35 protein-coding genes and 1 tRNA gene are annotated in these 46275 nt (G+C 63.1%); 17 read left to right on the top strand and 19 right to left on the bottom strand.

The features are described 5' to 3' along the window. Positions 1-375 precede the first annotated feature (375 nt). Positions 376-1317: a CAAX prenyl protease-related protein gene (locus VHD36_10485; GenBank protein ID HVU87738.1), complete on the bottom strand. Its 942-nt coding sequence runs from the start codon at positions 1315-1317 to the stop codon at positions 376-378. Positions 1318-1769: 452 nt separating this feature from the next. On the opposite strand from VHD36_10485, the gene fusA reads away from it, so the two are divergent. Beyond that, positions 1770-3854, top strand: coding sequence for an elongation factor G (gene fusA, locus VHD36_10480; GenBank protein HVU87737.1), 2085 nt, complete (start codon positions 1770-1772; stop codon positions 3852-3854). Positions 3855-4366: 512 nt separating this feature from the next. On the opposite strand, the gene VHD36_10475 is transcribed toward fusA, so the two are convergent. Together VHD36_10475 and VHD36_10470 are read right to left on the bottom strand one after the other, a co-directional pair. Next, positions 4367-5458, bottom strand: a complete 1092-nt coding sequence (locus tag VHD36_10475; GenBank protein HVU87736.1) for a ketoacyl-ACP synthase III — start codon at positions 5456-5458, stop codon at positions 4367-4369. Between the two features lie 277 nt (positions 5459-5735). Next, positions 5736-6335, bottom strand: coding sequence for a hypothetical protein (locus tag VHD36_10470; GenBank protein ID HVU87735.1), 600 nt, complete (start codon positions 6333-6335; stop codon positions 5736-5738). A gap of 249 nt (positions 6336-6584) precedes the next feature. Between VHD36_10470 and VHD36_10465 the strand changes: the two genes are divergently transcribed. The 6 genes from VHD36_10465 to VHD36_10440 all read left to right on the top strand — a co-directional run bounded on the left by VHD36_10465 (position 6585) and on the right by VHD36_10440 (position 13030). After that, entirely contained in the window at positions 6585-7268 is a 684-nt protein-coding gene (locus tag VHD36_10465) for a hypothetical protein (GenBank protein ID HVU87734.1), read from the top strand. A gap of 403 nt (positions 7269-7671) precedes the next feature. Beyond that, positions 7672-9330, top strand: coding sequence for a serine/threonine-protein kinase (locus VHD36_10460; protein ID HVU87733.1), 1659 nt, complete (start codon positions 7672-7674; stop codon positions 9328-9330). 175 nt (positions 9331-9505) lie between these two features. After that, positions 9506-10924: a 3-isopropylmalate dehydratase large subunit gene (gene leuC / locus VHD36_10455; GenBank protein HVU87732.1), complete on the top strand. Its 1419-nt coding sequence runs from the start codon at positions 9506-9508 to the stop codon at positions 10922-10924. A gap of 51 nt (positions 10925-10975) precedes the next feature. Beyond that, positions 10976-11563 (top strand): 3-isopropylmalate dehydratase small subunit, encoded by a 588-nt coding sequence (leuD, locus tag VHD36_10450; GenBank protein HVU87731.1) that lies wholly within the window; start codon positions 10976-10978, stop codon positions 11561-11563. A 54-nt stretch (positions 11564-11617) separates the two neighbouring features. Further along, positions 11618-12403 (top strand): SDR family oxidoreductase, encoded by a 786-nt coding sequence (locus VHD36_10445; protein HVU87730.1) that lies wholly within the window; start codon positions 11618-11620, stop codon positions 12401-12403. Positions 12404-12472: 69 nt separating this feature from the next. Continuing rightward, positions 12473-13030 (top strand): hypothetical protein, encoded by a 558-nt coding sequence (locus VHD36_10440; protein ID HVU87729.1) that lies wholly within the window; start codon positions 12473-12475, stop codon positions 13028-13030. Between the two features lie 67 nt (positions 13031-13097). Here VHD36_10440 and VHD36_10435 read toward each other — a convergent pair whose 3' ends face one another. The 4 genes from VHD36_10435 to VHD36_10420 all read right to left on the bottom strand — a co-directional run bounded on the left by VHD36_10435 (position 13098) and on the right by VHD36_10420 (position 17214). Further along, the gene (locus VHD36_10435) at positions 13098-14354 is read right to left on the bottom strand and encodes a cysteine desulfurase (protein HVU87728.1); all 1257 of its coding nucleotides are present in this window, start codon (positions 14352-14354) and stop codon (positions 13098-13100) included. A gap of 41 nt (positions 14355-14395) precedes the next feature. Continuing rightward, entirely contained in the window at positions 14396-14845 is a 450-nt protein-coding gene (locus VHD36_10430) for an iron-sulfur cluster assembly scaffold protein (protein ID HVU87727.1), read from the bottom strand. Between the two features lie 259 nt (positions 14846-15104). Next, positions 15105-16487, bottom strand: coding sequence for a cytochrome c peroxidase (locus VHD36_10425; protein ID HVU87726.1), 1383 nt, complete (start codon positions 16485-16487; stop codon positions 15105-15107). Positions 16488-16728: 241 nt separating this feature from the next. Next, on the bottom strand, positions 16729-17214 hold the full coding sequence (locus VHD36_10420) for a histidine phosphatase family protein (protein HVU87725.1): 486 nt from the start codon (positions 17212-17214) through the stop codon (positions 16729-16731). A gap of 89 nt (positions 17215-17303) precedes the next feature. Here VHD36_10420 and VHD36_10415 point away from each other — a divergent pair, with 89 nt between their 5' ends. After that, positions 17304-17720, top strand: coding sequence for a hypothetical protein (locus VHD36_10415; GenBank protein HVU87724.1), 417 nt, complete (start codon positions 17304-17306; stop codon positions 17718-17720). Positions 17721-17773: 53 nt separating this feature from the next. Here the strand turns inward: VHD36_10415 and VHD36_10410 are convergent, their stop codons facing one another. Further along, positions 17774-18751, bottom strand: coding sequence for a hypothetical protein (locus VHD36_10410; GenBank protein ID HVU87723.1), 978 nt, complete (start codon positions 18749-18751; stop codon positions 17774-17776). A 101-nt stretch (positions 18752-18852) separates the two neighbouring features. Then, positions 18853-21951 carry a YCF48-related protein gene (locus VHD36_10405; GenBank protein ID HVU87722.1) on the bottom strand — a complete coding sequence of 1033 codons (3099 nt, stop codon included), beginning with the start codon at positions 21949-21951 and terminating at the stop codon, positions 18853-18855. A gap of 272 nt (positions 21952-22223) precedes the next feature. Here VHD36_10405 and VHD36_10400 point away from each other — a divergent pair, with 272 nt between their 5' ends. Both VHD36_10400 and VHD36_10395 read left to right on the top strand, forming a co-directional pair. After that, a complete protein-coding gene (locus VHD36_10400; GenBank protein ID HVU87721.1) occupies positions 22224-22946 on the top strand; it encodes an RluA family pseudouridine synthase in 723 nt (240 codons plus the stop codon). A 137-nt stretch (positions 22947-23083) separates the two neighbouring features. Then, a complete protein-coding gene (locus tag VHD36_10395) occupies positions 23084-24460 on the top strand; it encodes a POT family MFS transporter (GenBank protein HVU87720.1) in 1377 nt (458 codons plus the stop codon). 39 nt (positions 24461-24499) lie between these two features. Here VHD36_10395 and VHD36_10390 read toward each other — a convergent pair whose 3' ends face one another. Continuing rightward, the gene (locus VHD36_10390) at positions 24500-25648 is read right to left on the bottom strand and encodes a potassium channel family protein (GenBank protein HVU87719.1); all 1149 of its coding nucleotides are present in this window, start codon (positions 25646-25648) and stop codon (positions 24500-24502) included. A 589-nt stretch (positions 25649-26237) separates the two neighbouring features. Here VHD36_10390 and VHD36_10385 point away from each other — a divergent pair. The 7 genes from VHD36_10385 to VHD36_10355 all read left to right on the top strand — a co-directional run bounded on the left by VHD36_10385 (position 26238) and on the right by VHD36_10355 (position 36113). After that, positions 26238-27062, top strand: a complete 825-nt coding sequence (locus VHD36_10385) for a hypothetical protein (protein HVU87718.1) — start codon at positions 26238-26240, stop codon at positions 27060-27062. 445 nt (positions 27063-27507) lie between these two features. Beyond that, positions 27508-28362: a glycosyltransferase family 2 protein gene (locus VHD36_10380; protein ID HVU87717.1), complete on the top strand. Its 855-nt coding sequence runs from the start codon at positions 27508-27510 to the stop codon at positions 28360-28362. A gap of 823 nt (positions 28363-29185) precedes the next feature. Then, entirely contained in the window at positions 29186-29785 is a 600-nt protein-coding gene (locus VHD36_10375; GenBank protein ID HVU87716.1) for a DUF5343 domain-containing protein, read from the top strand. Continuing rightward, complete coding sequence (locus VHD36_10370; protein HVU87715.1) at positions 29782-30357, top strand: Swt1 family HEPN domain-containing protein; 576 nt, start codon at positions 29782-29784, stop codon at positions 30355-30357. The genes VHD36_10375 and VHD36_10370 overlap by 4 nt, the downstream gene beginning before the upstream one ends. A gap of 191 nt (positions 30358-30548) precedes the next feature. Next, on the top strand, positions 30549-31406 hold the full coding sequence (locus VHD36_10365; GenBank protein HVU87714.1) for a deoxyribonuclease IV: 858 nt from the start codon (positions 30549-30551) through the stop codon (positions 31404-31406). 454 nt (positions 31407-31860) lie between these two features. Next, positions 31861-34527 carry a pyruvate dehydrogenase (acetyl-transferring), homodimeric type gene (aceE, locus tag VHD36_10360; protein HVU87713.1) on the top strand — a complete coding sequence of 889 codons (2667 nt, stop codon included), beginning with the start codon at positions 31861-31863 and terminating at the stop codon, positions 34525-34527. 185 nt (positions 34528-34712) lie between these two features. Continuing rightward, a complete protein-coding gene (locus tag VHD36_10355; protein ID HVU87712.1) occupies positions 34713-36113 on the top strand; it encodes a 2-oxo acid dehydrogenase subunit E2 in 1401 nt (466 codons plus the stop codon). A gap of 66 nt (positions 36114-36179) precedes the next feature. On the opposite strand, the gene VHD36_10350 is transcribed toward VHD36_10355, so the two are convergent. From VHD36_10350 to VHD36_10310, 9 genes are all read right to left on the bottom strand, one after another. Further along, positions 36180-37277 carry a toxin-antitoxin system YwqK family antitoxin gene (locus tag VHD36_10350; GenBank protein ID HVU87711.1) on the bottom strand — a complete coding sequence of 366 codons (1098 nt, stop codon included), beginning with the start codon at positions 37275-37277 and terminating at the stop codon, positions 36180-36182. 367 nt (positions 37278-37644) lie between these two features. Further along, complete coding sequence (locus tag VHD36_10345) at positions 37645-39276, bottom strand: hypothetical protein (GenBank protein HVU87710.1); 1632 nt, start codon at positions 39274-39276, stop codon at positions 37645-37647. 279 nt (positions 39277-39555) lie between these two features. Beyond that, on the bottom strand, positions 39556-40818 hold the full coding sequence (locus VHD36_10340) for a hypothetical protein (protein ID HVU87709.1): 1263 nt from the start codon (positions 40816-40818) through the stop codon (positions 39556-39558). Positions 40819-41060: 242 nt separating this feature from the next. Continuing rightward, positions 41061-41510, bottom strand: coding sequence for a type II toxin-antitoxin system HicB family antitoxin (locus VHD36_10335; protein ID HVU87708.1), 450 nt, complete (start codon positions 41508-41510; stop codon positions 41061-41063). A 138-nt stretch (positions 41511-41648) separates the two neighbouring features. After that, positions 41649-41727 (bottom strand) — tRNA-Pro (locus tag VHD36_10330). 102 nt (positions 41728-41829) lie between these two features. Further along, positions 41830-42990: an alpha-hydroxy-acid oxidizing protein gene (locus VHD36_10325; protein ID HVU87707.1), complete on the bottom strand. Its 1161-nt coding sequence runs from the start codon at positions 42988-42990 to the stop codon at positions 41830-41832. A gap of 429 nt (positions 42991-43419) precedes the next feature. Beyond that, complete coding sequence (locus VHD36_10320; GenBank protein HVU87706.1) at positions 43420-45381, bottom strand: M48 family metallopeptidase; 1962 nt, start codon at positions 45379-45381, stop codon at positions 43420-43422. Positions 45382-45623: 242 nt separating this feature from the next. Next, complete coding sequence (locus VHD36_10315; GenBank protein HVU87705.1) at positions 45624-45752, bottom strand: hypothetical protein; 129 nt, start codon at positions 45750-45752, stop codon at positions 45624-45626. Between the two features lie 75 nt (positions 45753-45827). Further along, a partial coding sequence (locus VHD36_10310; protein HVU87704.1) for a LemA family protein occupies positions 45828-46275 on the bottom strand: 448 nt, incomplete at its 5' end.

Genomic DNA, 46275 nt, shown 5'->3' with positions numbered 1-46275 from the left:
TGCTCACAGAATGTGCCCGAGGAGTGAGGTTTTCCAAGCCACCGGGGCCGCACCGTTTTGGGAGCCAACGACTTCTCCCAACATCGACCCGGCCGCTACTGAAGCGTACCACTTCCGGCGACCGCGGATTAACCGAGTTGGTCGCGCGGAGAGATCGTGCAATTCACCTTGCTTTCGCCGCCGGCCACGGAATATTGAGGGCGAAGCGCTTTTATGACTTTTGTGCCATGCTTTTTCGCGCAGCGAATAAGCATGCAATCATCGGATTTCAGCGCCGCCAAACATGCTTATCCTCCTTCGTCGGAAATGCATGGCACGCAGGGAAACGGCTCAAGACCGCAACGAGAGAGCGCGAAAACGGTCCCCGAGCCGCCGCTACATCAGATGCCACTGGTTCCAGACGACGACGTACAAGCCCAGGAGCAGGTTCGTCGTGGCGTGGGCGGCGACGCAGTCCCAGATATTACGCGTCAGAACCATCAACCCGGTGATCATCGAGAACCAGACGAGCGTGGCCAGGTACTCGCTCGGCATGTGCATGGCGAGCGGGACCGCCGTTCCTACCACAACGGCCAGCTTGTTCACGGTGCCAAAAGGAACCTTCGGCCAATCTTCGCTGACGCACAGACGCATCACGAAGCCGCGCAGGAAAAACTCCTCGATCAACGGCACGACCAATGCCAGGCCGATGAAGCGGATCACGAGAAAGCCCCACGCCCAGGCCGGCTGCGCCGCCAATTCGACAAGCGGGTTGAAGGCACTGCGTTGCGTGCTCGCGACCAGACTGCCCAAGCCAATCGCCGGCAGGACGCGCCCTTCGAGTTTCAACTGACAGAGACCGACCCACAGCACCACGCCGACGGCGCCGGCGACAAACGCCAGGGGACTCAGCTTCCAGGGAAACTGCTGATAGGTCGGCCAGCAAAAGGCGATGGCCGCGATCGAAAGCGCGATCTTCAGCGTATAGACGTAGGGATACGCGCTGTACGGAATGTCCAAGCCGAACCAGCTCGATGGTTTCACTGTCTCGTCGCCTGCGTCTGACTCGGGCGCGCCTTGGGCCTCGGAGGCGCTGGCCGGGGCGCCGTGGGCGGGACCGGCCCGATCCACGGCAGCCGGTTCCGGCGCCGCTGGCTTTTCGGCGATCGGGGGTGGGGTCGGCTCGAACTGCGTAAAAAGCAGAAAGACGACCAGCGGCAAAACGAATCCCAGCCACGGGTAGCGTGCTAGCAGGGCGCGACGCCCCCCGGTGGCTGTCGCATGGACAGCCGGTTGTGCCGGACCGTTTGCCGGATTGCTCTCGTCAGGTGTATTCATGGCTCGTTAAAACTAGTTGCCGCTTGGAGATAAATCAACTGTCCGGCTCCAATACCGACGCCCAGCAACGCCGCCCTGGCGCGTTTATTGCACGCTTCCCGGCGGGAGCCGCGGCAAACGCCAAGGCCGCATTCACGAATTCAACACACGATTCTCATTAGGAAATCAAATCCTTGTGGTCTATTTGCCCTTTGCCTGCCGAAGAAATGGGTTACGATGGTTGGACAGGCGTCATGCCATGCTGGGTCCCGCTCCAACGGCAAGGAGCGCCTCGGGAGATTCACGGGACCCCTGCCTGCCCAACGGGGTTCTCGTTCCTTCCGGCGACCCCAGGCGATTGCGACCCAACGGATTTGCGGGCGCTCACGCTATAGCCACAGTCGGTTAACAGGAACGCAAGCGGTGTCGGTTATTGGGTGAAGAGATTCGTTACCGGATAAAGAGACTCGACCATGGACCTGGCCAACCTACGTAACATCGGTATTTCGGCGCATATCGACTCGGGCAAGACCACGCTCAGCGAGCGCATCTTGTTCTACGCCGGACGCATTCACCGCATTCAAGAGGTGAAGGGCGAAGGCGGGGCCACCATGGACCACATGGACCTGGAGCGCGAGCGCGGGATCACCATTACCAGCGCCGCCACCACGGTCGAGTGGCAGGACCACCAGATCAACCTGATCGATACCCCGGGCCACGTCGATTTCACCGTCGAGGTCGAGCGCAGCCTGCGCGTGCTCGATGGCGCCATCCTCGTGCTGTGCGCCGTGGGCGGCGTGCAGTCGCAGTCGATGACGGTCGACCGCCAGATGAAGCGCTACCACGTGCCGCGCTTGGCGTTCATCAACAAGATGGACCGCACCGGCGCCGACTATCGCCGCGTCGTCAAGCAATTGCGCGAAAAGCTGCAATGCGAAGCCGTGCTGATGCAGATCGCGATCGGCAAGGAAGACAAGTTCGAAGGCGTCATCGACCTGATCACGATGAAGGCCGTGTACTTCGACGGCAATAACGGCGAGAAGGTCCGCCGCGAAGAAATTCCCGCCGAGCTGAAAGACGAGGCCGTCGAGGCCCGCCAGGCCATGCTCGAAGCGTTCTCCATGTACAGCGACGAGCTGATGGAGCTGTTGCTGGGCGAGCAGGAAGTGCCCGAGGAACTGATCCACAAGGTCGTCACCGAAGCCGTTCAGGAACAGGACGTCACGCCGGTGTTCATGGGCACCGCCTATCGCAACAAGGGGGTGCAGCCCCTATTGGATGCCATCGTCCGCTACCTTCCGTCGCCGCTGGACCGCAAGGTCACGGCCAAGGCTTACGACAAGCCGGACGAGAAGTTCCCGCTCGAGCCCGATCCGGCCAAGCCCTTCGTCGGCATGGCGTTCAAGATCGTGGAAGATCCGTACGGCCAGTTGACGTTCACCCGCATTTACCAGGGAACGATCAACAAGGGGGACATGCACTACAACCAGCGCACCGGCCAGAAGCACCGCTTCAGCCGCATCGTGCGCATGCACGCCGACAAGCGCGAGGAAGTCGACAGCGCCTCGGCCGGCGACATCGTGGCGATCATCGGCATCGACTGCGCCAGCGGCGATACGTACGCCTCGCAGACGAAGTACTGCACGCTGGAAAGCATGTTCGTGCCCGAGCCGGTCATCAAGATGGCCATCACGCCGCTGTCGCGCGAAGGCAGCGACAAGCTGTCGAAGGCCTTGCAGCGCTTCACCAAGGAAGACCCGACGTTCCGCGCCACCAGCGACGAAGAGACGGGCGACACGTTGATCGCCGGGATGGGCGAGCTGCACCTGGAAATCTACGTCGAGCGCATGCGCCGCGAGTACAAGGTCGAGGTCGAAGTCGGCGCGCCCAAGGTCAGCTACCGCGAAGCGCCGACGAAAGAGACCGACTACAATTACAAGCACAAGAAGCAGACCGGCGGTTCGGGCCAGTACGCCCACGTCGTCGGCCACTTCTATCCGCTGCCGGACGATGCCCCGGAGCCGTTCGAGTTCGTCGATAAGGTCACCGGCGGCCGCATTCCGCGCGAGTACATTCCCAGCGTCGAGAAGGGCTTCCGCGATTCGCTCTCCAAGGGGCCGGTGGCGGGCTTCCCGATCGTGGGCGTGCAGGCCGTGCTCGAAGACGGTTCGTACCACGAGGTCGACAGCTCGGACATGGCGTTCCAGGTCTGCGCTCGCGGCTGCTTCCGCGAAACGTTCCTGAAGATGAAGCCGGTGTTGCTCGAGCCGGTGATGAAGCTCGAAGTCGAGGTGCCGGTCAATTTCCAAGGCTCGGTGACCGGCGAATTGACCAGCCGCCGCGGCATGATCGTCTCCAGCGAAGTGCAGGGAGCCGTGGCCGTGATCGAGGCCGAAGTGCCGCTGGCCGAAACGTTCGGTTACTCGACCGACCTGCGCAGCATGACGCAGGGACAGGGAACGTTCACCATGGAATTCTCGCGCTACAAGCGCGTGCCGGCCAGCATCCAGGAAGAAATCCTGGCCGAGAAGAAGAAGCAACTGGTCGGCGCGAAGTAATTCGCCAGGGGAACGAAGTCGTCGGTTGTCAGTAGGCAGCAGGCAGTTAAGTGAACGACTGACAGCCGAAACTCCACGATCGGTCGGGGGCCATGCTCACGCTGGCGCGAGCGTGTCGAAGTTGGCCGAACTTATCCAGGGTACGCCAACCCGACGCTTCAAAAAAAGCCTGACAAAGTATCGCGACTCTGCACAACTCTCGGCGTTCGATTTTCGCGGCCCGATCCGGAACGACTGGGCCTGCGCCGCGACACTTCATGTGAACGCTCCGCTAAAGACGCTCACAGCGCGGGTGCCGCGAGTCGTTCGCCCGCCCGATGACCACGGGACCACAACAGCAACGATGTCTGACAACTAGCTAACGTCAAAACGATCTGGCTGTCAAATGTCGCGGATAATCAGGTGTCGTGCGCGACAGAGAGAGCCCGCGGGCGGAATGCGGCGGGAGTAGGCAGCGACGAGTGGGCCGAGAACGAAAAGTAGACGCAGAAGGAAATCGCAACGGCGCCGTGCTAGGCCGCCTGCTTTTCCGCGTCGTCGTCGCCGGCGACGATCTCGCCAGCGTCAGAAGCGGTCGTGGCATCGCCGGTGGCGGCGCCGTGACCCGCCCACGTTTCGGTCCATTGGCACCCGGCCCAGGAGAGCCCGACGCCGAAGCCGACCAACAGCGATCGCGTTCCCGGCCGCAGCCGGCCGCTGGCCCGTAGGTCGTGCATCAGGATGGGCAGCGTCGAGGAGACCGTGTTGCCGCAATTTTCCAGCATCAGCGGCAGCCGCTGATCATCCAGTTCCATCCGCTGGCGCAGCCGATCCAGCATCATATGCGTGGCCTGGTGCATGAGGAACAGGTCGACTTCGTCGCGCGCCCATTGCGCGGTGGCGAGAATCTCGTCGACGAGCTGCGGAATCCGCTCGACCGTGAAATCCACCAGCGCCGGACCATCCATGAAGAGATCGCTCGACCAGCGTTGGCGCTTGCGCGGTTTGATGGCGTCGTTCTCGGGCCGCGCGCCCCCCTTGGTGACCATCAGCGTATCGGCGCCCGCGCCATCGGTGCCGAAGCGAAAGGATCCGACGGAACATGTGTCCGCCGCTTCGACGAGCGTCGCCGCCGCGCCATCGCCGAAGATCGTGCGCAGGCTGCGATCGTCGGGCGCGATGTACTTCGAATACGTTTCGGCCGTGATCAAGAGTACCCGGCGGGCCGCGCCGCTACGAATCAGTCCATCGGCCAGCGACAGTCCGTAGACAAAGCCCGAGCACCCCAGGTTGAAATCCAGCGCGCCGATCGAAGTCCGCAACGCCAGGCGATCCTGCATCAAGCAGGACGTGGTGGGCAACGGGTAGTCGGGCGTCTGCGTGCAGAGCAGGAGAAAATCGATCGAATCGCGATCGACCTGGTGTTCGGCGAAAAGCTTTTCCGCGGCCGCGACTCCCAGGTCCGAGGCACATTCCTCGGGGGCGGCGATGTGCCGAGCACGGATGCCTGTCTTGGAATAGATCAGGTCCATGTCCCATTTCGGAAACTGCCGGTTGAGATCGTCGTTCGTCTCGACCAGCAGCGGCAAGTAGACCGAGATGGGACCTATGGCTGCGTATTTCACCGGTCTTCTCGCGTCGGATCGAATGGGCATGGACCGCAGGTGCGACCACCTCGACGCGCACGTTACCCAGCCTAACGCGCGCCACGGAAGCGGCTGCGAAAGTTAGCACACCCGGGCCGCGGCGGTCAATTCCTAACGGGTGAGCGTACGCACCCCCCCGCGTCAGGATGACGCGCATAAGGCTATTACGCAGCCCAGGGCGCTCGTGTGCGCTCTTGCGCAAAAAATGGCGCGCTCTGGTGTTAGCCGATCGTTAGCGCGCGTGCGCTGGTGCTAGCTACCAGGCGAGGACCGGCCGGCGAAGGGAAAACGGGTTGCCCGTGCGGTCCGATTCCTTCGTCTTGGGAAACAATTCCAGCGGGCCGTACTTGCGCGGATTGTTGGCGCGCTTGGAGGGGGGCGCATCGATGCCTGACACCTCGGGCTGCGATGAAAGCGCGGCGCTCGAGCCTGCCAGGGGTGCGTCGGTCAATGGTGGCGCATTACGCTGTTTAAAGCGGCTGCCCAAGCCTTTGCCCTGCTGATTGGGCGCGGTAGGCGCCCCAGCGAACCTGGGTGGCGTCGTGGGTTGTGGGAGGCGAAAGAAACGTGGCTTGCTCTTCGCTTCGCTGCCTGCCGGCGGTGGCAGAGGCGCCCCGAACGCGTTTGGGACGTCGATCGATGGTGGCGCCAGCGGTGCCCCGGCCGTACTTGGAACGTTGACTGCCGGGGGCGAGACCGCCGCGCGCGGCGCGGCGGGAACGTCGATCACCGGCGGAGCCAGCAGCGGTCCGTCGGTTGCCGCGCCGGCGGACGCCGACGGCGGCAAGGGAGTTTGTGCTAGCAATTCGCTAGCCGCAAGGTTGATCAACGTAAATGCTAGCAACCAGGTGCGCATCGGCTCCGCCTTTTGGAACTTTTTGCGATACGGCGCTCGCCCTCGCGCGCTATCGACCGTGGGGAACGAGTCACTTGAAGGGGCGCGCCGAAGATGACAGCTTCGTATGTAAACCCGATAAAGCGCACCGATACTTTGCGCATCTGACGAGTTGCGAATTCCATTTGACTCGGGTCGGATCGGCGGCCGAACAGATAATTGTCAGCGCGCCAGCCTTCGGTTTTTCGAGTCGCCGACAAAGGATTCGTCGTGACGACTCGCGCGGCAAGCTCTGCCGCGCCTGCCCAACCTCACCTACCGCCGCCTGGCTTGCGCGCTCGTGGCGTTGCGACGCCCGAAATCCCGCCGACATTTGCCTGGGTCAACACGATGTGGATCAAGTCATTCCGTCTGCGCAGCTTGTTTCTCACGCGTTTTTCGCGGCCCGCCGTGTATCGGCCGATTTATCAGGCGATTCGCCGTGACGGCCTGCGCAGAATCGTCGAGCTGGGAGTCGCCTCTGGCGACCTGGCTTTGCGGATGATCGAAATGGCGGCGGGCAAAGACTCTGCCGAGAATGTCGTTTATACGGGCGTCGATCTCTTCGAGATGCGCGCGCCGCAAACCGGCGAAGGCCTGTCCCTCAAGCTGGCTCATCGCAAGCTGGTAACCAGCGGCGCGAAGATCCGGCTGCTGCCCGGCGATGCGTTCTCGGCGCTGTCGCGCGCCGCGAACATGCTGGGCCTGGCCGACCTGATCGTGATTAACAACGATCAGGATCGGGCAGCGCTGGAAAAGTCGTGGTATTACATCGAGCGGCTCCTGCACGATCGCACGCGTGTGTTTCTGCAAGATGCCGCGCTTGCGGGGGCGGACTCTCCCTACCGTGACGTGGCGCACGACAGCGTCCGGCAATGGGCCGCGGCCGTAGCGCCGCGCCGCCGGGCCGCATAAATCTCGGGCCTTCGATCCATCGGCTCGCTCTTCGTTCGCGCCCGCCAGCGGCGAACCTTCGTCCGGCTTGCGGGCTCTCCATGGGCAGGCGGCCCTGTCGCGACGTAGCCCCCCCGCTAGCATGGGGCGATGTTCCTGCGCGGGAAATTATTTTCCGCCGACGGCAACTATAGGGCGGCAGAAGCGTTCCGGCCGTTCCCGAACAAGAGGCGCCCCACCTTAAGAAACCCGATGGTCGTGCGAATGGTAGACAGAGTGACTGCGCGGGGAATCACCGGAAACGGCTATTCCCCAAACGCGGTGGAAATTTGGGTGAACTCTCCCGCAAGCCCCACGTATATGATGGGTTAGTCGCGTTCGCCGAGGCGCGGGGCGTGCGAAACAATTCTGGCGCACACGTTCGATGGACCAGCAACGTCACCATTTCGAGCGGCACGGGGGCGACGCGACGCTCGATAGCCTGAGCCTGCGCGGTTCGACCAGTGGCAGCCCTCTGCCCGAAGTCAATCCGCGCGTGGCGCTCGTCGAAGGGAGCGGGCCGGGGCTCTCCGGTGAGACGCGGTTGCTACTGCGCACGCGCTTACGGGCCGCGGCTTTGGTCCTGTGCTTGGGGTCAGCCGCATTCTTCGTGCGGTCGCTGTTTGGCGCCGGCCTGTCGATGGGAAATCCCGCGCTCGAGCGCAGCGCGCGGTATCTCGATTGGTTCCACGCCTTCCACGTCGTCGTGCTGGCGCTGGTCAGCTATAAGCTGTGCTGGCGGTGCAACCTTTCGCTACGCGCTCTGCGCGTCGCCGAAACGGTCATCTTCGGTCTGACCGCGCTCTTCTTCGCCTGCGTGCAGCATGTTGCCAACGCGGCCAGCATGACCCTCGACCACACGACCTACAACCCGGTCGGAATGTGGTTCTGCTTGATGTTCACGTACGCGATCTACATCCCCAACACCTGGCGGCGGGCGGCGGCGATCATCGGCGTCATGGCCATCGCACCAATCGTCGTGATGCTGTTCGACAATCGGATGTACAGCGAGCTGACCAGGGCGCAACACCTCAATCAGCTCTCCTACGTCGTACTGTTCATGGCCGCGGGCTTCGGCTCGAGCGTCTACGGCACGTACATGATCGGCAGCTTGCGCCGCGAAGCTTTCGAAGCCCGGCAGCTCGGGCAATATCGCTTGCGCAACCTGATCGGCGCCGGCGGCATGGGCGAGGTCTACCTGGCCGAGCATCAAATGATGAAGCGGCCCTGCGCGATCAAGATCATTCGTCCGGGCAAGGCGCACGACCCGCGGGCGCTCGCGCGCTTCGAGCGCGAAGTGCGGGCCACCGCCCGCCTGTCGCATTGGAACACCGTCGAGATCTTCGATTACGGCATGACCGAAGACGGCACGTTTTATTACGTAATGGAATATCTGCCCGGTCTGAGCCTGGCCGAGCTGGTCGAGCGCTACGGTCCGCTGCCGCCGGAGCGCGTGATCTATCTGCTTACGCAAACGTGCGACGCCCTGCGCGAAGCGCACGCCGTGGGATTGGTCCATCGCGATATCAAGCCGGGGAACATTTTCGCGGCCCATCGTGGTGGCGTACACGACGTGGCCAAGCTGCTCGATTTCGGGCTGGCCAAGGCCGCCGCCGAAGGCCCCGCCGCGCCGCAGCTCACGCAAGACGGCACGATCACGGGGTCTCCCTCGTACATGTCGCCTGAACAGGCGCTGGGAGACAGTGAGCCCGACGGGCGCAGTGACATCTATTCGCTCGGCGCCGTGGCGTACTTCCTGCTCGTCGGCCGACCACCGTTCGACGATCAAAACCCGATGCGGGTGATGGTCGCGCATGCGCACGACGAAGTGGCGCCGCCGTCCCGCATCCGGCCCGACATTCCCGCCGATCTCGAGCAGGTGGTATTGCGGGCCTTGGCCAAAAATCCCGACGATCGATATCCCTCGGCGGCGGCCTTCGGCCGGGCGCTGGCGGAATGCGAATCGGCCGGCGATTGGTCCCGCGAGCAGGCCACCAACTGGTGGGAGCAGATCGAAAGACCCACCGCGGTCGGGGCAAGTTGATTGCTCGTTCTGCCTGGTGATGACGGTTCCGCCGCCTCGTCACGAACCTCCCCAAGCGCTCGGCCGTCTAGTAGAATCAAATGTCTGGGTATTTCTCCGCGCGGCGGGCCGGGCAAGATTTCCGCCCTGGCCGTTTGCCCGCCACGCCCCCCCCTTTTTGCTGCTTGGGTTGATCATGATTTCATCCTCCGCACGCCCCCGCACGATGTTCGACAAGATCTGGGATGCGCACGTGGTGCATGCCGAAGAGGGGAAGCCGACGATTCTCTATATCGACCTGCACCTTGTACACGAAGTGACCAGCGCTCAGGCCTTCGAGGGGTTGCGATTGGCGGGGCGCAAAGTGCGGCAACCATCGCGGACGGTTGCCACGCCTGACCACAATATTCCCACGACCGACCGATCGCTGCCCATATTGGACCCGATCTCGAAGCAGCAGATCGACACGCTGCGGGCCAACTGCCGCGAGTTCGGCGTAAAGCTTTACGACCTCGATAACGCTCAACAGGGAATCGTTCACGTCATCGGCCCCGAGCTGGGGCTGACGCAGCCGGGCATGACGATCGTCTGCGGCGACAGCCATACAGCCACGCACGGGGCGCTTGGTGCCATGGCCTTCGGCATCGGCACCAGTGAAGTCGAGCACGTGCTGGCCACGCAAACCTTGCTGCAATACCGCCCCAAGACGTTCGAGGTCCGCTTCGACGGCGCCTTGGCGCGCGGCGTCACGGCCAAGGACTTGATCCTGTATCTCATCGGGCAATTGACCACCGACGGCGGCACCGGCTACGCCATCGAATACACTGGCCCGGCGATCCGCGCGCTCGACATGGAAGAACGGATGACCGTCTGCAACATGTCGATCGAAGCCGGCGCCCGCTGCGGCATGATCGCGCCGGATGAGGTAACGTTCGATTATCTGCGGGGCCGCGAATTCGCGCCGCGCGATTTCGAGGCGGCGGCGAACCGCTGGCGACAGCTCCCCTCGGACCCCGGCGCCAAGTACGATCGCGTCTCGGTGTTCAATGCCGCGGACGTGGCGCCGCAAGTGACCTGGGGAACCAATCCCGCGCAAGTGGCCAAGGTCGTGGACAAGATTCCCGATCCGACCCAACTGGCCGACGAGAACGAGCGCAAGAGCGCAGCCAGCGCCCTGAATTACATGGGGCTCAAGCCCGGCACGCCGATCGAAGCCGTGGCGCTCGATCGGGTCTTCATCGGTTCCTGTACCAACAGCCGCATCAGCGACCTGCGGGCCGCGGCGGCGGTGGTCAAGGGTTACAAAATCGCCGGCAGTGTCCATGCGATGGTGGTGCCTGGCAGCGGGCAGGTGAAGCGGCAGGCCGAGTCGGAGGGGTTGGACCGCATCTTCAAGGAAGCCGGTTTCGAATGGCGCGAAGCCGGTTGCAGCATGTGCCTGGGCATGAACCCCGATACGCTTTCGCCCGGCGAGCGCTGCGCCTCGACCAGCAACCGCAACTTCGAAGGCCGGCAAGGCAAGGGGGGCCGCACGCACCTGGTCTCGCCGGCGATGGCCGCCGCGGCGGCCGTGTCCGGGCACTTCGTCGACATTCGCGAGTGGAAATACAAATAACGACCGGGCGCACGCGTCCCACCGGCGACACCATTTCTTCACGGGTCACGCATGAAACCTTTCGTCAAACACACCGGCCTGGTCGCGGCCATGGACCGCGCCAATGTCGATACCGACCAGATCATTCCCAAGCAATTTCTCAAGCGGATCGAACGGACGGGCTTCGGGCAGTTTCTGTTCCAGGATTGGCGGCGCCTGGAAGACGGCTCCGATAATCCGCAGTTCGAGTTGAACCTGCCGCGCAACCGCGGCGCCACGATCCTGCTCGCGCGGCGGAATTTTGGCTGCGGCTCGAGTCGCGAGCACGCCCCCTGGGCGCTCGAGGATTACGGCTTTCGCGCGATCATCGCTCCCAGCTTCGCCGACATCTTCTACAACAACTGCTTCAAAAACGGCCTGCTGCCGGTGCGGCTTGACGAAGGTACGGTCGACGAGCTGTTCCGCCGCGCCGCGCGCGAGGGGTACCAGCTCACGGTCGATCTGGAAACGTGTACGATCGCGGACGATGCCGGCTTCAAAGTCGCCTTCGAGGTCGAGCCGTCGCGGCGGCATTCCCTGCTCAACGGACTGGACGACATCGGCCTGACTCTGGCCCACGAAGACAAGATCGCGGCTTACGAAGCGGCGCTTGCCGGCTAAAATCGTGGCTCGTTCAGGTTCGCTCTCTCGAAGTCTCTTCAGAAGGTATCCGCCGTGATTCTCAACGGAAAAGTTGCCTTAGTCACGGGCGCCAGCCGCGGTATCGGACGGGCCACCGCCATCGCCTTGGCCGAGGCCGGGGCCGACGTGGCGATCAACTTCAATTCGCACCGCGAAGACGCGGATAACGTGGCCGAGGCCGTGCAGGCCGCCGGACGACGTTCGCTACTGGTGCCGGGCGACGTCGGCGACCGCCGCGTCGTCGACGAGATGGTCGATAAAACCGTGCAGCAGTTTGGCCGGCTGGATATCGCCGTGACCAACGCCGTCTACAGCGATCGGGAGATCTTCCACAAGGCGAATCTCGACGGCTTTCACCGCACGCTGCAGGTCACGATGTGGGGAGCGTTCTACACCCTGCGGGCCGCCACCCGGCAAATGGTCGAGCAAGGCGAAGGCGGTTCGATCGTCGTGATCAGTTCGCCGCACGCCTTTATCCCCGTGCCGCGTTCGATGGCGTACAATATGGCGAAGGCCGCCATCGACCAGATGGCCAGAACCGCGGCCATTGAACTGGTCGAGCACCGCATCCGCGTCAACATCATTCATCCCGGCTGGATCGATACGCCGGGCGAGCGAAAATTCGCCAGCGAGGAGCAAATCCAACGCGGCGGCGAGCTACTGCCGTGGAACCGGCTGGGGCGGCCCGAAGAAATCGGCCGCGGCGTCGTCTTCTTGTGCGATCCGGCCAGCGATTACATTACCGGCTCAGCACTGGGAATCGACGGCGGCGCCACGCTTCCCTGGTGGGCGTCGCGCGGCTCGGCGGTGCCAGAGTAGCCGCCGCAAGCTTGCGATCCGAAATCATGCTTTGATCAACTCCATGCTTTGATCAACTCCGAGGCGGCATTGGCCACGATCAAGACGGAATATCTGCTTCCTTGCCCTTGCGGCCACAAGCTGGCCGTCGACCGCAGCCAGGCCGGCCTGTCGGTCGGCTGCCCTCAATGCGGCGCCGCGCTGACGATTCCCACGCTGCGCGGTCTCGATCGGCTGGAGCGGGCCGCGCCCGAGGCCGACCAGCACGCTCAGGATTGGGGCCTGCGTCAGGCGGTATTCTTCGTGGGCGGCTTGCTTGGCGCCCTCGCGCTATTGGCGGTGGCCTTCCTGTGGATGACGCGCCCGATCTATCCGCAAGAGCATCAGGAGGCATTGATCGAGGCGGCGGGGTCGACCGGTGATATCGACCAAATGACATTGCTGCAGACGACCTACTTGTGGAATGAGCTGAGCAAGACGCCCGAATCCTCCAACATGTTGGAATTCCGCATGATGGTCGAGGACTATCAACAGGCCGCCACGATAAACCGCCATCGCATGATCGCGGCCGTGGGAGGATTGATCACGGGTGCGCTCCTGCTGGGCGCGGGCCTGCTGATTCCCAAGCAAAAGTCCACGCCGCGCTGAACCGCGCGCACGACGGCCAGCCCGGTGGTTTCGACGATCGAAATAAAATAGCCGATGCGCGACCGGGCTATTTCTTCTTGCGAAAGACGCGCTTGGCGTCCGCCAGCGCCGTGCCAAGCAACTCGATCTCGGCCAGCGTGTTGTAGAAGTAGAAGCTGGCCCGGGCACTGGCATTGATTCCCAGCCGCTTGTGCAAGGGCATGGCGCAGTGGTGACCGGCCCGCACGGCGATGCCCCGCCGATCGAGCAACTGGGCGATATCGTGGGCGTGAATGCCGTCGAGCGTGAAGCTGACGATGCCCCCCTTGAATTCCGTTTCCGGGCCGAGAATGTGTACGCCTCCGACTTCGGCCAGCACCTGGTGTGCCCGCTCGGTGAGAATCCGCTCGTAGGCGTGGATGTTGTCCATGCCGACGTGATTCAAGTAATCGATCGCGGCACCTAGGCCTATGGCCGGTACGATCGGGGGCGTGCCGGCTTCGAACTTCGCCGGCAACTCGGCCGGCTCGAAGGAATCGAGCTTCACGCGGCGAATCATGCTGCCGCCGCCGAGGAACGGGGGCATTGCTTCGAGCAGCTCGCGGCGACCATACAAGATGCCCACGCCCGAGGGCCCCAGCATCTTGTGCCCGCTGAAGGCCAGGAAATCGACGTCCAGCGCCTGCACGTCGGTCGTCATGTGCGGCACGCTTTGCGCGGCATCGACCAGCACGACGGCGCCGGCGGCGTGCGCTTGGCGCGCGATGTCGGCGACGTCGTTGATCGTTCCCAGCACGTTCGACACCGCGGTGACCGCGACCATTTTGGTCCGCGGCGTTAACAGCGCCGGAAGCGCCGCCCTGTCGAGCCGGCCGTCCGGCGTGATCGGGATGTATTTGAGCTTCGCCCCTCGCTCGGCCGCCAATTGCTGCCAGGGAACGAGATTCGAATGGTGCTCCATCTCGGTGAGCAGGATCTCGTCATCGGCCTTGACGTTGGCGGCGCCCCAACTGCGAGCCACCAGGTTGATTCCCTCGGTCGTACCATAGGTGAAGATCACCTGCTCGCGGGCGGGCGCGTTGATGAACGCGCGGACCTTTTCCCGCGCCTCTTCGTACAAGTCCGTGCTTTGATCGCTGAGCCAATGAATGCCGCGATGGACGTTGGCGTATTGCTTTTCGTAAACGTCGACCAGCGATTGGATGACCTGCCGCGGGCGCTGCGTGGTAGCGCCGTTGTCGAGATACACCAGCGGCACATCGTCGTGCAGCCGCACGGAGAGTATGGGAAAGTCCTCGCGCAAGGCCGCGGGATCGAGCGGTAATACCGGCGTCAACGTACTCATCGGTAGTCCTTTAATCCCGGTCCTTCCAAGCCCGGCGCGGTTTATTTCTGCGCGGGTCCCGGGCTGGCTTGTTTCGTCGCGGCGTCCGCGCCGTTGGACGCCGAGCTGTCGCTCGGCGAATAAATCGCGGCCTGCAACACGCGCCAGGAAAGCAGGCAGCACTTCTGCCGGTTGGGCGTCAGTTTGGCCCCGAACAGGCGCAGCATGTCCTCGGCCGTGAAATGCTTGACCTCTTCGACGGTCTTCTGATCGAAATGTTCGACCAGCATCGACGCCGCGGCCTGGCTGATGCAGCAGCCGTCACCGTCGAAATAAACTTCCTGGATTTTGCCCGCAGCGTCGACCGCCAGGTCGATGCGCACCACGTCGCCGCACAGCGGGTTATCGTCTTCGTGCGAGTGCGTGGCATGCGCCACCCGCCCGCGATGGTACGGCTCCTCGTAGTGCTCGAGAATATGCTCCTGGTAGAGCTCGTCTTCGCTGCTGGGCATAAATACGTGGCTGACGTGTCAAACAAAGAGGAATCGGGCAAATTCGGCCAGCGTCCCTGCAACGGAGCCGTGGCACCGGCCTGCAGGCATGACACAAGTCTAGGCCTGGGGTCAAAGACCGACAACCGGAGCATCGCCGCCACCGCCGCGCAAGCGGTCGCGCGCTCGAATCTGCGCGAGCAGGCATGCGCTCTCCCGGCCGGGACACTCCGGGGCGCCGCAAGCGTTTTCGCTGTTGAGAGCGCCGCGTCCAGGCGTGCTATTTCGGCAGGCGACCGGTTTCGACTTTCGGGAAATCGCCCGTGCAGGCCTTCATGAATTCGACCAGGTCCGCCTTTTCCTGATCCGTCAGATTCAGCTTCTTGATCTTCGGATCGAGCGTCGGATTCGGGTGACCTCCCTTGTCGTACCAGGCCACGACTTCTTCCAGCGTCTTGTGCGATCCGTCGTGCATGTAGGGAGCCGAATGGACCACGTTGCGAATCGTGGGAGTCTTGAAGGCGCCTTTATCTTTTTCTTCCTTGGTCACGTCGTAGCGACCGAGGTCCGGCTTTTCGGCATCCATGCCGACACCCAGGTTGTGATACAGCTCGTCCGAGAGATTCGGGCCGACGTGGCAGGCCGTGCAGCCCCCCTTGTCGCCGAAGAAGATCTCGCGTCCGCGCAGCGCGCTTTCCGACATCGGGTGCGCGGCCGCATCGGCCTTGTTCTTCTCGTACGCTGCCCACGCCTCAGGATCTTCTTTCAGATCGTCCAAGTCGGCGTTCGCGTAAACGCGCATTAGCTCGTTGTAGTCATACGGCGACGGCCCGGTGACGATCGCGCGCTCGAAAGTGGCAATCGCTTTGGCGATATTGTCGATGTTGATGCTCGAACCGCCGCTGCCGCCGAAGACCTTGTCGAACTCCACCTGGTAGCCTTCGATCTTCTTGATCGTGCCCACGGCTTCCTCGTGGGTGTTGGCCATTTCGATCGGGTTGGCGACGGGGCCCTTGGCCTGCTCTTCGAGGCTGGCCGCGCGGCCGTCCCAGAATTGCGCGCCGCTGAAGATGCGGTTGTACGAGATGGGCGAGTTGCGGCCGCCCGTCTGCCCGCGCACGCCCACGCCAAATTGGGTGTGGGCGCCGAAGCCCTGCTCCGGATCATGGCAACTGGCGCAACTGACGGTACCGTCGACCGAGAGCCGCTTGTCGAAATAGAGCTGTCGCCCCAGCTCGATCATCCCCCGCGACATGGGATTGGCGTCCAGCACGGCCTCGGCCTGCGGCAGACCGAGGTTCAAGCCCTGCGGCAGATCGATTTCCAGCGGTTCGAGCGTGCCCGGCTTGTCGAACCAGGCTTTGATCTGCTCGACGGTGAGATCGCCCTCGCCGGGGATACCGGCCGTCAATTCGGGCGAGCCGAGCAGGACGCGATTGCCGCCGGCCGCCGGCGTGTTCTTTCCGGTGACGGCGGCCGTCTCGCCGGCTTCCGCCTGGGCCGGCTCCGTCGATTCGGCGGTTGCCGCGTCGGTCTTTGTTTCCGTGGCGCTCTTGGATTTCGCCGACTTCTTTTCGGCCGGCTTTCCGCAGCCGATGGCAACGATGAACAAACAGCACGCGAGCCCGCAGATTGCGGCGGCGAAGTTGGTGCGAAATCGCATGTTCGAATCCTGTAGTGGCATGGGATATGTGGATGGAGGCAGGCCGGCGGACAAGACGGGGGGCCCTTCTGACGCACAGAGTGCGAAACGCCGAAAACCCGGCGTCCAGGCCAGAGAGTATCCGATAAAATTCTAGGGTCTTCAAGCGGCCGGGAAAGGGAGGGAAACCGAGGCCAACCGCGCGCGGCGAAGGCCGCCGCAGCAGGCCCATTCTCATCGGCCGGCGGGTCCCGACCCGGTTTTAACAGCGCAGCAGGTCGGCCGTCGCCAGCCAGACCAACTCGCCAGCGCCGGCAGCAATCGGCCCCGCAAAGCGAACCGCCGCCACGGCCCCTTTCTCACAGCCGATCTGTCCATTACTCGCCCCCATCAGATCGGCCGCCAGGCTCTCGACGTCCGGCGCATGACCGACCCAGGCCACGTCGCCCGATTGTTCGCGCGTCCATTGCAACAGCGGCTCCAGCCGGCCGCCGGGCGACAAATCGGCCAGCACGGCGAGCGCAGGCGAGCCTGGGCAAACGTCGCAGATGATGTCGGCCGTTTGCCGGGCACGAACCAAGGAGCTCGTCGCCACGGCCGTGGGCAGAAACTCGCGCTTGACGAGTTTCTTCACCATGCGTCGAAACCGCTTTTTCCCCTTGTCCGTCAGCGGCCGCAGAGAATCGTCCGGATACGCAGGATCGCCGTGCTGCCCGGCCCAGGCGTGGCGAACAATATAGATGAACATCGGCGGTGCTTCTCGGAGGAGGGAGCGTTAAATCGGACAACAACGTGCGGTTACCAACGAAACCCTGTCAGGTGCGGAGATCGGAATCGATGAATGAGGCAAGGCCCTTCGCCGTACGCATTCTAGCGGCCCTGATTGCGGCTGCCGGAACGCCCTACGCGATCGTGATTCTCGTATCGACGTTCGTCAATCCCGCTATTCCATTGCTGTTTGCCCCCGGCTGGTTTGTGTATGTCGCCCTGATCTGGACTGCGTTCGGTTGGCGATTACGGGGCGACCCGTTCACGACCTGGATTTCTTGCATGATTGTGAACGGCTTTTGGGTATGGCAACTGAATCCCTACTTTGAATTTGATTCTCGCGATTCGATTTTGAGACACTATACGACCATTTACTCATGGGCCGCGGTACTTGTTGCACTGGTCGCACTGATCATAGAACTGTGCGCGCACCTTCAAATCCGCGAGTCGATACGCGAGGTTCGCAAGTGGTTAAATTCTCGGTAATCGCGAGTCTTGGATCACACCCGCCCAACCGACCACTAACTTTTGGGACGCCCTTACTTTACGCGCCACAATTGCCGGTCGTCGATCCCCAGCGCCGTTTGCAGGGCCGCGATGTCGCGTTTGAACCGTCGCGCGTCGCGCGAATAGCCGGCCGTGGGACGCAGCTCGGGCAATTGCCGGCACCAGTAATCGTTGAAAGCCCGCATCGCCAGCTCGCGCAGATACTTGGCGGTCATCGAGGCCAAGGCCACGGGCAAGGCCCGTTCGCCCCGACAACGGAACGAAATCGTGGTGCGTGTTTCGGCGGGGCCGAACACGTAGCGGCTTTCCAGGTTCCCTTCGCAGCGCGCTTCGACCAGCCATTCCGGAAAATAATGCTGCACCAAGGGCGCGTAGAAATCGCGGCCGCCGTGCTTGTCGCAAATGACCGACACCCGAGCGCCGGCCAGCGGGGCCATCATTTCCGAAACCAGCTCGAGCGTGATGGCCGAAAGCGCCGTGCTCTTGTTGCCGAGTTCTTCGACCAGGTTGTTGAATTGTCCGGGAAACACGGCGCGGCCAGCGACGGCGCGCAAGCGGATGCCGCTGCGGTCGAATCCCGCCCGCATCTTCGCGGTCAGGCGATCGATCTCTTTCGTCTCGGCAGCCAGCGGCAGGAGGGCTTCATAGTCGGCGTGCCAAGGATCCGTGTCGCCGTCGGTCCCCTGCGGGCACAGCGCGTCCCACGCTTCGTGCCAGGTGGCCGGCCGCTGGTCGAGCGTCGCCAGCGCCACCAAGACACCCTGCTCCAAGAGCGAGATGCCATCGGCCGGGCTGTAGAGCGCCTTCGAATCGGCGATCGCAACGCGCCGGGGCAGAGTCTTCGCGCCGCGTTTGACCCGCCGACCGACGCAATGCCGCAGCCGCTCGTAGAGGTTCGTGTCCGAGGGCTCGAGACAATCGTCCGGCACTTCCCAGACGGTCGCGGCAACGACGAGCGGGCCCAAGGGGGGACCGTAACCTGCTTCATCCGTGCCGATGAGGTAACTCACGTCGCGCGCCTTCCGTGTATACGACTGCCAACTGCCGACGGCGACCACGCAATCGGTCGCAAGAATTCGATGTCGAGCTGGTCCGCTTAGATTAAGGCGCTTTATTCAAAGATTAAATACCCGCCGCCCTGCCGCGTGCCGGCGACCGTAGCCGGGCGCGTCCACGATTGCAGGCCGACCCCCGGCACGATTCGCTGTAAACCGAGCGCCCAGACCGTTTTTGGCCCGACCGGCTCGGCCGAGAGATGGCCGAGAGGAAGCGCCGCCTCGATCGTCCAATTCTCCTCCCCGCGCGACTGGGCCACGAACCAGCGCGGGTTCCAGCTCGGGTCGCCCCAACAATCGTCCGACGTCCAGCCGCGATGATCGACCGCCAGTCGGTAGAACGTGGTCCAATCGCGATCGACATCCAATCGCAGCTCGACCCGATCGTGGGCGTCGAGATCGGCGTCGCGCTCGCGGGTGCGCGACTCGGACGGGTACCTGGCCAAGGGCGCGCAGCGGCAATCAATGGCCACGTACAGAAACTCTTCGTCGTAGGCCAGCATCACGGTGGCCGGCCACTGGGCATCATCCGACAGCGGGCTGGTGAGCTCCAAACGGTCGGCCTGCTGCCACGCGTCGTCGGTCAGGTCTCCGTCGAGGCGTGGCTTGGCGGCCGTTTTCCGCACGATGGCGGCCGATTTCGGCGCCGCGCCGTTGCCGTCGAGCAACCATTGCTCACCGCGCGCGCAGCCCCACCAGGCGTCGTGCGGTCGAGTCTTGGCAATCATGCCGTAGAAGCGATCCGGATCCGCGCCCGCGCCCGCCGCGCGCTGCCGCGCCGTGGCGAGCGGAAACTGCACGTGAAAATCACTCCACGCCTGGGCGTCGATGCGCTCCAGCAGCTTGCCGAACTCGATGGCTCGCGCGGCCCGCCGGGCAACGTTGCTCACGGCCGCAGTTGTTTCACGGTACCCGGCTTGTTGGATACCGCCTGGCAAGACCTGGGCGGCAGGCGGAATCGAGTCGCCGATCGGTCGGACACCTCCGGGGACGCGGGCCAGCGGCTTCAGCCGCGGTTCGTCGGACGACTGCGTGCGCGCGAGCGCCTCGCCGCTCGACCAATATGGCACAAGCCACGCGAGCGCCGGTACGCAAAGAGCGTGATTCGGAAATTTTTCGGTCAGCAATTGCAACGTCGACGCGGCGTAGTCCCAGTGTCCGTCATTGCGGTAGGTTTGCGCCAGCTCGAATAATGTCTGGCCGGCGGTTTCCGGATCGAGCCCGCGAATCAAATCGCCGATCTGCCCCAACAGCGCCGGGCCGCCGTGGTCGGCGCGCTGGGAGTGAGCCAGGATGGCTTGCAGGTTGCGATGCTTTTCGGCGATCTGCCGCATCGTATCCATGCCGGCGCGTCCCATCGAGGGAAGCTCGCGCCGCGCGTCGCAACCGGGAGCCAGCGACAGCCCGCTGAAGAAATCCTGCTGCCCCAACCCCTGCCCGATGTTGTCGACATACAAACGAAAGCCCCAGGCGTTAGGGGGCGCGGTGTAGCGATCGGCCAGGAGTCCGCGCGCCGCGCCGGCGTAGTCGGCCAGCGAGCGCGTTAGTCTTGGAGCGAGCTGCGAAGTATTGACGTTCATCGTGCCAAGCTTGCCCGACGGCAAGCTGCCGGCGACTTTCTTGACGGTCCAGGGAGCAAGCCCCGCTGCGTCCAGCTCGGGGAACTTTTCGTTGCTGCTGGCATCCGCGATGGCACGCAGCACGACCTGATTCACCAGGTGCCCGAGCGGATCTTCGCCGGCCGGACTGGCGGCCGAAGTCAGCACGACGTCAGGCCGCCAGATGCGCAATTGCCTGACGAGATACTCTTCCAGCCGTTCGACTCCCTGGCCGGCGTACATGCGGTTCCAGCCATCGACCAACGTCTCGACCGCGGTGTGTACTCCCGGCTGCCGTAGCGGAAAGCCCCACGGTCGCTCGATGGCGCTTGCGCCAATTGCCAAGAAAGCGGCCCGATCACGCGGCGCCTGAATCGCGACGGGATCGGTGTCAGGCTCGGCGTCGCGCCGGGCGATCAGCTCGATGCTCGTGATGAAGCCTTCGTTGGCGGCCAGCCGCGCCACGGCCTCCAGCGGCACGCGCTCGGCGTCGCTGTACACGGCCATGAGCGCCGCGCGCTCGCGGGCGCCGTGCTGTTTTTGCCAGGTGCGGCCGCCGTCGATTGTGACCAGGATGGTGCCGAGCGCTCCGACGGCCCAGCCATGCCGCTCGTCGGTGAATTGCAACCGATTGACAGGCAGCGATTGCCCCGTCGCCTGGCTTTCCCAGGTCGTGCCGCCGTCGGGCGAGTGCCACACGCGCGTGCCGGGGGCGCCGGCGACCCACACGTGTGATTGGCGCGCCTCGACGGCGCGGAAATCGAATTGTTCCGCGGCGGGCGGATCCTGCGGTGCGCGCTCCCATGACTGGCCGCCATCGCGCGAGGTAAGCAGCAGTCCACCGTCGCCGGCCAGCCATCCCTCGCGCGCGCCGGCAAGACACAGGGCACGTGGCTCGCGCAGGCCGTACTCCGCTTGTTGCCACGGTTCGAGTCGCCGGTGGTTCACGGCGGCCCGCGCGCCGCGCCCCCCGGCCAGCGCGGCTCCTTGCGCGTCGGCAAAGGCGGCGACCGACCAATCGCCCGGCTCGCGATCCGCTAGCGGCGTCCAAGAGCGACCTTCGTTGTCCGTATAGAACACGCCGGACGGAAACAAGGGAGACGATTCGGTCAACGCCCAACCCTGTGGGCCAAAGAACTTCACGGCGCGAACCGTCGCGAGCAGGATCCCCTTGTCGGCTTCCCAGGTGCGACCGCCGTCGTAGGTGCGCAGCAGGACGCCCTTGTTCGCGCTGACGTAAGGGCGATAGTCGCCGCCGGCCGCCCAGCCGTTGTCGAGGTCGTTGAAATGAACGCTGCGGAGCGTGCAGGTCACGCCCGAGGGAACGAGCGCCCACGATTGCCCGCCGTTTTCGGTTTTCCAGATCGCGCCGCGATCCCCCACGGCCCAGCCGTGCTCCGAATCGACGAAGGCAACGTCGTGCAACTCGGCGTCTTCGAGCATCGCTCGAGCGAGCGTGTTCTCGCCGTCGGCGGCGCCGGCTCGCGGGGCGGAGCTTACGATCGTGACAAGCGCCAGCGGCAGGGTGAGCAACAGCCGCGGCAACAAACCATCCATGGCGACGCCTCGAACGCTACGGTCAGACGGCAAGCAAGCGGCCGGATTTTAGCCGTCCCGCGCGGTACGACCTAGAGCGCCCTCGTACGCCGCATGCCGATTCCGCCCGATGGGGGAAAGCATGGCACTTCCCTGACAACTCCCCAGTCGCGTCCACCAGGATGGCGCGCCGCGTGCGGTATGCTATCACGTGGTTATTCGGAATTTGTGAGTGCCGCGACCGCGCGGCCACGTTTTTCACAGGCTTGCCGACCGTCTTGCCCAGCTAGCGCATGATCGACGACCAGGTTGAGCTGTTGTACGAAGCCGGGCCGGTGCTGGTCGTTTGCAAGCCGGCCGGACTGCTTACCCAAGCGCCGCCGGCCATCGACAGCCTCGAGTCGCGCCTCAAATCCTGGATCAAGCGCCGCGACAACAAGCCGGGCAACGTCTACTTGGGCGTGCCGCACCGGCTCGATCGGCCCGTCTCCGGGGCATTAATCTTTGCGCGGCACGCCCGGGCCGCGCGGCGCCTCTCGGAGCAGTTCGAAGGGCGCTTGGTGCGGAAGATCTATTGGGCCTGCGTCGCCGGCTCGGTCGCGCCCGACGCCGGCACCTGGACCGATTTCGTTCGCAAAGTTCCGGGCGAGCCACGCGCCGAAATCGTCACGGCCGGCCATGCCGAGGGTCGCGAGGCGGTGCTGCACTACCGCGTCCTGGCCCGGCACGGCTGGGGCACGTGGCTCGAAATCGAGCTGGAGACCGGCCGCACGCACCAGATTCGCATCCAGTGCGGTTCACGCGGCCACCCGGTGTTGGGGGATACGCTCTATGGCGCGGCCGAGCTGTTCGGGCCGGAGCACGAAGACGAGCGGTTGCGTGCGATCGCCTTGCACGGCCGGAGCGTGACGTTTCGCCATCCCATGACGCAAGAGATGGTGTCGATCTTGGCGCCGTTGCCCGACCCCTGGCGGCAACTCGGCCTGGCCCCGCCCGACGACGCGCAGCGCCCTTGAAGAAGGGCGGCGGTTGTGCGACTATCCGTGCGCATCGAGCGCCTCGCGACAGCCCGCGCGCAACGAACTTGCCGCGATAGTCCGGCGCGTGATGATCGCCACGCGCTATCGTCCCACTCCGCGAGGAACCGCACACGATGTCGACGACGTACCGCACGGTGCCGGAAGATACCGATCGGATGCCCAGCGGCGTCCCGTACATCATCGGTAACGAGGCGGCCGAGCGTTTCAGCTACTACGGGATGCGGTCGATCCTGGTCACGTACATGACCATGTACCTGGTCGACGTCCACGGACGGCCGACGCCGATGACCGAGGACGAGGCCACGGCCGCCACGTCGTTCTTCTACTCGGCCGTCTATTTCTGCCCGATGCTCGGGGCGCTCTTGTCCGACGGTCTGCTGGGAAAATATCGGACGATTTTCTGGGTCTCGCTCATCTACTGCCTGGGGCACCTGGTGCTGTCGATTGGCGGCACACAAATCGGCAATGCAATGGGGCTCGCGCCGCTTGCGGCACTGCAGTTGGGACTCGCGCTGATCGCGTTCGGCTCGGGCGGCATCAAGCCGTGCGTGTCGGCGAACGTCGGCGATCAATTCGGCGAGCGCAATCGCCACCTGCTGGAGCGCGTGTATTCATGGTTTTACTTCTCCATCAACTTCGGCTCCTCCTTTTCCACGATCTTGATTCCGTGGCTGCTGCACGATGAAAGGTTCGGGCCCCACGTCGCTTTTGGCGTGCCGGGCATCTTGATGGGGGTGGCCACGCTCATCTTCTGGCTCGGCCGCAAGCGATTCGTACACGCTCCGCCTGGCGGGTTGAACTTCGTTCGCGAAGTATTCACGGCCGATGGTTTGCGCGCACTGCGCACGCCGATCGTTGTCACTTTATTCGTGGCCATCTTCTGGAGCCTGTACGACCAAAGCAGCACGAAATGGATTCTGCAGGCCAGGAACATGGATCGCCACGCCTTTGGAATCGAGTGGCATCCCGAACAGATTCATACGCTCAATCCCATCTTGATTCTGATTTTCATTCCCATATTCTCCTACGCGATCTACCCGGCCGTGAATCGGGTGTATCGACTCACGCCCGTGCGCAAAATCGCGATCGGACTGTTCCTGACGGCGCTGGCCTTCGTCGTGTCGGGCTGGATACAGGTGATGATCGACCGTGAACAGACGCCCACGATCTACTGGCAGGGGCTGGCCTACGTCGTGCTGACAGCCGCGGAAGTGATGGTCTCGATCACGGGTCTCGAGTTTTCGTACAGCGTCGCGCCCAAGAGCATGAAGTCGGTGGTCATGGCGATCTGGCTGTTGTCGAATTCCCTGGGGAACGCCGTCACGGCACTGGTGAACACCCTCATTCAATCCGAGGAAGGTCCAAGCAGGCTGTCGGGCGCGAGCTACTACTGGTTCTTCACCGGCCTGATGCTCGTGGCAGCCGTGGGGTTTGCACTGGCGTCACTGACGTTTCCCAAGACCGAAGCTGCCGAGACGGCGGCAGCGTAGAACCCGCCAGGCGCGCACGAACTCAAGCACCAACGCCGGTCACGCGAAATGCTCGTCGCTCGGCGGCCGGGCGCGCAGCTTGCCGATGCCCACGGTGCGCCGCATCCAGGCGCTGGTTTGCCAGTTGTCGACCGTTTCGGTCTCGCGAAATACCGGCGGCACGGCGAACACAAAATACCAACCCAGCGCCACGACGAACGGTTCGTACATCGCCCGCAACTCGGCAAACTTGGCGGCGGCCGTCGCTTCGTCGTGCAAGGGAATGTTCGCTTTCGCGAGCGCGGCCCGCAGATGGGAGAGGGCCGTGTCCGTCATGCGCCCATGGGCATCGATGTCCGGCGGAACGTGGAACACGAGCACCAGGTCCACGGCCGCGTGCCGCGCCATGGCGAAGGTCAGCTGCGCCTGGTACGGCGCAACGTCCTTGATCATTGCGATGATGAGCGCACAGGCGTCGAGCGCGGCCGTGAGTGCCGCCAGCCACGATTGGTTGTCGTGCTGCGAGCGATAGAAGCTCAGCACGGGAAACGACAAGTGGCTTTCCAGGACTTCGGCCGACCACTGTTCCAGATCTTGCAAGAACCGGCGAATGGCCTCCACGTCATGGCTTTCCGCGGCACGCACCAACAGCGCGCCGCCGGACGGCGGCGATCCGGCCCGCGCGTCGAGCATCGAGATGATCGTCTCGCGGCGCGAGAATGCCTGGTACAGCACAGGCAGGTAACCGATGACCACGGCCAGGAAGCCAAAGCCGATGCCCGCTTCGGCCACGGCCAGGAACCGGCCCACGGCGTCGAGCGGCACGACATCGCCGTAGCCGAGCGTGAAGATCGTGGTTCCGCTCATGTACAGGTACTCGGTCCACTGCATCTGCTCGTCGCCGGGCATGTGCAAGATGGTCCCCAACGACCAGTGCAGGCAGGCAAAGGCCACGGTCAAAGCCGCCATCCAACAGGCAAACAACAGCAGAATCGACAGCGGCCCGAAGATGCTCAGACAGCCTTCGCGCATTCGGCCGCGCGGCAAGCGCATGGCGATCAGTCGCCAGGGGACCCATAGGCCGCGATAAAAGAAGCGCGTCAGCCGAAAGCGCCGCGTGACGCGCCGCGGCAAGACCATGGTCTCGAAACCATCCAAGAGCACAAGCGCGAGCAGGCATACGCTCGCGATGACAAGAACGACGGCCATCGTAGGACTCAGCGAAAGGAATAGATCGATGCCGCCGCGGTCGGCCGATCTTCCGCCCGAAACCGACTGGCATGATCTTATCTGGTTTTCCAGGTACGGGAACATGCGGCCGTCTCGTTTGCTGACGATTCCGCAAAAGACGCCCCTTACCGGGACGATTTACCCTTGGACACCCGTGCGTTCTGTCGTCGAAAGGCCACGGCAGCGACCGACTTTCCTGCGGGCATTCGTGGGCACATCAATTCTTCGGGCTTGCCGATTGCCGTGCCCGCACGCTGCGAAAGCGGTGCCCGCACGCTGCGAAAAAGGTTGACGACTCGGCCGGGATCGTCAACCGGAAACCGGATGAGAGCCCGCGCTCCGGTTGGCTCAGGGACCGGACTGCAGATAAGATTGAGCGCCCCGCATCTGTTGCAATTCAAGCAGAGGGAGTTGAGCATAGTTGAGCATGGGCGCGCTTGACGACCAACAAGACGATGTTCGGCGTGGAGTTCGGCGCAATGGGCTCATCGTCTCGGCAATCATCGCGGCGAAGTCCGACCACGCAGGACTAGTCCCGTGATGACACTTACGAACGGCGAGGTGCCCGATGAACGCTGCATTCTCGAAGATCAAGGCGTGGGTCAACAAGGTCGCCGAGACACCTCCCTTCACGCTCGCGGCGCAGCAAGTGTTGCGGCACGTGCGCACAACGGCCATGACGCGCGTTCGCTGGAACATCGCGGAGCGCCCGCACTATCTGCTGGGTGTGTACCGGGGGGCCCAGCAGGCTAAGGTGGAGGGCGTGTCAGAAATCTCCGTCATCGAGTTCGGCGTGGCTTCGGGCGCTGGACTGCTAGCGCTCGAGCGATGCGCCCGTGACGTGGAAATTGAAACGGGGGTGCGAATCAAGGTCTTCGGTTTTGACAGCGGCGGCGGCCTGCCAGAGTCCTGCGGTGACTATCGCGACCACCCTGATTTCTGGACACCCTGCGACTATCCGATGGACGTGGATGCGCTGAAAGCCAAGCTCACGGACCGCACGGAGCTCGTCTTGGGCAATGTGGCAACGACCGTGCCCGAATTCATTAATTCCAGCCATCCGACCGTGGGTTTTATTGCCTACGATTTGGACTACTACTCGTCCACACGACACGCGCTTGCTATTCTGTCAAGCCTCAATCGTAGAAACTTGCGGCGTGTCTTCATGTACTTCGATGACGTGGATTCGGACATCAACCACCGTTTTGCCGGCGAGCTTCTAGCGATTGACGAGTTTAATGACGCCACTGAGGACGTGAAGATCGACCGGTGGCGCGGCGTGCAGCGCTACTCATTGTTTTCGCATCCGCTGTGGCTGCGGCGCATGTACATCGCACACGACTTGCAGGCGATTTCCGCGACCGCCCCCAAACGCTCGCCGCTCCGGTTATGATTCGATGGTCGAGGCCGCCCCAGGAGAAGTGCAAAGTCTGTGGCCGGGGTCTGTGACCCCCGGAGGCCGCACGTGAACTCCCGGCCGCACAGAGGCCCGCTACAGAAGATCCGCGCGCAGAATCTCAACTTTGCAGGTCTCCTGGAGGCCGCCCGCGAAACGTTGCAATTCGCAGGGGCCGTCGATCAGCGCCGTCGATCAGCGTAGCCGAGCACCTTACAGTGCGCTCGCTGGCAACACCTTCCCCATGGTGCCGATTGAAGCGATTAGGCGGGATTTCCCGGCCCGTGACGACGCCTCGAATCCAGGCGGCGCGAGTTGAAATCGGCTTACTCGTTGGCGACAATTGGCAAATCGGGGCCAATCTGCAAGGATTCGCGCGATCCTCTTCGCGCGATTGGCTATCGCCGCAAACCGCTCAACCGCTCACCAAGGATCGCCATCGATGGCCGCGCACCATGATCCGTGTGCATCGGCCGCCAAGCAACGCGTCTCGGTCGTTATTGCCGCGTACAACGAAGAAAGTACGATCGCGACCATCCTGCGGAGCCTGCTTGGATTGCCCGTCGACCTTGCCGAGATCGTCGTCGTCGACGACGGATCCACCGATCGAACGGCCGAGATCGTGTGGGGGTTCGTCGAGACCGATCCGCGCGTGCATTTGATTTGCCAACCGCGCAACATGGGCAAGACCAGCGCCATAGCCCGGGCGATCTCCGAAGCCAGCGGCGACATCGTGATCGTGCAGGACGCCGATCTCGAGTACGACCCGGCCGAGATCCCCGACGTCCTGGCTCCCATTCTCCAAGGGCAGGCCGACGTGGTGTACGGCAGCCGCTTCATGGTTCGCAAGGCATCGCGCGTGCTGTATTTCTACCACTACCTGGCGAATCGCGGCTTGACGTTCCTTTCCAACGTGCTGACCAACCGCAACATGACCGATATCGAAACCTGCTACAAAGCCTTTCGCACGGGCGTAATCAAGCCGCTGACGCTGACGAGCAAAGGCTTCGGCATGGAGGTCGAGATCACGGCCATGGTGTGTAAGACGCACGCCCGCACGTACGAGGTGCCGATTTCTTACTACGGGCGCACGTACGAAGAGGGGAAGAAGATCGGCATGCGCGATGGCATCATGGCCCTCTACTACATCGCGTACTACAACCTGGTAAAGCCGCGCACGGCCGCCGGTCGCCGCTATATCCAAGCGGTCAACGCCTTCCTGGCCGAGCACAAGCCGTCGCACGCCGAATCGACGGCCAAGGCCGACTCGCTCGAACCGGTTTCGAAAGGTCGGTAGGCCGCCGCGCGTCGCAGCCGCGTTGTGAGCATCCTTGTCGGCTCGCGCGGAAAAGCACGGCCGCTGGCTCGTGCTCTTAGCCGCCGCAATGCACAGGCGTTTCGAGACAAATTAGCGCCGTTCCCGCCCCTGCGCACTGTGGCGGTTAGCCGACGTAGGGCGTCACCATCAGGCACCAGACCCAGCGAAACGACCGCACTTTTCGCCGATCTGCGCGCTGGGCGGGTCAATTGTTTTGACCCCTACCGGGGGTTCTCACGAGCTAGAGTATGATAAGGCGAGGGCGCTTGCCCTGTCGATCCTTGGCCACGAAGAAGCGACGTGCGGCGTCGCAATCGTCGAAGTGCTTAACGACACGGCGACCACGGCAGTCGTACTCAATCGCCGTTCGAATCAATGGCCTGCTTAATGACGGCATTTGTGGGCTCTCCGTTCGCATGATGTAAACACACCAGGATCGAACCATCCTTACTTCGACTCGTCAACTGCGAGACAAACATTTCGCTCGATTCTTTTTCGAGCGCCTGTCAAGCGAGAACGAAGCGAAGACTCGTTAATTGAGACGCACCACATTACGCATGTTGACTTTGTGGGCGCATGCGCTGGAGACACGCGATCGAGCTAGGCACGAAAGATTGCGCTGCGCTAGCGGCAGGCTGGCCTAGGTTGAGATGTCGTGCGTGGCGAGAGGGTTGGGCCTGTGCCGTGGTGCGTGTGTTGCGTGGGTGCAAGTATGGACGCCGTGGGTGTTTGACCCCAGGCGCACAAGCGTTAGGATGTTACCAACGCACATTTACTTATTCGTGAGGTCGGTATGGGCTTGATGACCAACTACCTGGTGAAAACGGGGAACGCCGAAGAGTTCTTTAATGCGCTCCGCACGGCTAAGGCGCCCGAGCGATTCACGACCAGATTTCTCAAAGACTTGGAATTCAGCAGCAGCAACGATCGACTTTATATCGGTGTGCTTAAGGGGCTGGGCTTTTTGGACGATAATGGTGTTCCGCAGCAGAGGTATTTCAACTTTCTAGATCAAGCGCAATCTGCGGCGGTGCTTGCCGAAGCTATCGAAGATGCTTACGCAGATTTGTTTGCCATAAATCGCGCTGCGCAAACGCTCGAAGTTGAAGAAGTGCGAGGGAAATTCAAGACTCTAACACAAGGCCAAAAGTCGGATAACGTGATCAATTGGATGGCAAACACGTTTTACACACTCTGTGGTCTTGCCGATTGGTCGCGCAAACCAAAGGACCAGAAGCAACCGCCGCCTGAAGAGGATAAAAAGCCGCCAGAAGTACCAGCAGCGCCGCTCAGCAGCGCACCATTGCAGTTGCATTACAACATCCAAATCGTTCTGCCAGAGTCGCGGGATCAAGCGGTTTACGATGCCCTCTTCTCTAGCCTTCGCAGGCATCTTGCATGAAAGACGATTCTCTCTACGCGTTTATGTACCGGGGAATGCTCACCAAGACGGCAGTGCGATTAGCAAGCCGCCAAATGAAGTCCGAAGCGGATAGCATCGGCGCGGTGGCGACGCGTCTTCCGTTCGACCTTCTCGAAGAGCAGATTGTTCAACGAGCCAAGGAGATGGCGGTAGTATTCTCAGCGATTACGGCTTTTGAAAACTCGGTGCGTGCATTTGTCGAAAAACGCCTGCTTGAAGAAATAGGCGATGACTGGTGGACGAAGTGTGTACCCGAGAAGCGCCGCCAAAAGGCTGAAAGCCGACGAGACGAGGAAAACAAGATTCGCTGGCACGCGAAGCGAGGGTCATCCCTACTTGAATACACGGACATTGAGGATCTGTCGGCAATCTTCACCACGAATCAGGACGTATTTCTACCAATCGTGCAATCGATTGATTGGGTGAAGAATATCTTCAAAACGGTTGAATTGTCTCGCAATATCATTATGCACAGTGGCTATCTGGAGGCCGAAGACGTCGAGCGACTTGGCATGAGCATGCGAGATTGGCTCGCACAAATCGGTGCCTAATGAAGAATCATGAAGAGAAGACCCTGTCACCCGAAAACGCAATGCGGGTAGAAGCTCGCAAGACGCTTCGTCATGGTTTCGTTGTAACGGAAGGGGAATTGAGGCGTCTTGTGGGCGGAGGCGGACCGCACGCGTCGCGACTAGGGGTATAACCCCTCCGCGCCGTGGCGGTTAGCTGCTACCCTCGCGGCATGCCGATTCTGGGTGCCCATATGTCGATTGCCGGCGGCTATTACAAGGCCGTCGAGATTGCCGCGCGCTGCGGTTGCGATTGCGTGCAGTTGTTCACGAAGAACAACAACCAATGGCGGGCCAAGCCCATCACCGCCGACGACGTCGCGCGGTTTCGCGACGCTTTGCGCGAATTGAAGATCACGCACCCCATCGCGCACGATTCGTACCTGATCAACCTGGCCAGCCCGGACGATACGCTGTGGCAGAAATCGATCGACGCTTTTGCCGAGGAGCTACGCCGCGCCCACCTGCTGGGCATTCCCTACGTCGTCACGCACCCCGGCGCTTCGACAACCTCGGACGATGAGACGGGACTGAAGCGCATCATTCAAGCCCTCGATGAAGTACACGCACAAACGCCTGACATCACGAGCCAGTGTTTGCTGGAAAACACCGCCGGGCAGGGTTCGAACCTGGGCTGGAAGTTCGAGCACCTGGCCACGATCCTCGACGGCGTGCGCGACCCCGACCGGCTGGGCGTGTGCATCGACACCTGCCACACACTGGCCGCCGGCTACCCGCTGGGCACGCAAAAGGATTATCGGGCCACCATGGCCGCGCTCGACAAGACGGTCGGCGTGAAACAGGTGAAGGCCTTTCACCTCAACGACAGCAAGCGCGAGTTGGGCTCGCGCGTCGACCGGCACGAGCAGATCGGCGAAGGGCACCTGGGCCTCGAGCCGTTTCGCTTTCTCCTGAACGATCCGCGTTTTCGCAAGGTGCCGATGTACCTGGAAACGCCCAAGGGCCAGAAACACGGCGTCGAGCTCGACGTGATCAACCTCCAGCGGCTGCGGTCGCTGGTCGAGAAGTGAGCGCGGCCCAATTGGGGTCGCCCGCGTGGCGGCCGATCGTCACGGCGATCACCCTGCCATCACGCCGGCCGCCTTGCGAAATCGTAAGCCGGATACTTGCCGCGCGCCGCGGGGCGAGCTAAACAGGCTTTTATCTCGCATTTCGCCCGCCGCGTCCGAACGTCGTGCTGCGCTGCCTCCCCCGGGGCGATGGGCTTTACGCCGGGGGGGCCTGTTCCGATAATGGATGCGGATCGTCGAGCGCAACACCTTTCGATCGAAGGAGATTTCGCAGCCTGCACGTGTCGCGCCGCGCCCTCGGTTAAGGCCCGTCATCGCCCGCCCCCATCGGCCTCCGCTCAAGCACCAGAAATGGCCTGGGCGGAATAGTCCGAACGAATGATGGCCTAAGATTTTAGGAACGAAACGAGGATCGCGGATCCGTCGGGTCCGTGCTCCCACGGAGGTCGGCTTCATGGCTCAGGCAGAAATCGTCAATTCCACGGGCAACGACGTCGATCCGGCCGAAACGGCCGAATGGCTCGAATCCCTGCAATACGTCCTCTCGACCAAGGGGCCCGAGCGCGTCCGCTACCTGCTCAAGGTCCTGGACGAGACCGCCTATCGGCACGGCGTCGAGCTGCCGTTTTCGCATACGACCCCCTACATCAACACCATCCCCGCCGACCGCCAGCCGGTGTACCCCGGCAATCGCGAGATCGAGCGGCGGATCAAGAGCATCATCCGCTGGAACGCCATGGCGATGGTGGTGCGCGCCAATCGCGACCATCCGGGCATCGGCGGCCATATCTCGACCTACGCCTCGGCCGCCACGCTGTATGAGGTGGCGTTCAACCACTTCTTCCGCGCCACCGACCAGATTTATTTCCAGGGGCACGCCTCGCCCGGCATTTACGCGCGAGCGCTTTTGGAAGGCCGGCTCACCGAGCAGCAACTGGCCAACTTCCGCCAAGAGCTGGCTCCCGGCGGCGGCCTGTCGAGCTATCCGCACCCGTGGCTGATGCCCAACTTCTGGCAATTCCCCACGGTGTCGATGGGCTTGGGGCCGATCATGGCCATCTATCAGGCCCGCTTCAACAAGTACCTGATGGACCGCGGCATCAAGGACACCAGCGACTCGCGCGTGTGGTGCTTCATGGGCGACGGCGAAAGCGACGAGCCCGAGTCGCTGGGCGCGATCACGCTGGCCTCGCGCGAGAAACTCGACAACCTCACGTTCGTCATCAACTGCAACTTGCAACGTTTGGACGGTCCGGTCCGCGGCAACGGCAAGGTCATTCAAGAGCTGGAAGGCGCCTTCCGCGGCGCCGGCTGGAACGTCATCAAAGTCATCTGGGGCGACGACTGGGATCAGTTGCTCTCGCGCGATGAAACGGGCCTGCTCGTGCAGCGCATGGGCGAAGTCGTCGACGGCGAGTATCAAAAGTACATCGTCAGTCCGGGCAGCTACATCCGCGAGCATTTCTTCGGCAAGTATCCCGAGCTGGAAGAGATGGTCGCGCACCTGTCGGACGAAAAGCTGAAGCGTTTGCGCCGCGGCGGGCACGACCCCGAAAAGGTCTACGCCGCTTACTCGGCCATGATGGAAGTCAAAGGCAAGCCCACGGTGATCCTCGCCAAGACGATCAAGGGGTACGGCCTGGGCGAGGCCGGCGAAGGGCGCAACGTCACGCACCAGCAGAAGAAGCTCAACGAAGTCGAGCTGCGCGAGTTCCGCACCCGCTTCGGCATTCCCATTTCGGACGAAGAAGTCTCGAAGGCGCCGTTCTACATTCCGCCGGCCGACAGCCCCGAGATGCAGTACCTGCGCGAGCGTCGCAAGGAGTTGGGCGGTTACGTGCCGGCGCGCAAGACCGAGCAGCCGCCGCTGACGATCCCGCAGAAGCATGAATTTCCCGAATCGTTCGAATCGAGCGGCGACCGCGAAGTTTCGACCACCATGGCGTTCGTCCGCATGTTCGGCCGATTGCTGCGGCACAAGGAGATCGGCAAGCTGATCGTGCCGATCGTGCCCGACGAGTCGCGCACCTTCGGCATGGAATCGCTGTTCCGGCAGTGCGGCATTTACGCCCACACGGGCCAGTTGTACGAGCCGGTCGATTCGGAAACCGTGCTCTACTACCGCGAGGCAAAGGACGGCCAGATCCTGGAAGAGGGGATCACCGAGGCGGGCTCGATGTCGTCGTTCATCGCCGCCGGCACCGCCTACAGCACGCACGGAATCAACATGATTCCGTTCTTCATCTTCTATTCGATGTTCGGTTTCCAGCGCATCGGCGACTTGATCTGGGCCGCCGCCGATCAGCGCGCCAAGGGTTTCATGATGGGAGGCACCGCCGGGCGCACCACGCTCAACGGCGAGGGCCTGCAGCATCAGGACGGCCACACGCACCTCTTCGCCATGGCCTATCCCACGGTGCGCTGCTACGACCCGGCCTATGCCTACGAAACGGCGTACATCGTGCTCGACGGCATGCGGCACATGTACGAAGAGCGGCACGATGCGCTCTACTACATCACGATCGCCAACGAAAACTACCTGATGCCCAACATGCCCGAAGGGTGCGAAGAAGGCATCATCCGCGGCATGTACCGGGTATCGACGAAGGACGTGGGCAATAACCGCCCGCACGTGCAGCTCTTCGGCAGCGGCTCGATTTTGCGCGAGGCGTTGCGGGCCCAGACGATCCTGGCCGAGAAATACGACATTTCGAGCACGGCCTGGAGCGTGACCAGTTACAAGCAACTGCGCACCGAGGCGCAAGAAGCCCGCCGCTGGAACCTGCTGCACCCGACCGAAACACCGCGACGCAGCTACTTGGAAAACGTGCTCGACGGCGTGCAAGGTCCGTTCATCGCCACGAGCGACTACGTGCGGGCCGTGGCCGAGCAGATCGATCCCTGGGTGCCGGGCGGACTGTACGCACTGGGGACCGACGGGCTGGGGCGCAGTGCCGATCGCGCCGCGTTGCGGCGGCATTTCGAGATCGATGCCGAGCTGGTGACCGTGGCCACGCTCAACCAGTTGGCCGAACGGGGCCAGGTCGACAAAAACCTGGTGGCCCAAAGCATCCGCGACCTGGGCATCGATCCCGAAAAAGTCGACCCCTGGACGGCCTAAGCTTAATAGGGGTAAATACCGGGGGAGCTGCGCCCGTCCGATGAATTTGGGTGCCACTGCTGGCTCGCCCAGCAGTGCAGGAAATCGCGTAGGGCACTGGTAGGCAAGCTACCAGGGACACTCTCGCGCAAGATTTCAAGAACCGCACATTCGAAAACCTAGCTGCCAAGGAAACGAAAACGCCGATGGCGATTGAATTCAAACTGCCGGACCTGGGCGAAAATGTCGAATCGGGCGACGTATTGAGCGTGCTCGTTCACGAGGGGGACACGATCCAGGCCAACCAGAACGTCATCGAACTGGAAACCGACAAGGCCACGGTCGAGATCCCCTGCCCGCACGCCGGCCGCGTTTCGAAGATTCATGTGCAGCCGGGGCAGACCGTGCCGATCGGCACGTTGCTCTTGTCGATCGAAGCCGCGGCTGGCGCCGGTGACGGCGCGGCGGCGCCCGCGAAGGACGGCGGCGCGAAAGCCGCGGCCCCCGCCAAAGCTCCGCCGGCCGCCAAGGCCGCGCCGGCCGAAGAGCCCGAGGAAGACGACCAGCCGGCTCCGGCACCCAAGGCCGCGGCGCCGAAGCCGGCGGCAGCGAAACCCGCGCCGGCCAAGCCCGCCCCCGCGCCGCCGCAGAATGGCGGAGCCCCTGCGCATACCGCGCACGAGGCGGCCGACGCCGGCGCCGTCACCTCGCCGGCCGGCCCGTCGACGCGGCGGCTGGCGCGCGAGCTGGGTGTGGATCTGCGCCGCGTTACCGGCTCGGGCCCTGGCGGACGGATCACGCGCGAAGACATCGTTTCGGCGGTGCGGCATTCGTCGCCGATTCTGAAGGTCACGCCCAACCGGCAGAACATGCCCGACGGCGTCGAGGATCAGGATTCCTACGGTTGCATCCGCAAGCAGCCGCTGACGAGAATCCGCAAGACGATTGCCGCCAACATGGCGCATTCGCATGCGACGATTCCGCACGTCACGAACTTCGACGACGCGGATATCACGGAGCTCGAACGAATTCGCAAAGGGAGCGTCGCCGATTACGTCGGTTCGGATATCAAGCTGACGATGATGGCCTTCGTCATGAAGGCGGTCGCCCAGTCGCTCAAGCTGCATCCGCTGTTGAACGCCTCTTTGGACCTGGAGAACAACCAGATCGTCTACAAGGAGTATGTGAACCTTGGCGTGGCCGTCGACACCGAGCGTGGGCTGGTCGTGCCGGTGGTGCGCGAAGTCGATCAGCTCACGATCCCACAAATCGCCCAGGCCCTGAACGACGTGGCCAACAAGGGGCGCGACAATCAGTTCGCCGTCGACGATCTCCGCGGCGGCACGTTCACGATCAGCAACCTGGGCGCGGTCGGCGGCACCTATTCCACGCCGATCATCAACCATCCCGAGGTGGCGGTGCTGCTCCTGGGCCGCTCGCGCAAGCTGCCGGTGGTGATGGACAACGACGAGATCAAAGTCCGCCTGATGATGCCGCTGAGCCTTTCTTACGACCATCGCCTGGTCGACGGCGCCGTGGCCGCGCGGTTCTTGAACGAAGTGAAAGGCTACCTGCAGGTGCCCGGCCGGCTGCTGTTGGCGCCGTAGCGCTGGGACGGCCGCCTTGTCGCGCTGTAGTCCCGTTTGCCCGCAACGGAGCTACTGTGACCGGCCTCAATCGAAATGATCGGCCGAGATCACGTCGCCCGCTTCGGACCATTCGTAGGCGTCGCCGTGGCGGCGTCCCATGCGGAATTCGGTCACGGACTTGGGCGCGCCCGATTCGAACCACATCATGAAACGGCCGTTGGGGGCGTCGCCTTCGAACAGGCCTTCGGCCTTCTTATTTCCGTTTTCATACCAATCGATGGCCAGGCCCTCTCGGTCGCCGGCGACGAAGGTTTCGTAGGTCTGCCGCTGGCCGTTGCGGTACCACGTTTGATGCAGACCGACAAGATCGCCCTTGTCGTATTCCGCTTCGACCTTGGGATGATGGTCAGCGTCGTCGGGCCACCATTCTTTCCACTCGCCGTCGCGCGTCCCCTCGACGTAGTGTCCTTTGGTTTTCAGGCTGCCGTCCGGGTGCCACTCGGTGTACTCGCCGTCGATGGCTCCATCCTTATACGTACGGTCGTGCTTGGGGCGGCCATCGGCGTACCACTCGGCGTAGTGGCCGTGCTTAGTGCCGTCGAGATACTCGACTTCGAGCGATTTGTGCTTGCTGCGGTGATAGAGGACCGCAGTGCCTTGCTTCACCCCGTGGACATACTTCGTTTCTTCCTGCGGGGTTCCGTCGCTGTACCAGCGGCGTCGCATGCCGTGCGTCTCGCCATTGACATAGGTTTGTTCGATCGCCTTGTGTCCCGACGGATGCCAGGACGTGTATTTCCCGTCCTTCGAGTCGGCGACGAACGTGGCTTCGTGCTTTTTCTGCCCGTTGGAGTGGTACAGCGTTTCGGGCCCTTCCTTACGATCGTGCTTGTAGGTTCCTTCTCCCTTTTTCTGTCCCGATTCGTACCAGGTCGTCCAGGGCCCGTCGCGTTGCCCGTCGTGATAGACGTAGCGGCTGGCAATCGGGCCTTTTTCGTAATAGGTCTCGACCAGGCCGTGTTCGACGTCCTCGCCGCGGGCGTTCTTCTTGACCTGCCGCCGGGCTTTCATGGCGCCGGAGGGGTATTTCTCCTCGACGACCTGCGGTTTGGCCTTGGCCGGCGCAGGGGTAGCGCCGGGCGCGCCGAGCACTACCAAGCTGAGAATGGTCGCCGAAATCATAAAGCGAAACGACGCGTGGAAATGCCCTGAAGGCGAGAGATGCACACCGGCGAACCCGGTAATTCTACGATAGGCGTGCGCGCCGGATTTGGGAACAACCCGGCAGCCGAAGTCTGTACCACGGCCCGTCCACGGGCGCGGAATAACCGGCCCAAAGTGCCACGCGGGCCGCTATTTCCAAGATAAAGCCTGCCCTCACAGCACGCGGAGACGCAGGAATTCCTCCGCGGATTTCACAGATTGACGCAGGTTCCTTAAACACGTCGTGGGCCACTCTCGACCCTCTGCGGAATCTGTGTAATCTGCGAACGTATTCGTTTTGCCTTCTTGTGGTACGGCCCAATTCGCGCCGGCCTCACTCGGCGCGCTACTTGCCTTTGTCCCCTTCGCGCAGAACATCAAAATACGTGCGCGCGTGCTCGCGATAACCGCGCGGCATATGGGTGTCGGCCAGCGGATCGGCGCCGCTACTGCGCGCGGCCTGGAATTGCGCTTGGATTTCCTGCTCGACGCGTCCCTTGGCGTTCGGCCCTCCGAGCTGACCGGTGACGTTCACCGAGCCGCGACCGACTTTCTGACGCACTTTCGTATCGTAAAGTCCCCCTTCGATTTCGCCCTCGGGGCCGTCGGCATCCAGGTGTCCGCGTCCCGGCTCCAGACCGCGGCGCTCGCGTCGTTGGCGACCGCCGCCGCCGAATGGATTTCCTTCGTTCTCAGCTTCGGCATCAGACAGTCCGGCTTTCGCGTCGGCCAGCTCGTCGAGCGCGTCGTCCAACAGCGCGCCTTCCGCCTCTCCCTTGGCGAGCTCCGAAAGCTCGGCCTGCATCTCGGCGAGCGCCGCCGCCGCGGATTCTTTGTCTCCCTGCTTCATGCACGATGCACATTGACCCATTTTCGTAGCCAGTTGCGACAGCTTCTCCATTTGCGGCGCCCTCTGCTCCAGCCGGGCAAGCTTCTTCTCCAGTTGCTCGGCCTCCTGCGACTGGCCCGCGGCACGCTTTTCGGCGATCTGGCGCTTCAGCTCCTTGGCCATCTCGCCCTGCTTTTCGGCGGCGCTCTTCAGCTTTTGCTCCATCGCGGCAAGCTGTTGCGCCAGGTCAGCCAGGTTTTGCTCGTCGAGCTCGCCTGCCTTCAACTTCTCCTGCAGGGCGGCCAACTCGCGGGCCGCTTCTTGCAAATCCCCTTCCTTGAGCGCCTCGGCCAGTCGATCGGCCGGCCCCTTGGCGAGGTTCTTGAGCTGCTGCATTTGTTCCTGCAAGCGCTCGTTGCCGCGTAGTTGTTCGCGGCGCTCGGCCAGCTCTTTGTTCAGATCGTTCAGCTTGACCATCGCCTGCCGCCGATCCTCGTCCCCCTTGGCCAGCTCTTTCAGGCCGGCTTCCAGCTTGGTGAGGGCTTCGACCTCTTTCAGATCCTGTTCCCGCGCCTCTTTCAGCCGCTCGGCGATTTTCTTGTGGGCGACTTCGGCCGCCTTTTTCACTTCCAGCTTCTGTTCCGAAAGCGTGGTGGTTGCCGTGGCCGTTTCGCCGGTGGGATTGAGGAACACCGACAGCAGAAACACGGCCGCCGCGGGCAACAGCGGCAAGAGCGCCGCCCGAGACAGCGACAAGCGAAATGCCGGCGCCACGTCCACACGCGCGATCGCCCGCAGAGCGTCCGCCACCAGAGCCTCGCCCATCGCCGTGTCGCGATCCGCCTCGCGCAGCGCATACGCGCTCGAGACACGCTCGGCGAGCCCGAAACGCCGATCGATCTCGATGGCCGCATCCAGCTCGGATTGACCGTGCAGCCAGGTCAAAAGCGCCGCGCCGGCGACGCCCGCTGCTACCGCCAAGGCCGGCCAGGCCCAAGGCACGAGGCCGAGCGGATAGTACTTATCGATCGCCACCAGAAGGGCAGCCACCACCAGCGTGGCGAACAAGCACCACGGCAAGACGCGCAGCAACCGCTGCAAAGCCAACCGGCGCCGCGCGATGCGCACCTGCCGCCTGAGCTTCTCCATGGCCCTTGCTCCCGCCGACGAACGAGACCGCGACCGGCGCACAACCGAGCACGCCGGGTCCATCCCTCGATCATAGAGCCGAGCCCGCGGACAAGCCAGCGCGCAGCGCGTGCTAGCCCCCGATCCCCCGGCGCGAAGGCTACCAAGGCAGAAACAGAGCCACCAAGCACACCGAGGGCAACCGAGAGGGACGGAAGGCAATCCTTCACCCCCCACATTTTCTCAGCTCTGTGTCCTCGGTGTGCTCGGTGGCAAATCTCACGCTGCCGAACCAGTCGGCTATTTCACGGCCGACATCGCCGCGGCCAGAATCTTCGACGTGCTCTCGCGCATGATCCGCGGGTCGACCGTCTTGCCTTCCAAGAGGGTCTTGCGCACGTCCTTGCCCGAGATGAACACCGGCTTTTCGTCCGGGTGCTTTTCCATCAAGTCGACGCGGCCCACCGAGTCGTAGTAGGCCGCGAAGCCGACGCAGACCGGCTTGATGCGCAGATCGCCGCCGAGCTTGTTGAAGATTTCCTGCGCGTCGAAATCGCCCCAGATCGCCGTGCCGTCGGCGTACGGAGCGTCGGCATGCTTACGGCCGATCACGATATCGGTGAAGCCGTAGTTCTGCCGGTAGATCGAGTGCATCACCGCTTCCTTCGGCCCGCCATAGAACATCTTGATGTCCAGGCCCAGCAGGATGACGCGGTCGGGCACGCTCTCGTTACGCGGCCCCCACAGCGACTTGTCGCTGTCCCCTTCGCCCAGACCGCGCTTGTCGATCAGGGCTTCGTAAGTGAGCATGCGCACGTCGGCCGGCACGTCGTCTCCCTTGGTCTCGCCGATCAGCGGGTTCAAGCAAGCCCCCGCGTTGTGGCCGGCCCGCAGCAAGGTCTCCAGACCGTACACAAGCGCGTATTCGTGGGCCCGGTGCAGCGGGTTGCGCGTCTGAAACGCCACGACCCGGTTCCACCCCTTCTTGGCCAACAAGTCGCGCACTTCGCGCGGGCTGAGGACGTACTTGCCGAACTTCGCATTCTTCGGCTGCGGCAACACGCGAATCGTGCCGCCAATCAAGTGCGTCTTGTCGGCGTCACCTTTCAGCACCATGTCGGCGCCCGGGTGATCGGTGCGCTCGGTGAGGTACACGCTCTTGATGTATTTCGCCTTGTCCCATTCGAAGACGTCGCTGATGTCGAGCGTGGCCACGACCTGGCCGGCCGAGTTCACGAGCGCCACCTGCTGACCGGTCGATAGCTTGGCGGCCAGGTCCTTGGTCACGGGAAACGACAGCGGAATCGTCCAGGCGTACTTCTCTCCCTCGTGGATGATGTAGCCCTTCTCGAGCACCTGGTTATAAGTGGCCGAGTCCATCGGGCCGACAAGCGGGCTCAGGGCCCCATCGCCAAAACGATAGACCGTCGAAAGGTCGGCGTCCGAGACCGGCACCTTCGTCAGGTTCGCGGCGTGCGCCTTGAACGAATCCACTTCGCCGGCCGGCACCGTGCGATTGACCGGCTCCTTCAAACCACCGTGCACGCCAATCAGATCAGCCATCGAATATCCATCCTCTCGGGAGCTACCCAAAAATACGATTCCCCGCGAGCTGCCGCTGGCGCCCGACGATTCTTCGGGTTACGCCAGAGCATGAAGGGGAATCTTGAAATCGCAGCCCGGTGGCTGCGCGGCCCCTGCCAGGGCCGAAATCGGGCCCAGAATCAAACCGGCCAGTATAGGGAAATGAGGAAAAAGCTCAACCGCAAGGCGGCCGCTCACGAGATCACGTCCCCTGGGGAACGCTATCGCTTCCGCGCAGGGCGCCCTTTGCTCCGCGGCGCCTGCCCCCGAATACCGGTTTTTGCAGGCCGTTTGCGTCCCGCGGGAGCTACGCGCGATAGGTCCACAACCTGCGACAAGTGGTCCGCGACGAGTTGGTTCAGACTTGTGCCTTCGCGTGCCGCCATCCTCGCCAAATCTCTGTGCACCTCCGGTGGAACGCGCGTCAGGAACTTGCCTGAGTAGGGCTTCTCGGGCGTTTGCCCTTCGTCTTCGCACATGGCGACATAATCATCAACCGAATCGCAGAACGCTTTATGGAGCTCCCGCACCGTCTGCGCCTGAAACGTAACCACGTCGCGAATGCCGAGCACTTCGCCGTGGAAAATATCGGCTTCGCGGTCATACTCGGCGCGGCCGTGGAAGCCGTGGTACGGGCCGCACTCGTAAATGCATTCTTCTTTAATTGTCATGGCGTTATCCCAGATTCAGCGAGGAACCGCCGAACGGATTTTACAGCCCCCTCATCGGTATGCGGACGCGGATGAGGGCGATGGAAAGTGGCTCTAACGCCATTCAGTCGAACACGAACGCGCGAGCCAAGCGCAAAGCGGAGGAGGCAGGGCTCGAACCTGCATCTGTGGTGCCCCGAACGAGCGCCAGCGCTTTCCCGAATTAAGCTACTCCCCCACGGAGTGGCTCCATCATAACCCCACGATTTCCCATTTCCACCATGTTCAGACGACCAAAGGAGTGCCAAAAGGGGGGCCAAAAGGCAGGCGCCTGAGCCGCTCAGCTCTTCATGAGCCCGGCCCCGCGCAGGTCGGCAATCGTCGGATATCCGTCGATCGCCATCAGCAGATCCGTCTCGGCCAGAAGGCATCGCAACACGTGAACGATGCCCTCGGTGCCCCCCAGGGCCAGTCCCCAGGCATAGGGGCGCCCGATGCCGACGGCCGTGGCCCCCAGCGCCAATGCCTTGGCAATGTCCGGCCCGGTCCGCACCCCTGAGTCGAACAGCACCGGGGTTTTCCCGGCCGCCTCGACCACGGCCGGCAGCATGTCCAGGCAACCGACGCCGCCGTTGGCCTGCCGGCCTCCGTGCGTCGAGCAATAAATCCCATCGACACCGCCGTCGATCGCCCGGCGGACATCCTCGGGATGGCAGATTCCTTTCAACAGCAGTGGCAGTTTCGTCAGCGACCGCAGCCAGGGCAAATCCTTCCACGTCAGCACCGCGCCGAAGATCTGCGTCCACAGCATGATCGCCGCGACAGGGTCTTCTTCGATCGGCTTCGTTAATCGCGAGCGGAAGACCGGGTCTGTGAAATAGTTCGCCAGGCAATGACCGCGCAACTGCGGGAAACTGGAGCGCGTCAAATCGCGCGGCCGCCAACCGGGCAGCCACGTATCGAGCGTGACGACGATCCCTCGGAAGCCCGCCGCCTCGGCCCGGCGGACGAGGCTTTCCGCCACCTCGCGATCCGACGGCGTGTAGAGCTGGAAGAATCCCGGCGTGCCGCCGAATTCCTTGGCCACCGCTTCCAGCGGATCGACCGTCAAGGTCGAAGCCACCATGGGCACGCCGGTCTTGGCCGCGGCCTTCGCGGTGGCCAGGTCTCCATGCCCATCCTGCGAGCAAATGCCCAGCACGCCGATCGGCGCCATGAAGATCGGCGATGGCAGCTTCATACCAAAGAGCTCGATCGAAAGGTCGCGCTTCGAGCCATCGACCATCATCCGCGGTACGAAGCCCCATTTCTGGAACGCCGTCACGTTCAGGTCCTGCGTCCGCTCGTCACCGCAGCCGCCTTGCACGTACGAAACGATCTGGTCCGGCCAGGCTTCGATGGCCTTTTGTTCCAGCTCACGAATATCGATAGGCAGCTTGGGAATAATGCCGCGCAACCCAGCGGCGTAAATCTCGTCCTGATATTGGCCGAAGTTTTTCATCGTGTTCGATCTCCTCGTGCGTAATCCGCGCGCGTTGTCGGCTCGCGATTATCCGTGGTGCGGCGCTCGACAGCAACACGTCGATTCGTGCGCACCGCGTGGTCTATCCAGTGAAACGGGGTGCCATGCTCACTTGCGTGAGGCGTTTCGGAAATCGGCTCCTCTTTGACGCCAAAGGCGTCGCACAAGCCAGCCCAGGGCAACGCCCTGGGTTTGTCCCGTATGAACATCGTCGTTCTCAAGCCCTGTAAGGGCGGCACAGCTAGCGCGTAGCAGCGCACGATTGTGGCGCCCCTTCAGGGCTTTATTGATTTGTGCCGATCTGGTCCCCAGGGCGTTGCCCTGGGCTAACCTGTCGCACACCTTCGGCGTGCTCAGCGTGGCCATGGCACCCGAACTCCGCGTTCGAAGGTGTGACAGGAAAGGCCGTCAATCGCCGGCGAGCTTCACCAGCGGCGGCATCGGGCAGGCAAACGCGTCCGAAATCACGCGCAATAGCTCCCCTTCCTCGACCGAGACCTGGGCATCGGCCCCGATGCACGCCGCGCACGCTTCGAGGACCGATTTCTTGAGCGCTGGCGCCGTGCCGGCCAGCGTGTCGAGCGCGCGATCGAACGCGACCAGCCCGCATTCGGCGCGCGGCAAAAGCTCAAGCGGCACGGGCGTGGCGCCCAGCTTCTCGGCGCCAGCGGCGAACGATCGCGCGGCTAGCGCGTCATCGCGCGTGCCCGCATACGAGAGCGTGGAAAGCAGGGCCCGACACGCCGGCAGCACTTGGGCGAGCGACGTGTACTTTTGCCGCGCTTGCGGCGCCTCTTCCAACCGTGGCAGCAGCCGTTTCAGCACCAGGCGATGCACCGCGTACTCGAACAAGTTGATCGTGTTATCCGCGCGCGTGAGAAACACGACGTCGTTGCGGAAGGCCGTCAATTGGGCGGGCGACAGCCGTTTCAGGGCCGGCAGCACCATGCTCACCAGCGGTAACTTGGCCTCGGGCTTAACGAGCCCGACCGCGGGCGCGATGCGCAGCGTCTCCTGGTTGGCGCGCGGATCGGCTTGCGTCGCCAGATAAGCAAGCTGCTTCTCACGAATCTCGGCGCGACGATCGTCGAGCAAAAGCGCATACACCGTGGCCACCGCGCCCAGCGGGTCGCGCACGTTGTCGACCAGCTCCGCCGGCAACGAGGCCACGAGCGCCGCGGCATAATCCAAATGTTCGATCCGGGGCGCGCCGACGTGCGCCACGGCCGCCGCCGGTTGAAAGGCGAAACTCTGCGCGCCCGCCGCGGCCTGCGCGTGAACCGCGGCCGGTCGCTCGCGCTGCGCCGCGAACCGTTGGGGATCAACGACGTCGGCGGCCGAATATTCGACGAGCTCGACCGCAGGATATTTGCCGTCGAACGATGGATCGATGCGTCGGATCCGCTCCGCCAGCGGCGGATGCGTCGCCAGTAGTTCCAGAAACGGCGCCGCCAGCCCATTGCCGAAATACATGTGGCTCGCTTCTTCGGCCTGCGGCGTCGTGAGGCGCGAGCCTTGCACCAGTCCGCCGATTTTCTTGAGCGCGCCGACGATTCCGTCCGGCAGCCGCGTGAACTGCACGGCCGAGGCATCGGCGAGGTATTCTCGCTGCCGCGACACGGCGCTTTTGATCAGGTGGCCAAAGAAAACGCCGATGTAGCCGATGATGTACAGTAACAGCCCCAACAGCGGCAGCGGATTGCCTCCTTTGCGTTCGCCGCTCGAGCGCGAGAAGCCGATGGTATATGTGCTGCCGCTGCGCATCAGCACATAGCCGATCATGGCGATCAGCAAAATACCATTGAGCAGACCCATCAGGCGCAGGTTCAACCGCATATCGCCGTTGAGGATGTGGCTGAACTCGTGCGCGATCACGCCCTGCAACTCGTCGCGTTTGAGCGTTTCGATCGTGCCGCGCGTGACGCCGATCACGGCGTTTTGCGGCGTCGTGCCGGCGGCAAAGGCATTGATGGCCGATTCATGATCGAGCAGAAACACCGGCGGGACAGGCGTGCCCGAGGCGATCGCCATTTCCTCGACGACGTTCAACAGCACGCGTTCGCGCAGCTCGGTCGTGTTGGCCAGCACCGGCCGCCCGCCCAAGCTGCGCGCGACGACTTCTCCGCCGCGCGCCAAGTCGGCCATTTTGTACAGGCTGCCCACCACGATCACCAGCAACGTCCCGCCAGCGACCGGCCCCAGCACCTCGGGCTGCCACAGCGCGTCGCCCGCGTCCCCCTGCGTGCCGACGAACACGGCCACCACGGCCAGATAGACGGCGACGATGATGGAAATAACGGCGAGCACGAAGTAGACGACGAGCAAGCCAGTCCTGCGCCGCGCCTGCTCCTGGTGCTCGAAGAAGTCCATGGCGGATTACCGAATCATTTCACCACGGAGGCACGGAGACACGGAGAAAAGAATGATAAATGACGAACGAAGAAGTGGGCACCATCCCGTTAAATCCAAACACGCGAGAATCGCGGGTAATTCTAGTGAGACCAACGTCGGCGGAATTGTGGCCGTTGGTACTGGGTCATTTGCTTTCGCCATCGGCTCGCGGTTTTCTTGGGCTTACGTCGAGCGCCTTATTTACTTGTTTCTCCACCTCGTCAAATTTGGCCCTTAATGCCATCCGTTTCGCCGCGTTCCTTGGTCCCTTTTGCCTTCTCCAGTTCGCTCAGGTCGGCCAGCCATTCAGACAGGCGGCGTTGTGCTTCTTCGATCGCTTGTTTGTCCATTGCTCAGCCTCACCTACGGGGCGTTTGGGCGCAGGATATTCTCTTCTCCGTGCCTCCGTGCCTCCGTGGTGCAACTCAGAACTGCACTTTCACCCCTTCGCGTTGTTCGGGCGCCGACACCTCGAACGGTTGCGCCGGCGCGAAGCCGCCGAAGCCGGCCACGAAATTGTTCGGAAATACCTCGCGTGCCGTGTTGTAGCTCATCACGGCGTCGTTGTAGGCCTGGCGGGCGAACGCCACTTTGTTTTCGGTGCTGGCCAGCTCTTCTTGCAGAGCCAGCATATTTTGATTCGCTTTCAGGTCGGGATAGTTTTCCATCACGGCCATGAAGCGGGTCATCGTGCCGGCGAGCGCCGTTTCGGCCGCTCCCAGGCCTTGCATAGCTTGCGGATTGCCGGGGTTGGCGGCGGCTTGCTGACTGGCGGTCTGCGCCGTGTTGCGCGCTTGGATCACGGCTTCCAGCGTCTCGCGCTCGTGCTTCATGTAGGCCTTGGCCGTTTCGACCAGGTTGGGAATCAGGTCG

The sequence above is a fragment of the Pirellulales bacterium genome (genome assembly GCA_035546535.1).
Lineage (GTDB): Bacteria > Planctomycetota > Planctomycetia > Pirellulales > JACPPG01 > JACPPG01.
Note: the sequence above shows the minus strand (reverse complement) of the source record. Positions and strands in the feature narration are given on the sequence as shown.

What these genes read in the sequence shown, in the direction of transcription:
- VHD36_10485 (HVU87738.1), bottom strand. Translation starts at nt 1,317, where the DNA reads ATGAATACACCTGACGAGAGCAATCCGGCAAACGGTCCGGCACAACCG.
- VHD36_10380 (HVU87717.1), top strand. Translation starts at nt 27,508, where the DNA reads ATGGCCGCGCACCATGATCCGTGTGCATCGGCCGCCAAGCAACGCGTC.
- VHD36_10400 (HVU87721.1), top strand. Translation starts at nt 22,224, where the DNA reads ATGATCGACGACCAGGTTGAGCTGTTGTACGAAGCCGGGCCGGTGCTG.
- VHD36_10435 (HVU87728.1), bottom strand. Translation starts at nt 14,354, where the DNA reads ATGAGTACGTTGACGCCGGTATTACCGCTCGATCCCGCGGCCTTGCGC.
- VHD36_10375 (HVU87716.1), top strand. Translation starts at nt 29,186, where the DNA reads ATGACCAACTACCTGGTGAAAACGGGGAACGCCGAAGAGTTCTTTAAT.
- VHD36_10355 (HVU87712.1), top strand. Translation starts at nt 34,713, where the DNA reads ATGGCGATTGAATTCAAACTGCCGGACCTGGGCGAAAATGTCGAATCG.
- VHD36_10320 (HVU87706.1), bottom strand. Translation starts at nt 45,381, where the DNA reads ATGGACTTCTTCGAGCACCAGGAGCAGGCGCGGCGCAGGACTGGCTTG.
- VHD36_10385 (HVU87718.1), top strand. Translation starts at nt 26,238, where the DNA reads ATGAACGCTGCATTCTCGAAGATCAAGGCGTGGGTCAACAAGGTCGCC.
- VHD36_10345 (HVU87710.1), bottom strand. Translation starts at nt 39,276, where the DNA reads ATGGAGAAGCTCAGGCGGCAGGTGCGCATCGCGCGGCGCCGGTTGGCT.
- VHD36_10430 (HVU87727.1), bottom strand. Translation starts at nt 14,845, where the DNA reads ATGCCCAGCAGCGAAGACGAGCTCTACCAGGAGCATATTCTCGAGCAC.
- fusA (HVU87737.1), top strand. Translation starts at nt 1,770, where the DNA reads ATGGACCTGGCCAACCTACGTAACATCGGTATTTCGGCGCATATCGAC.
- VHD36_10365 (HVU87714.1), top strand. Translation starts at nt 30,549, where the DNA reads ATGCCGATTCTGGGTGCCCATATGTCGATTGCCGGCGGCTATTACAAG.
- VHD36_10470 (HVU87735.1), bottom strand. Translation starts at nt 6,335, where the DNA reads ATGCGCACCTGGTTGCTAGCATTTACGTTGATCAACCTTGCGGCTAGC.
- VHD36_10370 (HVU87715.1), top strand. Translation starts at nt 29,782, where the DNA reads ATGAAAGACGATTCTCTCTACGCGTTTATGTACCGGGGAATGCTCACC.
- VHD36_10420 (HVU87725.1), bottom strand. Translation starts at nt 17,214, where the DNA reads ATGTTCATCTATATTGTTCGCCACGCCTGGGCCGGGCAGCACGGCGAT.
- aceE (HVU87713.1), top strand. Translation starts at nt 31,861, where the DNA reads ATGGCTCAGGCAGAAATCGTCAATTCCACGGGCAACGACGTCGATCCG.
- VHD36_10425 (HVU87726.1), bottom strand. Translation starts at nt 16,487, where the DNA reads ATGCGATTTCGCACCAACTTCGCCGCCGCAATCTGCGGGCTCGCGTGC.
- VHD36_10405 (HVU87722.1), bottom strand. Translation starts at nt 21,951, where the DNA reads ATGGATGGTTTGTTGCCGCGGCTGTTGCTCACCCTGCCGCTGGCGCTT.
- VHD36_10460 (HVU87733.1), top strand. Translation starts at nt 7,672, where the DNA reads ATGGACCAGCAACGTCACCATTTCGAGCGGCACGGGGGCGACGCGACG.
- VHD36_10390 (HVU87719.1), bottom strand. Translation starts at nt 25,648, where the DNA reads ATGGCCGTCGTTCTTGTCATCGCGAGCGTATGCCTGCTCGCGCTTGTG.
- VHD36_10340 (HVU87709.1), bottom strand. Translation starts at nt 40,818, where the DNA reads ATGGCTGATCTGATTGGCGTGCACGGTGGTTTGAAGGAGCCGGTCAAT.
- VHD36_10335 (HVU87708.1), bottom strand. Translation starts at nt 41,510, where the DNA reads ATGACAATTAAAGAAGAATGCATTTACGAGTGCGGCCCGTACCACGGC.
- VHD36_10415 (HVU87724.1), top strand. Translation starts at nt 17,304, where the DNA reads ATGAATGAGGCAAGGCCCTTCGCCGTACGCATTCTAGCGGCCCTGATT.
- VHD36_10350 (HVU87711.1), bottom strand. Translation starts at nt 37,277, where the DNA reads ATGATTTCGGCGACCATTCTCAGCTTGGTAGTGCTCGGCGCGCCCGGC.
- leuC (HVU87732.1), top strand. Translation starts at nt 9,506, where the DNA reads ATGATTTCATCCTCCGCACGCCCCCGCACGATGTTCGACAAGATCTGG.
- VHD36_10325 (HVU87707.1), bottom strand. Translation starts at nt 42,990, where the DNA reads ATGAAAAACTTCGGCCAATATCAGGACGAGATTTACGCCGCTGGGTTG.
- VHD36_10315 (HVU87705.1), bottom strand. Translation starts at nt 45,752, where the DNA reads ATGGACAAACAAGCGATCGAAGAAGCACAACGCCGCCTGTCTGAATGG.
- leuD (HVU87731.1), top strand. Translation starts at nt 10,976, where the DNA reads ATGAAACCTTTCGTCAAACACACCGGCCTGGTCGCGGCCATGGACCGC.
- VHD36_10395 (HVU87720.1), top strand. Translation starts at nt 23,084, where the DNA reads ATGTCGACGACGTACCGCACGGTGCCGGAAGATACCGATCGGATGCCC.